This is a genomic window from Streptomyces sp. BL1 (assembly GCF_057628045.1).
Genome location: NZ_JBXYWZ010000002.1, coordinates 4,351,044 through 4,407,149, shown reverse-complemented (window position 1 = coordinate 4,407,149; position 56,106 = coordinate 4,351,044). Strand labels below are relative to the sequence as shown.

Annotated in this window: 52 protein-coding genes and 1 riboswitch (2 of these 53 running past the window's edge); of the genes, 24 read left to right on the top strand and 28 right to left on the bottom strand. The window is 72.2% G+C overall.

Annotated elements, in window-relative coordinates:
* A protein-coding gene (locus tag AC3AGO_RS19480; protein ID WP_487821491.1) for an ABC transporter ATP-binding protein crosses the window boundary here: on the top strand, positions 1-713 show its 3' portion. It extends 169 nt beyond the left edge of the window; 713 of the gene's 882 nt are visible here — the last part of the coding sequence; its start codon lies beyond the left edge, outside the window; the stop codon is at positions 711-713.
* A 14-nt stretch (positions 714-727) separates the two neighbouring features.
* Positions 728-1,678 (top strand): ABC transporter substrate-binding protein, encoded by a 951-nt coding sequence (locus AC3AGO_RS19475; protein WP_487824718.1) that lies wholly within the window; start codon positions 728-730, stop codon positions 1,676-1,678.
* A gap of 100 nt (positions 1,679-1,778) precedes the next feature.
* On the opposite strand, the gene AC3AGO_RS19470 is transcribed toward AC3AGO_RS19475, so the two are convergent.
* On the bottom strand, positions 1,779-2,414 hold the full coding sequence (locus AC3AGO_RS19470) for a LysE family translocator (protein ID WP_487821490.1): 636 nt from the start codon (positions 2,412-2,414) through the stop codon (positions 1,779-1,781).
* Between the two features lie 201 nt (positions 2,415-2,615).
* Here AC3AGO_RS19470 and AC3AGO_RS19465 point away from each other — a divergent pair, with 201 nt between their 5' ends.
* Positions 2,616-2,852 (top strand): chaplin, encoded by a 237-nt coding sequence (locus AC3AGO_RS19465; protein WP_487821489.1) that lies wholly within the window; start codon positions 2,616-2,618, stop codon positions 2,850-2,852.
* 91 nt (positions 2,853-2,943) lie between these two features.
* Here AC3AGO_RS19465 and AC3AGO_RS19460 read toward each other — a convergent pair whose 3' ends face one another.
* On the bottom strand, positions 2,944-4,095 hold the full coding sequence (locus tag AC3AGO_RS19460; protein ID WP_487821488.1) for a hypothetical protein: 1,152 nt from the start codon (positions 4,093-4,095) through the stop codon (positions 2,944-2,946).
* 96 nt (positions 4,096-4,191) lie between these two features.
* On the opposite strand from AC3AGO_RS19460, the gene AC3AGO_RS19455 reads away from it, so the two are divergent.
* Positions 4,192-6,762 (top strand): helicase-associated domain-containing protein, encoded by a 2,571-nt coding sequence (locus AC3AGO_RS19455; RefSeq protein WP_487821487.1) that lies wholly within the window; start codon positions 4,192-4,194, stop codon positions 6,760-6,762.
* Between the two features lie 139 nt (positions 6,763-6,901).
* Positions 6,902-8,581, top strand: a complete 1,680-nt coding sequence (locus tag AC3AGO_RS19450) for a DNA repair helicase XPB (protein ID WP_487821486.1) — start codon at positions 6,902-6,904, stop codon at positions 8,579-8,581.
* On the opposite strand, the gene AC3AGO_RS19445 is transcribed toward AC3AGO_RS19450, so the two are convergent.
* Positions 8,578-9,717 (bottom strand): glycosyltransferase 87 family protein, encoded by a 1,140-nt coding sequence (locus AC3AGO_RS19445; protein WP_487824717.1) that lies wholly within the window; start codon positions 9,715-9,717, stop codon positions 8,578-8,580. The genes AC3AGO_RS19450 and AC3AGO_RS19445 overlap by 4 nt on opposite strands.
* 355 nt (positions 9,718-10,072) lie before the next feature.
* Between AC3AGO_RS19445 and AC3AGO_RS19440 the strand changes: the two genes are divergently transcribed.
* Positions 10,073-12,124, top strand: coding sequence for a HelD family protein (locus AC3AGO_RS19440; protein ID WP_487821485.1), 2,052 nt, complete (start codon positions 10,073-10,075; stop codon positions 12,122-12,124).
* 399 nt (positions 12,125-12,523) lie between these two features.
* Here AC3AGO_RS19440 and AC3AGO_RS19435 read toward each other — a convergent pair whose 3' ends face one another.
* From AC3AGO_RS19435 to AC3AGO_RS19410, 6 genes are all read right to left on the bottom strand, one after another.
* The gene (locus AC3AGO_RS19435; protein WP_487821484.1) at positions 12,524-14,017 is read right to left on the bottom strand and encodes an FGGY-family carbohydrate kinase; all 1,494 of its coding nucleotides are present in this window, start codon (positions 14,015-14,017) and stop codon (positions 12,524-12,526) included.
* A 65-nt stretch (positions 14,018-14,082) separates the two neighbouring features.
* Complete coding sequence (locus AC3AGO_RS19430; RefSeq protein WP_487821483.1) at positions 14,083-15,501, bottom strand: L-fucose/L-arabinose isomerase family protein; 1,419 nt, start codon at positions 15,499-15,501, stop codon at positions 14,083-14,085.
* 26 nt (positions 15,502-15,527) lie between these two features.
* Entirely contained in the window at positions 15,528-16,409 is an 882-nt protein-coding gene (locus tag AC3AGO_RS19425; protein WP_487821482.1) for a carbohydrate ABC transporter permease, read from the bottom strand.
* Complete coding sequence (locus AC3AGO_RS19420; protein WP_487821481.1) at positions 16,399-17,358, bottom strand: carbohydrate ABC transporter permease; 960 nt, start codon at positions 17,356-17,358, stop codon at positions 16,399-16,401. Before AC3AGO_RS19420 ends, AC3AGO_RS19425 begins: the two co-directional genes overlap by 11 nt.
* A complete protein-coding gene (locus AC3AGO_RS19415; protein ID WP_487821480.1) occupies positions 17,355-18,710 on the bottom strand; it encodes an ABC transporter substrate-binding protein in 1,356 nt (451 codons plus the stop codon). Before AC3AGO_RS19415 ends, AC3AGO_RS19420 begins: the two co-directional genes overlap by 4 nt.
* Before the next feature lie 12 nt (positions 18,711-18,722).
* On the bottom strand, positions 18,723-19,802 hold the full coding sequence (locus AC3AGO_RS19410; RefSeq protein WP_487821479.1) for a glycoside hydrolase family 172 protein: 1,080 nt from the start codon (positions 19,800-19,802) through the stop codon (positions 18,723-18,725).
* Between the two features lie 225 nt (positions 19,803-20,027).
* Between AC3AGO_RS19410 and AC3AGO_RS19405 the strand changes: the two genes are divergently transcribed.
* Positions 20,028-21,029: a LacI family DNA-binding transcriptional regulator gene (locus AC3AGO_RS19405; RefSeq protein WP_487821478.1), complete on the top strand. Its 1,002-nt coding sequence runs from the start codon at positions 20,028-20,030 to the stop codon at positions 21,027-21,029.
* A gap of 232 nt (positions 21,030-21,261) precedes the next feature.
* On the opposite strand, the gene AC3AGO_RS19400 is transcribed toward AC3AGO_RS19405, so the two are convergent.
* From AC3AGO_RS19400 to AC3AGO_RS19390, 3 genes are all read right to left on the bottom strand, one after another.
* Entirely contained in the window at positions 21,262-21,954 is a 693-nt protein-coding gene (locus tag AC3AGO_RS19400; protein WP_487824716.1) for an FMN reductase, read from the bottom strand.
* Positions 21,955-21,986: 32 nt separating this feature from the next.
* Positions 21,987-23,114 carry an LLM class flavin-dependent oxidoreductase gene (locus AC3AGO_RS19395; RefSeq protein ID WP_487824715.1) on the bottom strand — a complete coding sequence of 376 codons (1,128 nt, stop codon included), beginning with the start codon at positions 23,112-23,114 and terminating at the stop codon, positions 21,987-21,989.
* Positions 23,115-23,241: 127 nt separating this feature from the next.
* Entirely contained in the window at positions 23,242-23,946 is a 705-nt protein-coding gene (locus tag AC3AGO_RS19390; RefSeq protein ID WP_487821477.1) for a copper homeostasis protein CutC, read from the bottom strand.
* Between the two features lie 66 nt (positions 23,947-24,012).
* Here AC3AGO_RS19390 and AC3AGO_RS19385 point away from each other — a divergent pair, with 66 nt between their 5' ends.
* The 5 genes from AC3AGO_RS19385 (at position 24,013) to AC3AGO_RS19365 (ending at position 28,145) form a co-directional block, all read left to right on the top strand.
* The gene (locus AC3AGO_RS19385) at positions 24,013-24,708 is read left to right on the top strand and encodes an HD domain-containing protein (RefSeq protein ID WP_487821476.1); all 696 of its coding nucleotides are present in this window, start codon (positions 24,013-24,015) and stop codon (positions 24,706-24,708) included.
* Positions 24,709-24,888: 180 nt separating this feature from the next.
* Positions 24,889-25,473 (top strand): RNA polymerase sigma factor, encoded by a 585-nt coding sequence (locus AC3AGO_RS19380; protein WP_487821475.1) that lies wholly within the window; start codon positions 24,889-24,891, stop codon positions 25,471-25,473.
* On the top strand, positions 25,463-26,191 hold the full coding sequence (locus tag AC3AGO_RS19375) for a hypothetical protein (protein WP_487821474.1): 729 nt from the start codon (positions 25,463-25,465) through the stop codon (positions 26,189-26,191). The genes AC3AGO_RS19380 and AC3AGO_RS19375 overlap by 11 nt, the downstream gene beginning before the upstream one ends.
* A 33-nt stretch (positions 26,192-26,224) precedes the next feature.
* Positions 26,225-26,797 carry a TIGR03086 family metal-binding protein gene (locus tag AC3AGO_RS19370; RefSeq protein WP_487821473.1) on the top strand — a complete coding sequence of 191 codons (573 nt, stop codon included), beginning with the start codon at positions 26,225-26,227 and terminating at the stop codon, positions 26,795-26,797.
* A 133-nt stretch (positions 26,798-26,930) separates the two neighbouring features.
* Positions 26,931-28,145, top strand: coding sequence for a Cmx/CmrA family chloramphenicol efflux MFS transporter (locus AC3AGO_RS19365; protein WP_487821472.1), 1,215 nt, complete (start codon positions 26,931-26,933; stop codon positions 28,143-28,145).
* Between the two features lie 172 nt (positions 28,146-28,317).
* On the opposite strand, the gene AC3AGO_RS19360 is transcribed toward AC3AGO_RS19365, so the two are convergent.
* Together AC3AGO_RS19360 and AC3AGO_RS19355 are read right to left on the bottom strand one after the other, a co-directional pair.
* Entirely contained in the window at positions 28,318-28,578 is a 261-nt protein-coding gene (locus AC3AGO_RS19360) for a DUF4031 domain-containing protein (protein ID WP_487821471.1), read from the bottom strand.
* On the bottom strand, positions 28,575-28,931 hold the full coding sequence (locus AC3AGO_RS19355) for a hypothetical protein (protein WP_487821470.1): 357 nt from the start codon (positions 28,929-28,931) through the stop codon (positions 28,575-28,577). Before AC3AGO_RS19355 ends, AC3AGO_RS19360 begins: the two co-directional genes overlap by 4 nt.
* 126 nt (positions 28,932-29,057) lie before the next feature.
* On the opposite strand from AC3AGO_RS19355, the gene AC3AGO_RS19350 reads away from it, so the two are divergent.
* From AC3AGO_RS19350 to AC3AGO_RS19340, 3 genes are all read left to right on the top strand, one after another.
* A complete protein-coding gene (locus tag AC3AGO_RS19350) occupies positions 29,058-30,104 on the top strand; it encodes a MurR/RpiR family transcriptional regulator (RefSeq protein ID WP_487821469.1) in 1,047 nt (348 codons plus the stop codon).
* An 85-nt stretch (positions 30,105-30,189) separates the two neighbouring features.
* Entirely contained in the window at positions 30,190-31,143 is a 954-nt protein-coding gene (murQ, locus tag AC3AGO_RS19345) for an N-acetylmuramic acid 6-phosphate etherase (protein ID WP_487821468.1), read from the top strand.
* A 52-nt stretch (positions 31,144-31,195) separates the two neighbouring features.
* Entirely contained in the window at positions 31,196-32,842 is a 1,647-nt protein-coding gene (locus AC3AGO_RS19340) for a PTS transporter subunit EIIC (RefSeq protein ID WP_487821467.1), read from the top strand.
* Positions 32,843-32,961: 119 nt separating this feature from the next.
* Here AC3AGO_RS19340 and AC3AGO_RS19335 read toward each other — a convergent pair whose 3' ends face one another.
* The 5 genes from AC3AGO_RS19335 to thrC form a co-directional block, all read right to left on the bottom strand.
* A complete protein-coding gene (locus tag AC3AGO_RS19335; RefSeq protein WP_487821466.1) occupies positions 32,962-33,606 on the bottom strand; it encodes a hypothetical protein in 645 nt (214 codons plus the stop codon).
* A 156-nt stretch (positions 33,607-33,762) separates the two neighbouring features.
* Entirely contained in the window at positions 33,763-35,391 is a 1,629-nt protein-coding gene (groL, locus tag AC3AGO_RS19330; RefSeq protein ID WP_487821465.1) for a chaperonin GroEL, read from the bottom strand.
* A 536-nt stretch (positions 35,392-35,927) separates the two neighbouring features.
* Entirely contained in the window at positions 35,928-36,131 is a 204-nt protein-coding gene (locus AC3AGO_RS19325; protein WP_260220089.1) for a cold-shock protein, read from the bottom strand.
* A 450-nt stretch (positions 36,132-36,581) separates the two neighbouring features.
* The gene (locus tag AC3AGO_RS19320; protein WP_487821464.1) at positions 36,582-36,860 is read right to left on the bottom strand and encodes a MoaD/ThiS family protein; all 279 of its coding nucleotides are present in this window, start codon (positions 36,858-36,860) and stop codon (positions 36,582-36,584) included.
* Between the two features lie 52 nt (positions 36,861-36,912).
* The gene (gene thrC / locus AC3AGO_RS19315; RefSeq protein WP_487821463.1) at positions 36,913-38,205 is read right to left on the bottom strand and encodes a threonine synthase; all 1,293 of its coding nucleotides are present in this window, start codon (positions 38,203-38,205) and stop codon (positions 36,913-36,915) included.
* A gap of 17 nt (positions 38,206-38,222) precedes the next feature.
* Positions 38,223-38,362: riboswitch (SAM riboswitch) on the bottom strand.
* A 157-nt stretch (positions 38,363-38,519) separates the two neighbouring features.
* Between thrC and AC3AGO_RS19310 the strand changes: the two genes are divergently transcribed.
* Positions 38,520-39,476: a glucosyl-3-phosphoglycerate synthase gene (locus AC3AGO_RS19310; protein WP_487821462.1), complete on the top strand. Its 957-nt coding sequence runs from the start codon at positions 38,520-38,522 to the stop codon at positions 39,474-39,476.
* Positions 39,477-39,644: 168 nt separating this feature from the next.
* Positions 39,645-41,114, top strand: a complete 1,470-nt coding sequence (locus tag AC3AGO_RS19305) for an alpha,alpha-trehalose-phosphate synthase (UDP-forming) (RefSeq protein WP_487821461.1) — start codon at positions 39,645-39,647, stop codon at positions 41,112-41,114.
* 111 nt (positions 41,115-41,225) lie between these two features.
* Here the strand turns inward: AC3AGO_RS19305 and otsB are convergent, their stop codons facing one another.
* The 3 genes from otsB to AC3AGO_RS19290 all read right to left on the bottom strand — a co-directional run bounded on the left by otsB (position 41,226) and on the right by AC3AGO_RS19290 (position 43,722).
* Entirely contained in the window at positions 41,226-42,062 is an 837-nt protein-coding gene (otsB, locus tag AC3AGO_RS19300; protein ID WP_487821460.1) for a trehalose-phosphatase, read from the bottom strand.
* Positions 42,063-42,117: 55 nt separating this feature from the next.
* On the bottom strand, positions 42,118-42,348 hold the full coding sequence (locus tag AC3AGO_RS19295; RefSeq protein WP_487821459.1) for a DUF3263 domain-containing protein: 231 nt from the start codon (positions 42,346-42,348) through the stop codon (positions 42,118-42,120).
* Positions 42,349-42,444: 96 nt separating this feature from the next.
* Positions 42,445-43,722, bottom strand: a complete 1,278-nt coding sequence (locus AC3AGO_RS19290; protein ID WP_487821458.1) for an ABC transporter substrate-binding protein — start codon at positions 43,720-43,722, stop codon at positions 42,445-42,447.
* Between the two features lie 207 nt (positions 43,723-43,929).
* Here AC3AGO_RS19290 and AC3AGO_RS19285 point away from each other — a divergent pair, with 207 nt between their 5' ends.
* The 3 genes from AC3AGO_RS19285 (at position 43,930) to AC3AGO_RS19275 (ending at position 47,151) form a co-directional block, all read left to right on the top strand.
* The gene (locus AC3AGO_RS19285; RefSeq protein ID WP_487821457.1) at positions 43,930-44,898 is read left to right on the top strand and encodes an ROK family protein; all 969 of its coding nucleotides are present in this window, start codon (positions 43,930-43,932) and stop codon (positions 44,896-44,898) included.
* Positions 44,895-46,037, top strand: a complete 1,143-nt coding sequence (gene nagA / locus AC3AGO_RS19280; protein ID WP_487821456.1) for an N-acetylglucosamine-6-phosphate deacetylase — start codon at positions 44,895-44,897, stop codon at positions 46,035-46,037. Before AC3AGO_RS19285 ends, nagA begins: the two co-directional genes overlap by 4 nt.
* 175 nt (positions 46,038-46,212) lie before the next feature.
* The gene (locus AC3AGO_RS19275) at positions 46,213-47,151 is read left to right on the top strand and encodes a 1-phosphofructokinase family hexose kinase (protein WP_487824714.1); all 939 of its coding nucleotides are present in this window, start codon (positions 46,213-46,215) and stop codon (positions 47,149-47,151) included.
* Between the two features lie 80 nt (positions 47,152-47,231).
* Here the strand turns inward: AC3AGO_RS19275 and AC3AGO_RS19270 are convergent, their stop codons facing one another.
* The 3 genes from AC3AGO_RS19270 to cdgB all read right to left on the bottom strand — a co-directional run bounded on the left by AC3AGO_RS19270 (position 47,232) and on the right by cdgB (position 50,581).
* A complete protein-coding gene (locus AC3AGO_RS19270) occupies positions 47,232-47,564 on the bottom strand; it encodes a peptidase inhibitor family I36 protein (RefSeq protein ID WP_487821455.1) in 333 nt (110 codons plus the stop codon).
* Positions 47,565-47,806: 242 nt separating this feature from the next.
* Positions 47,807-48,715, bottom strand: a complete 909-nt coding sequence (locus tag AC3AGO_RS19265; RefSeq protein ID WP_487821454.1) for a CBM35 domain-containing protein — start codon at positions 48,713-48,715, stop codon at positions 47,807-47,809.
* Positions 48,716-48,868: 153 nt separating this feature from the next.
* Entirely contained in the window at positions 48,869-50,581 is a 1,713-nt protein-coding gene (gene cdgB / locus AC3AGO_RS19260) for a diguanylate cyclase CdgB (protein ID WP_487821453.1), read from the bottom strand.
* 395 nt (positions 50,582-50,976) lie between these two features.
* Here cdgB and AC3AGO_RS19255 point away from each other — a divergent pair, with 395 nt between their 5' ends.
* A complete protein-coding gene (locus AC3AGO_RS19255) occupies positions 50,977-51,498 on the top strand; it encodes a flavin reductase family protein (protein ID WP_487824713.1) in 522 nt (173 codons plus the stop codon).
* Positions 51,499-51,633: 135 nt separating this feature from the next.
* Here AC3AGO_RS19255 and arfB read toward each other — a convergent pair whose 3' ends face one another.
* Positions 51,634-52,065, bottom strand: a complete 432-nt coding sequence (gene arfB / locus AC3AGO_RS19250; protein ID WP_487821452.1) for an alternative ribosome rescue aminoacyl-tRNA hydrolase ArfB — start codon at positions 52,063-52,065, stop codon at positions 51,634-51,636.
* 168 nt (positions 52,066-52,233) lie between these two features.
* Between arfB and AC3AGO_RS19245 the strand changes: the two genes are divergently transcribed.
* The gene (locus tag AC3AGO_RS19245) at positions 52,234-52,809 is read left to right on the top strand and encodes a TerD family protein (protein ID WP_487821451.1); all 576 of its coding nucleotides are present in this window, start codon (positions 52,234-52,236) and stop codon (positions 52,807-52,809) included.
* A 193-nt stretch (positions 52,810-53,002) separates the two neighbouring features.
* Positions 53,003-53,500: a hypothetical protein gene (locus tag AC3AGO_RS19240; protein WP_487821450.1), complete on the top strand. Its 498-nt coding sequence runs from the start codon at positions 53,003-53,005 to the stop codon at positions 53,498-53,500.
* A gap of 56 nt (positions 53,501-53,556) precedes the next feature.
* Here the strand turns inward: AC3AGO_RS19240 and AC3AGO_RS19235 are convergent, their stop codons facing one another.
* Positions 53,557-54,234: a pentapeptide repeat-containing protein gene (locus tag AC3AGO_RS19235; protein WP_487821449.1), complete on the bottom strand. Its 678-nt coding sequence runs from the start codon at positions 54,232-54,234 to the stop codon at positions 53,557-53,559.
* Positions 54,235-54,301: 67 nt separating this feature from the next.
* On the opposite strand from AC3AGO_RS19235, the gene mltG reads away from it, so the two are divergent.
* The gene (mltG, locus tag AC3AGO_RS19230; RefSeq protein ID WP_487821448.1) at positions 54,302-55,075 is read left to right on the top strand and encodes an endolytic transglycosylase MltG; all 774 of its coding nucleotides are present in this window, start codon (positions 54,302-54,304) and stop codon (positions 55,073-55,075) included.
* A gap of 41 nt (positions 55,076-55,116) precedes the next feature.
* Here the strand turns inward: mltG and AC3AGO_RS19225 are convergent, their stop codons facing one another.
* A protein-coding gene (locus AC3AGO_RS19225; protein WP_487821447.1) for an extracellular solute-binding protein crosses the window boundary here: on the bottom strand, positions 55,117-56,106 show its 3' portion. 288 nt of this gene lie beyond the right edge of the window; 990 of the gene's 1,278 nt are visible here — the last part of the coding sequence; its start codon lies off the right edge, out of view; its stop codon occupies positions 55,117-55,119.

Sequence of the window (56,106 nt, the reverse complement as noted above, 5' to 3'; positions counted from 1 at the left end):
GCAGGCTGCTGAAACCGCGCGGCGGCTCCGTACTGCTGGACGGGCAGGAGCTGTCCCGCATACCGACGCGGCAGATCGCGCAGACCGTCGGGCTGCTGCCGCAGTCCCCCGCGGCACCCGAGGCGATCACCGTCGCGGACCTCGTGGCGCGCGGCAGGCAGCCGCACCAGCGCTGGTGGCAGCAGTGGTCCGAGGAGGACGAACGGGCCGTCGGCGAGGCGATGGAGCGCACCGACACCGCCGCGCTCGCGGACCGGCCCGTCGACGAACTGTCCGGCGGGCAGCGGCAGCGGGTGTGGATCGCGATGGCGCTCGCGCAGGAGACGGACCTGCTGCTGCTGGACGAGCCGACCACGTACCTCGACATCGCGCACCAGGTGGAAGTCCTGGACCTGGTACACGACTTGACCGCGCCGTCCCCGGAGGGCGCGCGTGGCCGCACCGTGGTCATGGTCCTGCACGACCTCAACCAGGCGGCCCGGTACGCCGGCCATCTGGTCGCCATGAAGGACGGCCGGATCGCCGCGCAGGGCCCGCCCTCGTCGGTCGTCGACGCGGACCTGGTCCGCGAGGTGTTCGGCCTGGAATCGGTGGTCGTCCCCGACCCTGTGACCGGCTCCCCCCTGGTCGTACCGGCAGCCCCGGGCCACCGGCCCGCGACAGACCCGCCCCCCACGTCCACCGCCGTACCGTACCGAAAGGCGCACACGTGACGATCGCCCGCAGCATGACACTCACCGCGCTGGCCACGGCCACCGCGCTCTCCCTCTCCGCCTGCGGCGCCGGGGGCGGCGAGGACAAGGGCCAGAAGGAGAACCAGGGCACCCACCCGGTCAAGACCGTCAAGGGCAACGTCTCCGTACCGAACGACCCCAAGAGAGTCGTGGTGCTGGACACCGGCGAGCTGGACTCCGCCATCACCCTCGGCGTGAAGCCGGTCGGCGCGACCAAGGCCGACGTCAGCAAGGCCCTCCCCGGCTACTTCCCGAAGGACGAGGTCGGCGGCATCGAGAACGTGGGCAACATCGGCGCCCCCAACCTGGAGAAGATCGCCTCCCTGAAGCCGGACGTGATCCTCACCAGCGCCATGCGCGACGCCAAGAACTACGAGCAGCTCAAGGCCATCGCCCCCACCGTGATGACCGAGGCGACCGGCTACCCCTGGAAGGAGAACTTCCGGGTGCACGCCGAAGCCCTCGGCAAGAAGGAGGAGGGCGAGAAGGTCGTCGCGGACTACGAGAAGCACGCCGGAGAGGTCACCGAGGCGATCGGCGGCAAGAAGAAGGCGAAGGCCCTCGACACCAACGTGGTCCGCTTCATGGAGGGCGCCGACGCCCGCATCTACGGCAAGAAGAGCTACATCGGCACGGTGCTCGACGACGTCGGCCTGGGCCGCCCGGAGGTGGCGGAGAAGGCCGAGGAGTCCGACGGCCTGTTCACCGGCGTCAGCCCCGAGAGGATCGACGAGGCGGACGCGGGCGCGCTCTTCCACTCCTCCTACGGCGACCCGTCCAAGTCCGGCTACGCCAAGGCCTCCAAGAGCGGCCTGTGGAAGAACCTGAAGGCCGTGAAGGAGAAGAAGGAGTTCGCGGTGGACGACGACCGCTGGTTCCTGGGCATCGGCTACACCTCCGCCAACCAGATCCTGGACGACATCGAGAAGGACCTCGGCAAGTGAGCCCGCGCCGGCACCGGTGATCCCGTACTGACACCGGCGGGGGTGGCGGAACTGTCCGCCACCCCCGCCGTGTCACGAGTACGTACGCGGGCCGTCCGGCTCAACTGCCCTCGGTGGCCAGCCGGACGCCGAAGGCGAGCAGCGCGACACCGGTGACGCGGTCCATCACCTTGCGGACGCGGGGGCGCTGGAAGACGGCGCGGGCACGGGAGACCAGCCAGACGTAGCCGCACAGCCACGCCATCGTCATGACCACGTGCAGCACGACGAGCAGGGCCAGGCTCCACGGGACCGGCAGCTCCTTCGGGGCGAGGCTCGGCAGCAGCCCGGTGTAGAAGACGGCGATCTTCGGGTTCAGCAGGTCGGTCATCAGCCCCGTACGCCAGGCGCTGCCGGCGCTGCCGCCGGACGCGGGCAGCTCCGGCGCGGCCTCCGCGCTCTCCGCGGCCCCCTTGCGGCTCTCCCAGAGCGTACGGACGCCCAGGTACAGCAGGTAGGCGCAGCCCAGCACCTTGACGGCCGTGTACGCCACGGCGGACGCGGCCAGTACGGCGGCCAGCCCGGCGACCGTGAGCAGCCCCCACACCAGCAGCCCCGCGACGATGCCGCCCGCGGTGCGGTATCCGTCCGCGGCGCCCGAGGACACGGCCCTCTTGGTGACCACCGCCATGTCGGGCCCGGGGAGCAGGGTGATCAGGGCGAGCACGCCTGCGGCCGCGAATATCTCTGCCGTCATGCGGGCCAGTATCGCCGCAGGTCCGGGCGCGGTTCGCGGCGGGTCCCGGTCCTCCGGAGCGCCCGCGCCGGGGGCTTCGGAGGACCGTGGTTCCGGGGCGGGGAGGCCCCGTGCGGAGTAGTACGTGTGGCGGGAGGCGGGCCCCGAGCCGACTGTCGAAGGGTTCGTCAGATCCACTCGGCTCCCGACTCAGGAGTGTCCATGCGTCTTCGTACCGCGTTCGCCGCGACAGCTCTCGCCGCCACCACCGTCCTCGGAGGCGCGGGTGCCGCGGCCGCCGACTCCGGCGCGTCCGGCTCGGCCACCAACTCGCCCGGCCTCCTGTCGGGGAACAACATCCAGATCCCCGTGCACGTGCCGGTCAACCTGTGCGGCAACAGCATCGGCATCGTCTCGCTGCTGAACCCGGCGGAGGGCAACTCCTGCAAGAACGACTGACGCCACACCCCGAACGCCCCCTGTCCGGCCAGCCGGACAGGGGGCGTTCCACGTTCCGGGACGCCCAGGCCGGGGTCAGCAGGTCAGCGGGTCAGCGGTGTACGGAGCGGCGGGCGCGCCAGAGCAGGAACAGCGCGCCGGCGACCGCCGCGACGCGGAACAGCACAGGCCAGGTGTCCGACAGCGCCGTCTGCATGGCGTCGCCGCCGCGCGCTATCGGATCGCCCCAGCGGCCCTCCGTACGGCCCCACAGCCACACCGCCGTACCGGCCAGCACCACGCCCGGCACCCCGGCCGCCGCCCACTTCGCCTCCGTACGGCTGAGGCGCGGCGACCACCAGGCGGCCAGCCAGCCGAGCGCGAGCGGGATGAGCGAGCCGAACGCGGCGCCCGCCAACAGCAGGGCGACGGCGGCCAGTTCGACGACACCTCCGGCGCGGGGGCCCGCGGCGGAACGGCGGCTGGCCCGCAGCAGCAGCCACAGCGGGAGGCGCCCTCTGCCGCCGCCCGTGGCGGGCTCCTCCACCGCGGGCGCCGCGGGCACGGCCGGGGCCGGGGCGTACGGAGCCGGCGCGGCCTCCTCCTCGTCGTCCTCCGGCGGCGGCTTCAGCACCTCGGGCAGCTCGATGCCGCCGCTGAAGCCCGGCATCTGGTCGCCGCCGTCGCCCAGCCGTCCCGCGCCGGCGCGGCCGCCGGGGCCCGGCTCGGCGCGCCACCAGTCGACGTCGGACTCCTGCGGGCCGAGCTCGTCGATCCCGGCCAGGTGCGGGGCGTTGCGCTCCAGGTCCTTGAGGGTGGGCCCCTGCGGCTGCGGCTCCTCGGGCGCGGCGCCCTCCGCCGGCCCGTCGGCGCCGTTCCGCTCCTTGCGGAGCCGGACCCGCGCCTGTTCGCGCGCCTCCCGGGCGCGGGTCCGCGCCCGCGCGCTCAGCGTGTCCTGCGCCCCGCCGTCGCCGGCCGCGACATCGCGCGGCCCGGGCAGCACGACGTCGCTGAGGCCGCCCGGGGACACGGAGGTGCCGCCGCGGGAGGCCACGACCTCCTCCGGCTTGCCCAGCCGGCCGAGGATGCGGCGCACCGCGGCCTTGCTCTCCGCGCCGCCGTCCGCGGCGCGCGCCCGGTCGATCTCGCCGCGCAGCCCGTTGACCAGCCGGGCACGTTCCGAGGCCGTCATCGGCGTACTGTGCGCGAGGTCTCCGACCCGGCTCAGATAGTCGAAGACGAGCTGGTCGCTCTCGATCCCCACCAAATCCCCAACGGCTGCTCGCGTTTGGCGCTCGTACGCCATGACGGTACCGCGCCGCGGCCCCGGTGCCACGGGCGTCCCGCTACCGTTGTGGGGATGAGCACCGAGCAGCACGGCGGCCACTCCCGTACCGGATCCCGTACCGCCCCCCGTACGCTCGCCGACGATCTGCGCGCCCGCGACGACGACGCGCTCGCCGGTCTGCTGCGGCTGCGCCCGGACCTGCTGTCGCCGGTGCCCAACGATCTGACGCAGCTCGCGACCCGCGCCGGCACCCGCGCCTCGGTGGTGCGCGCCGTGGAACGCCTCGACCGGTTCGCGCTGCAGGCGGCCGAAGCCCTCGCGGTCTCCCCCGAGCCCTGCCACTGCGATGACCTCGCCGCGCTGCTCACCGGCGACGGGGAGGGCGAAGAGGAGGACCCCGCCGCGTGGCGGGAGCGGGCGGAGGCGGTACGCGACCGGCTGCCGTACGCCCTGGAGGCGCTGCGCGCCCAGGCTCTGCTGTGGGGCGACGACGCGCGGCTGCGGCTGGTGCGGACCGCGCGGGAGGTCCTGGCGCCCGGCCCGTCCTCGCCCTCGCCGACCGGTCTCGGGCCGACCCTCGCCGAGGCCGTGTCGGGGATGTCCCCTGGCCGGCTCCAGGAGTTCCTGGCCGCCGCCGGACTGCCCGGCACCCACGACCCGGTCAGCGCCCTCGACTCCCTCACTGCGCTCTTCGCCGACCCGCGGCGCATGAGGGAGCTGCTGGCCGGGGCCCCGGAGGGCGCGGCGGCGATGCTCGGCAAGCTGGAGTGGGGCCCGCCGTACGGGACGGTCGACACCGAGATGCCGTCGCCGCCCGTCGCGTGGCTCCTCGACCGGGCGCTGCTCGTACCGTCCGGGCCGCGCACCGTCGTACTGCCCCGCGAGGTGGCGCTGCGGCTGCGCGGCGGCCGGGCGCACCGGACGGTCGAGCCCGTCGCGCCCGACGTGACCGTACGGCGCACGCACCCCGTGGCGACGGTGGACGCGACCGCAGCGGGCCAGGCGTTCACCGCGCTCGGCACCGTCGAGGAGATGCTGTCCTCCTGGGAGGAGGACCCGCCGGCCGTGCTGCGCGCGGGCGGCCTCGGCGTACGCGACCTGAAGCGGACCGCCGTGGCGCTGGACCTGCCGGAGCCCGCGGCCGCCTTCTGGATCGAACTCGCCTACCGCGCGGGCCTGCTGGCATCCGACGGGGAGGCCGACGAGTGCTACGCGCCGACGCCCGCGTACGACGACTGGCTGCGCCGCCCCGCGCAGGAGCGCTGGGCGCAGCTGGCCACCGCGTGGCTGACCGGTACGCGCGTGGCGGGCCTCGCCGGGGAGCGGGACGGGAAGGGCCGCAGCCTCTCCCCGCTCGGGCCCGGCCTGGACCGCGGGCTCGCCCCCGATGTGCGGCGCCGCACCCTGGAACTGCTGGCGGAGCTGCCCGAGGGCTCGGCGCCCGAGACCGGCTCGCTGCTGGAGCGGCTGCGCTGGGAGCGCCCGCTGCGGGGCGCCGCCGCGAGCGGCGACGACGAGGGCGAGGGCACCGACCTGCGGTCGCGGCTCGCCGAATGGGCCCTGCAGGAGGCCGAGCTGCTCGGCTTCACGGGCCGCGGCGCCCTCGCCGCCTACCCGCGCCCTCTTCTGCCCGGCGCCGGGCAGGACCCCGGACAGCCGCACCCCGTACGCGAGTTGACGGCCACCGAGCTGACCGCCGCCGCGCAGCGCGCCGGGGACGGGCTCGCCCCGCTGCTCCCCGAGCCCCTCGACAAGGTGCTGCTCCAGGCGGACCTCACCGCCGTCGCCCCCGGACCGCTGGAGCGGTCCCTCGCCGACACGCTCGGCACGCTCGCCGACATCGAGTCCAAGGGCGGCGCCACCGTCTACCGCTTCACGCCCGACTCCGTACGCCGCGGGCTCGACGCGGGCCGCAGCGCCACCGACATCCACACCTTCCTCGCCGCGCACTCGCAGACCCCCGTGCCGCAGCCGCTCAGCTATCTGGTCGACGACGTGGCACGCAAGCACGGCAGACTCCGGGTCGGCGCCGCGTCCTCCTACGTACGCTGCGACGACGACGCGCTGCTCACCGAGATCCTCGCCGACAAGCGCTCGGCGCCGCTGCGGGCGCGGCTGCTCGCCCCGACCGTGCTGGCGTCCCCCGCGCCGCCCGGCCAACTCCTCGCCAAGCTGCGGGAGATGGGGTACGCGCCGGCCGCCGAGTCCGCCGAGGGCGACGTCGTCATCGCCCGCGCCGAAGCGCACCGCACCCCGCCGCGCACCGCACCCGAACCGGTCCCCGACGGCCCGCCGCCGCCCGACGAACCGCTGCTGGCCTCCGCCGTACGCGCCATCCGCGCCGGCGACCACGCGGCGACGGCCGCGCCCCGGCAGACCGGCCGCCCGAAGACCCGCACCCCCGACGGCGCGCTCCCCCGTACGACGTCCGCCGACACCCTCGCGACGATGCAGTCGGCGGCGCTGACGGGCACCGCGGTGTGGATGGGCTACGTCAACGCCGACGGCGCGGCAAGCCAGCGCGTCCTCGCCCCGGTCCGGGTGGAGGGCGGCTTCGTCACCGGCTACGACCACACAGCCGACGAGATCCGCACCTACCCCCTGCACCGCATCACGGGCGTAGCGGAGCTCGAAGCGGACTGACCGCACAGGCAACGGCCCGAGCCCCCGCCTCCCTTGTGTGACCCGGCCCACTCGTCCTCCTTCGTGTGGAACGGAATGCGGCACACTGGACGTTTGGCCTGTCCGTACCGGATTGGCCGGCACCGAAGGGAGAGCTCGCGTGAACGGTGGGCCGCTGATCGTCCAGAGCGACAAGACCCTGCTCCTGGAGGTCGACCACGAGCAGGCGGACGAGTGCCGCCGCGCCATCGCGCCGTTCGCGGAGCTGGAGCGCGCGCCCGAGCACATCCACACGTACCGCCTGACCCCGCTCGGCCTGTGGAACGCGCGCGCCGCCGGTCACGACGCCGAGCAGGTCGTGGACGCCCTCGTCGCGTACGCCCGGTATCCGGTGCCGAACGCGCTGCTCGTCGACGTCGCCGAGACGATGTCCCGCTACGGCCGGCTCCAGCTGTCCAAGCACCCCACGCACGGCCTGGTCCTGGAGACCACGGACCGGCCGGTGCTGGAGGAGATCCTCCGCTCGAAGAAGATCCAGCCGCTGGTCGGTTCCCGCGTGGACCCGGACACCGTGATCGTGCACCCCTCCGAGCGCGGCCAGATCAAGCAGGTGCTGCTGAAGCTGGGCTGGCCCGCCGAGGACCTCGCCGGGTACGTGGACGGCGAGGCGCACACGATCGAGCTGGACACCGCGGAGTGGTCCCTGCGGCCGTACCAGGAGCAGGCCGTCGAGGGCTTCTGGCACGGCGGTTCCGGCGTCGTGGTGCTGCCGTGCGGCGCGGGCAAGACCCTCGTCGGCGCCGGCGCCATGGCGAAGGCGGGCGCGACGACACTGATCCTCGTCACCAACACGGTCTCGGCCCGGCAGTGGAAGTCGGAGCTGATGCGCCGTACGTCGCTGACCGAGGAGGAGATCGGCGAGTACAGCGGTACGAAGAAGGAGATCCGCCCGGTCACCATCGCCACGTACCAGGTGATCACCACGAAGCGGAAGGGCGTCTTCCCGCACCTGGAGCTGTTCGACTCCCGCGACTGGGGCCTCATCGTCTACGACGAGGTGCACCTGCTGCCCGCGCCGGTCTTCAAGTTCACCGCGGACCTCCAGGCGCGCCGCCGGCTAGGCCTGACGGCGACGCTGGTGCGCGAGGACGGGCGGGAGTCCGACGTGTTCTCCCTCATCGGCCCGAAGCGGTTCGACGCGCCGTGGAAGGAGATCGAGTCGCAGGGCTACATCGCCCCCGCCGACTGTGTGGAGGTGCGGGTCAGCCTCACCGACTCGGAGCGGCTGGCGTACGCGACGGCCGAGGCGGACGAGAAGTACCGCTACTGCGCGACGACCGACAGCAAGCGCAAGGTCACCGAGCAGCTGGTGCGGCAGCACGAGGGCGAACAGACCCTGGTCATCGGCCAGTACATCGACCAGCTGGACGAGCTGGGCGAGCACATCGGCGCGCCCGTCATCAAGGGCGACACCAGCAACGCGCAGCGCGAGAAGCTGTTCAACGCCTTCCGCGAGGGCGAGTTGACGTGCCTGGTCGTGTCCAAGGTCGCGAACTTCTCCATCGACCTGCCGGAGGCTACGGTCGCCATCCAGGTGTCCGGCACGTTCGGCTCCCGCCAGGAGGAGGCGCAGCGGCTCGGCCGCGTGCTGCGGCCGAAGGCCGACGGGCACGAGGCCCGCTTCTACTCGGTCGTCGCCCGCGACACCATCGACCAGGACTTCGCGGCCCACCGCCAGCGGTTCCTCGCGGAGCAGGGCTACGCGTACCGGATCGTCGACTCGACGGACCTCGGGGTGGAGAGCGCGGACGAGGACGCGACGTCCTCGGACGGCGACTAGCGCGCGGGGGCGCGGCCTGCCCTTAGAGCGAGGGCCAGAGCCGTCAGGAGGGCTGCTGCCAGCAAGGGGTAGGGGGAGGCCAACGGGTGTTGCCACCAGGGGAGGTGGAGGTCCAGGTCGCCCTGTTTCGGGATCAGCCACATGGTGCGGGCCGCGAAGAGCACCGCCACCGTGCCCGTCACCCACCGCGGCGCCGCCGCGGCCAGCGCGGCCAGCAGCGGTACGCACCACACCCAGTGGTGCGACCAGCTGATCGGTGACACCAGCAGCGCGACGAGTGCCGTCGCCAACAGCCCCCAGCACTCGCCCGCATCCGCACCCGCACCCGCGAAGCCGCCCGCACGCCGGTACGCGTACCGCGCCGCCCACAGTCCCGCCACCGCGGCCACCGCCGCCGGCACCAGCCACCACAGGCCGGGCTCCGGCGTGTGCGCGACGCGGGCCACCAGGCCCTGCAGCGACTGGTTGTCGACGATCCACGCCTTGCCGACGCGGGCCGTCTCGAAGATCCGCCGCGTCCAGAACTCCACGCTGGCGCCCGGCAGTACGAGCCCCGCGACCAGCACCGTCCCGGCGAAGCCGGCGAGCGCGGTCAGCCCGTCCCGTACCCGCCCGGTCAGCAGCAGATAGACGGCGAACACGGCCGGCGTCAGCTTGATGCCCGCCGCGACGCCGATGGCCAGGCCCCTGCCGCGGGCCCCCGCGGGCCGGTTCATGTCCCACAGCACGAGGCAGGCGAGCGCCAGGTTGATCTGGCCGAACACGAAGGTCTGGAAGACCGGTTCGAGCCACAGCGCGGCGGCCGTTCCGGCGAGGACCGCCGGCAGCCGGTACGTCCACGCGGCCCGGCCCGCGAGCCGCAGCGACAGATCGACGAGCACCGCCAGCAGCGCCAAGTTGCCCGCCATGACGGCGAGTTTCAGCAGCGGCAGCGGCAGCCACGCCGCCGGAACGAAGAGCATCGCCGCGAACGGCGGGTAGGTGGCGGGCAGTTCCCACTCGGTGACGGTGAAGCCGTACAGGTCCGTGCCGCCCGCGACGGCCGCGCCCTCCGCGCGGTACACGAGGACGTCCGCCATCGGGAAGCGCTGCGACAGACACAGCGCGGCGAACGCGGCCAGCGACACCGCGAGCAGCAGCCCCGCGGCGACGGTGGCGCGGCGGGGTGCGGCGCGCCACGGCACGGACGGCGGACGCCGGGGGCGGAACGGCCGCGCGGACTTCTCGTACGTGCCGTCCAGCCCAGTCACGTGTGCCGTCTCCCCTCGCCGGTCTCCCGGGCGCGTGGTGTTCCGTCCGTGTGGTGTTCCGTCGCGTGGTCTTCCGTCCGCAGAATAATGGCTCGCCCGCTCCGTACCCGGTGACTAGAATCGCCCGTCTTGCCGCCTCCCGGGACGGGAGGCTCCGGCCGTACGACGGCAGGCATCCGATGTGCGATGCGGCCGGCGCGTGCCCCGAGCCCACCCCCTGCACTCACGGAGGCGAACAACCGTGCCCGCGCCCGTTCCCGGCTCCACTGATCCCGGCCGACCCGACCCCCTCGCGCAGGAACGCGCCCATCTCGCCGCGTCCCGCGGCGCGTTGCGCACCATGCGCGAGGACGCCCAGAGCCTCGACATCGGCGACGTCACCGCGAACTGGGTGAACGCCGAGGTGCTGCAGCACCAGCTCGACGCCCGTATCGCCTCCCTCGCCGACCTGGCCCACGCGCCGCTGTTCTTCGGCCGCCTCGACTATCTGCACCACGCCGCCGGGCACAGCTTCTACATCGGCCGCCGCCACGTGCACGACGCCGACGGCGACCCGATGGTCGTCGACTGGCGTGCGCCCGTGTCGCAGCCGTTCTACCGCGCGTCGAAGAAGGACCCGCAGGACGTCGGGCTGCGCCGCCGGTTCGGCTACACGCACGGCGACCTCACCGCGTACGAGGACGAACACCTCACCGACCCAGCAGAGGCCGAACGCGGCAGCGCCCTGCTCCAGTCGGAGATCGAACGCCCGCGTGTCGGGCCCATGCGGGACATCGTCGCGACGATCCAGCCCGAGCAGGACGAGATCGTCCGCGCGGGCGTCGAGGGCACGGTGTGCGTACAGGGCGCGCCCGGCACCGGCAAGACGGCCGTGGGCCTGCACCGCGTGGCGTATCTGCTGTACGGCTACCGCGAACGCCTCACCCGTACCGGCACGCTCGTCATCGGCCCCAACGACTCGTTCCTCCGCTACATCGAGCAGGTGCTGCCCGCGCTCGGCGAAGTGCGGGTCGGGCAGGCCACGGTCGGCGAGCTCGTCGCCCACGTCGACGTACGCGGCGAGGACGAGCCGGAGACCGCGCGGATCAAGGGCGACGCGCGCATGGCGCAGGTGCTGCGCCGGGCCGTACGGGCCGGGGTCACGATGCCCACCGAGCCGTGCGTGGTGGTGCGCGGCTCGCGGCGCTGGCGGGTGCCCGCGTACGAACTGGAAGAGCTGGTACGGGAGTTGCTCGCCCGCGACATCCGGTACGGCGCGGCGCGGGAGGCCCTGCCGCAACGCATCGCGCACGCGGTGCTGGTGCGGATGGAACAGGCCGGGGAGGCGCCGGACGACCGCGTCCAGGACGCGGTGGCGCGGAACGCGGCGGTGAAGGCCGTCGTCAAGGAGTGCTGGCCGGCGGCCGATCCGGCGAAGGTGGTGCTGCGGCTGCTGTCCGACGCGGACTTCCTCGCGGAGCAGGCCGAGGGGCTGCTGAGCGCGGAGGAGCAGAAGGCACTGCTATGGGCGAAGCCGGCGCGGGGCGTGAAGTCCGCCAAGTGGTCCGCGGCGGACGCGGTGTTGATCGACGAGGCGCGGGACTTGGTGTCCCGTACGCCGTCACTGGGCCATGTCGTGCTCGACGAGGCACAGGACCTCTCCCCCATGCAGTACCGCGCGGTGGGCCGCCGCTGCTCGACGGGGTCCGCGACCGTACTGGGCGACCTCGCGCAGGGCACCACGCCCTGGGCGACGTCCAGTTGGGAGGAGGCACTGCGGCACCTCGGCAAGGAGGACGCGGTCGTCGAAGAGCTCACCCAGGGCTTCCGCGTACCGCGCGAGGTCATCGCCTACGCGTCGCGGTTGCTGCCGCGGATCGCGCCGGGGCTGGCCGAGGCGACGTCGGTCCGCGAGTCGGCGGGCGACTTCGCGGTACGGGAGTGCGCGCCGGAGCGGCTCACGGAATCCGTGGTCGAGGCGTGCCGTTCGGCGCTGCGGCACGAGGGGTCCATCGGTCTGATCGCGGCCGGGCCGCGCGTGCCGGAGCTGCGGGCCGCGCTGGAGGCGGCGGGCCTCCCGCCGCTCTCCCCCGGCGACGAGACCTCCGCCGGGGCGCGGCTCACGCTGGTCCCCGCGGACCTGGCGAAGGGCCTGGAGTACGACTGGGTCGTCCTCGACGAACCCTCCGCGATCGTCGACGCCGAACCGGACGAACGCACGGGCCTCCGCCGCCTCTACGTAACCCTCACCCGAGCCGTCTCCGGCCTCCGAATCCTCCACGCGACGCCCTTGCCGGCGGCCCTGACCGAGTAAAGGCGGGGGGGGGGGGGGGGCGGCTGCGTTGGATGTGCGCCTCCGCCACGCGGGACGGGCGCACCTGCCCGGTGTGGGCAGCTGGTCCGCCCAAGGGGCGGAACGGGTGGGCACACCGGACCGCCAGCCGCGAGGTCACGTCCCCCACGCACCCAACGCACGCGCCGCCGTGAGGGCTTGGCCCCGGACCCGCCCCTACCCGTTTCTTCCGGGGCTCCGCCCCAGACCCCAGCCCTGCCCTACGGGCGGGGAAGAGGAGCAACCGGGGCTGGCGCCCCGGGCCCCGCGCGGGGCTCCGCCCCTGCACCCCGCCGCGCTCCGCGCGGAAAGAACGGGGCTCCGCCCCGGACCCCGGCCCTGCCCTGCGGGCAGGGAAGAGGGGGGAACAAACAACAGGGCTCACCCCTCCCCCCGCTGCCCCGCAGCCAACCCATGCACGGTCGAAGCCGTCACCTCATAAAGCTCCAAGTACCGCGAGTACAGCGCGTCGTAGACCGCCCCCGTCGCGGGGTCCGGCGCGACGACGCCCGTCGGCGGGTTCCATGACGTGATGGAGGAGCGCGACGCGACCCCCACCCCGACGCCCGCGAGAAACGCGTCACCGTACGCCGCGCCGATCGTGTAGCGCGGCACCACCTGCTCGCAGCCGGTCACATCCGACACGATGCGGGTCCACAGTTCCCGCGCGCCGCCGCCGACCGCGACGACGCGGTCGAGCCGGCCGCCGGCCTCGCGCATCGCGGCGAGGTTGTGCCGGACGCCGTACGCCGTGGCCTCCAGCGCCGCCCGGTACAGGTGCGCGCGGCCGTGCCGGAGTGTCAGGCCGGCGACGACGCCGCGCGCGTCGGGGTCGAAGCGCGGGGTCCGCTCACCCGCGAAGTACGGGAGCATCAGGAGCCCTTCGGAGCCCGCCGGCACCTTCGCCGCCTCCTCCGTGAGCGTCGCGTAGTCAGCGCCGGTCAGGTCGCGGAGCCAGCCCGTGACCGCTCCCGAGGTGGCCATGCCGCCGGCGAGGCAGTACGTGCCGGGGAAGGCGCCGGCCGTGGACCACAGGCGCGCGTCGGGCACCGGTTCCGGCACCACGTTGACCAGGAACATCGTCGTGCCGTACATGAGCATCAGGTCGCCGGTGCCGGTCGCGCCCACTCCCGCGGCCTCGGACCAGGCGTCAACCGTCCCCGCCACCACGGGAGTTCCCGCGGGAATGCCCGTGGCCGAAGCGGCGGCGGACGTCACCTCGCCCACGACGTCCGAGGGCCACACGAGCCGCGGCCATTCCAGCCCTGGTGCGATGTCCTCGCACCATTCGCCGATCCACTGCCGTTCCCGCAGGTCGTACAGCGGGGTGCACTGGCTGGCCGAGTGGTGGTCGAGGACGTACGCGCCGGTCAGCCGGTGCACGGTCCACGAACTGGCCATGTACCAGCGGCGGGTGCGCTCGTACACCCGCGGCTCGCGCTCGCGCAGCCACTCCAGTTTGGGGCCGACGGCCTGGCTGGTGAGCGGGGAGCCGCAGCGTTCCAGCACCCGCTTCGCGCCGTACCGTTCGGTCTGTGCCGCGATCTGGTCGCCCGCGCGCGTGTCGACCCCGTACAGGATGGCGGGCCGCAGCGGCGTGCCGTCCGCTTCGGTGGGGAGCAGGCAGGGGCCGATGCCGCTGACGCAGACGCCGGCCACTTCCCGTGTCCCGTCGAGGAGTTCGCCGCACAGTGCCCGGACGTCGGCCCACCACACCGTCTCCGCGTCGTGCTCGAACCATCCGGGGTGCGGCGTGTCCGTGCCGTGTTCGCGTACGGCCTCGGCGACGAGCGTCCCGTCGGCGGGGTCGACCAGCACCCCCTTCGACGACGCCGTACCGATGTCGATCCCCAACAGCAAGCCCGACCGCGTCACTTCGTCCTCCTGCCCATAGCGTGTGCGGCGATCCTCTCAGCGTGACCCGTGTGCGGGGCGGAGGGTCATGCCGCGTCCCCGAAGCCGTCGTAGGCGATGCCCAGTTGCCGGCAGACGGCGCGGAGCGCGTCGACGTGGTCGCCGGGCACGGCGTGGATGTGGTTCGAGCCGAAGCGCGAGAGGAACTCGTCCGCCTCGCAGTTGAGCGAGGCGAAGGCGTGCGGCCACTCCCAGGTGGAGGCCCGCATCATGCGCTCGTTGGTCTCCTCGTCGTACGTCTGGAGGGAGCCGCGCATGACGTGCATCCGGTACGCGCCGTCGTACCGCGTCAGCCGGGCGAAGGTCATGTCGCCGGGCGCGGCGAGGTGCTGGACGGAGGCGCCGCCCGCGGGGAAGTAGAAGACCTCGGGCAGCAGGTTCACGTGCCGCAGGTTCTCCGCGGGGTCGGCGGACCGGGCCGCGTACCAGGTGGCGTGCTGGCCCGAGTTGCACAGGTCCCACACGTCGCGGTCGGCGTGGTAGTGCCGTACGTCGGCGAAGAGCACCGGGTCACCGGTGAGCAGCTTCAGCGTCTGCATGGTGAGCGCGGCGTCCATGTCGGCCTCGGTGGAGGTGACATGGGTTTCCTTGGGGCCCTCCCAGTCGTACGGGTCGTTGAGGAAGGCCTCCGCGATGTCCATCGTGCAGAAGTTCGCGGTGAGTTCGGGCTGGCCCTTGATGCCGGAGAAGTCGAGGTTCCACTCGTCGATGAGCTCGCGCATCGCGTAGTAGCTGCGGATCTGCCGCTCCAGCAGCTCCGGGGTGAGCCGGTCGCCGTCGTAGTGCACTCCGGCGGTGTGCTTCTCCAGCCATTCGCGGGCGGCCGTGACCCGCTTGCCGTCCGCGTTCTCCGACCTGCGCACCACCTCCCACTGGTCGATCTCCTCGACGTCCACGCCGAAGGTCTTCATCCACTGGTCGGTGTTGGCGGTGGCCGTGTACATCCCCATGGGCCGGCCGCCGATCCGCCCGAAGGTGGAGCCGCGCAGCCCCTGTACGGCCGCGCCGGCCCGTACATGGGTGAGGATCCGCTCCCGTACGGCCGCGTCGTCCAGGTCGCCCCAGGCGCGGGCGTGGGTGCGGCCGAGCTGGTCGAGGGCGCCGCCGCCGGCCAGCATGCCGACCATGCCCGGGAATTGGGGGTCGATGTTGGCGACGAGCAGCAGCGGCCCCGGGGTGGCGTCCGCGGCGAGCGCGGTGAAGTGCGGGAACGTCCACACGGAGTGGTGCAGGATCGTCAGGTCCGGGTGGTGGTCGGCGACCCAGCGGGCCTGTGAGGTGGCCAGGGTGTTGCTGGTGATCTGCTCGGGCGCGGTGATCACTTCGTGTCCGGCGTCCCGGAGGACGCCCGCGAGCTGCGCCGCGGCGCGGCCGACGTGCTCGTGCACATCGCGCTGTACGTAGTCGCGGCCGTCGGAGACGGGGAGCAGGCCGATGCGTGCCATGGTGCGGAACCTCCTGTGCGGGGGCGCTACTTGAGACCGGACGTCTTGACGGACTCGACGATCTGGCGCTGGAAGAGGAAGAACAGGACGAGCATGGGGACGGCCGCGACGACCGCGGCGGCGAGCACGTAGTTCCAGGCGGCCTCGTACTGCGACTGGAACGAGGTGATGGCCAGCTGGACGACGGTCAGGTCCGGGTCGTTGGTGGCGACCAGCGGCCAGATGAAGGAGTTCCAGTTGGCGAGGAAGAAGAAGATGGCCAGCGCGGCGAGGACCGGCCGGGACAGCGGCAGGACGATCGACCAGTAGACGCGCCAGTGGCCGCAGCCGTCGACGATCGCCGCCTCCTCCAGTTCGCGCGGCAGCTGGATGTAGAACTGGCGGAGCAGGAAGATGCCGAACGCGTTGAAGATCGCCGGGATGATGAGGCCCGCGTAGCTGTCGAGCATGCCCAGTTGACGCACCACGAGGAACAGCGGGATCAGCACGACGGGCGCGGTGATGAGCAGCGTTCCGAAGATCGCGGTGAAGGCGGCCTCGCGGCCGGGGAAGCGCAGCCGGGCCAGTGCGTACGCGGCCATCGAGTGGAACAGCAGCGCCACGACGGTGACGGCGGCGGAGACGAGGAAGCTGTTCAGCAGATAGCGCCCGAAGGGCACTTCGGTGAAGACGTAGACGAAGTTGTCCAGGGTGATGTGCTCGGGGAGGAGCCGCCCGTCGTTGACCTCGTCGCGCGGTTTCAGCGAGGAGGAGACCATCCAGAGGACGGGGAAGACGGCCGCGGCGGCCAGTACGGCGCACAGCGCGGTCAGTCCGTAGCGGGCCGGCCGGCCGGTGCGCGGCCGGCGTCCGGGCTCCTGCCGCCGTACGGGAGGGGCGTCGTTCCGCGCCGCCGTGTCACTCGCCATCGTCGAACCTCCCGCCCTTCGTGACCTTGAAGATCACCGCGGCGCAGGCGACCATCAGCAGCACCAGGACGGTGCCCATGGCGGCCGCGTAGCCGTACTCCCCGAAGACGAAGGCCTGTTGGTAGATGTAGTAGACGGCCAGCGAGGTGGAGTTCGCGGGGCCGCCCTCGGTCAGCACGAAGATGAGCTCGAAACCGCCGGTGATCGCGGCGACGGTGGACATCACGAGGACGAAGAAGCTGGTGGGCTTCAGCAGCGGCCAGGTGATCGTGCGGAACCGGGTCCACGCGCCCGCGCCGTCGATGCGCGCCGCCTCGTAGTACTCCCGCGGGATCTCCTGCAGCCCCGCCAGGAAAATGATCATGTAGTAGCCCATCATCACCCAGATGAAGACGGCGATGACGGAGTACAGCGCGAGGGCCGGGTCGCCCAGCCAGGACGCGCCGTCGAAGCCCAGCGCGTGCAGGGACTTGTTCACGATGCCGGCCTGCTCGTCGAACATGAACTTCCACAGCAGCGCGGTGACGACGAGGCTGATGACGTACGGCAGGAAGAAGAGCGTGCGGAACAGGCCCACCGCGGGCAGCCTCTGCTGCATCAGCAGGCCCAGTCCGAGGCTCACCAGGAACAGCGTGGGCACCAGCACGATCACGTACAGACCGGTGGTCTGCAGCGAGTCCCAGAACAGCGGATCGTCCAGCATCCGCCGGTAGTTGCCGAGTCCGACGTACTCGTAGCTGCCGAATCCGCTGACCTGGAAGAAGCTGAGGACGACGGACAGCACCATCGGGATGCCGACGAAGACGAGCAGGCCGAGACTGTCGGGCAGCAGGAACAGCGCGGCGGCCAGCCATTCGCGGTGCCTGCGGGAGAGTCCGCGGCGCGGCGCGGGACGCTGCCCGGCCGCCGGCGCGGCACTCGTGCGCTGCGGTGCGGCGAGGTGCGTCATACGAGACTCGCCCCCTTGTAGCTCCTCACGTACGCCTCCACGGACTGCTGGGCCCGGGACGCCTCCCGCTCGACGCTGCGGCCGGCGAGCATGGCGCCCTGGAGCGCGTCGGACATGGCCTTGTAGATGACCGGCGGATAGCGCGGTTCGGCGCGGCCGCCGGGGAAGATCTCGTCGCGGAACGTCCGCATCGCCCAGGAGTCGTAGCCGCCCAGTTCGCTGCCGCGCTCCAGCACGGACTTGCGGGGCGCGATGTCGGACTTCGCGCGGACGCACCAGTCCACCATCCGGTCCACGCAGGCCTGTTCGGCCCGGCCGAGCGCCCAGCCGCAGAACTCCGCGGCGGCGTCCGGGTCGTGTCCCTTGGCGTTGGCGCAGAACGACCAGCCGCCGAGGGCCGTGGCGTAGTGCCCGCCGGGCGGCACGGGCAGTTTGAACAGCCCGTACGGGAAGTCGGGGGCGAACGCCTTGAAGCTGGCCACCTGCCAGATCCCGCTCTGCCACATGCCGGAGGTGTCCGATTTGAAGCTGGAGATCAGGTCGTTGGCGGACGGCGGGGTACGCGGCGTGATGCCGTTGCGCACGGCGTCCTGCCACAGCTGGAGCGCCTGCCGTACGCCCTTGGTGTCGACGGAGGGCTGCCCCCGGTCGTCCAGCACGTCGCCGCCGCCCTGCCACATCCACGGGTACCAGAGGAAGTTCTGCAGATAGCCGGGGACGGTCTCGGTGACCAGCCCGGCGCGGGTCCGGCCGGTCAGCTTGTCGCCCACGTCCAGCAGCTGGTCCCAGCGGGTGGGCACATCGCCCTCGGAGAGCCCGGCCTTCTCCCAGGCGCGCACGTTGTAGTAGATCGCGAGCGGTTCGACCTCCATGGGCAGCGCGTACACCCTGCCGTTCACGGTGCGGCTGGCGAGCGCGTCCGGGTAGTAGTCCCGTACGGCCTCCGGGTCGGTGTGCGGGGTGAGGTCCGCGAGGACGCCGCCGTTGTAGTAGCGCAGGAAGTCGCCGGGGCTGGCGAGGAAGATGTCCGGGCCCGCTCCCGCGGCGAACGCCGTGGGCAGCTTGGACCCGGTCTGGTACGTCTTCGGCGGCATGTAGAGCAGTTCGACCTGCTTCCTATGCCGCTTGTTCCACTCGGCGACGAGGTCGGTGAACCACTTGCTCTGCGCCCGCAGCGCCGGATCGTCGGAGTTCTGCGGCGCGTAGAAGTTCCAGAAGCGCAGCGGCCGGTCCTTCGCGTCCGCCGTGCCGCAGCCGGTGAGCAGCGCCGGTGCGCCGGCCGCCGCGGCGGCCCCGGCGGCGGCGGTCAGCACCCGGCGGCGGCCGATGCTCCCTTGCCTCGTGTCCCTCATCACCCGTGCCTCCTAGTCGACTTCGAGTGCGAGCAGGTCCGGTGTGCGCGGGCGGGCGTCCGAGGTGGGCGCGTCCAGGTAGAACAGCGCGGTGGAGGCGATGTCGTCGCTGGTGGGCCGGTAGCGGTGGGGCAGCCCGTTGCCGTGTCCGGGCCCGATGCCGAGCGACTGGACCGTCACCCGCAGATCCGAGGCGAACCGCACGGGGTCCTGGACGTGCCAGCGGTACATCCCGAACCGCTGCTGGCTGGCGTACAGGCCGTCCGGCCGCAGCACCTGGTTCAGCCCCAGATACGGGGTGGTGTACGGGGTGTAGCCCCGGCCCTCGATGTCGAAGTTCCAGGCGCCGCCGACGTAGTCCTCGGTGCCGGTGCCGCAGATGGTCGGGAAGCCGGTGTCCCCGTCCAGGTAGAACTTGACCTCCCCCTCGCCCCACCAGCCGGGGCTGTTGGTGGCCCAGGCCAGATAGCCGCCGACGTACTGGCCGCGCCCGGTGACCCCGTCGAGGAGGGTGTGCACCTCGCCGTACGGGACGGGGTGGCTGCGCCGCCAGTGGGCGTGCAGATAGCACAGGTCGTCGTCCACGGCACCGAGCTCATAGTCGAACTGGTAGTAGAGCGTGACGGTTTCGGCGGAGAGGTTCTCCAGCGTGAAGCGGGCCCGCTCGCGGAACGGCATCGGCCAGTAGGCGTTGAAGCCGCCGTTCGGGTTGGCGGCCACCGGCACGGACGAGACCTGGCTGAAGACATTCCAGCCGTTGCAGAAGAAGTCGCCCAACGGCACTTCCACGGCGGGCTGTTCGGCGCCGTCCCAGTACGCCCGCAGCAGCGTGCCGCGCCAGGCGCGGTGCGGCGCGGTGGTGCACCACAGGTGCCGTACGGTGCCGGGCCCGGCGATGTCGGCGAGTTCGGCGGTCGCGCCGGGGGCGATCTCGATACTGGGGGAGATCTTCCAGCCGCGGCCCAGCGCCCCCGCCGCCCGCGCTCCGGTGCCTTCGGTGGCACGGCCGCCCGCGCCCTTGCCTCCGGTGACGTTCTCGGGGCTGACGGAGCGGGTCACCCCGTCCGTGCGCCTGGCCAGCTCGTCGAGCATTCCACACTCCGTATGAAATCGATTTCTCACTCGCGCGTTCCGCGCCCTCCCGTAGGAAGGTGCAGATGACAGCGGTATGAGTTGGCGGTACGTCGACCCTCAACAAGGCCGCGTGGCAGGCCCGTTGAAATCCATTTCACGCGAACGTAGAGTTCGCCCCAGAGGGTGTCAAGAGGTTGCGCAGCGGGCCGCGCGGCCGGACAGAACGGGGCTGGAGGAGCGCCGGTGGCGAACATCAGCGATGTGGCACGGGCCGCCGGGGTCTCCCCCGCGACCGTCTCCCGCGTCTTCAACGGCGGCCGGGTCACCGCCGAGCGCGCCGACCGGGTCCGGGCCGCAGCCGCCGAGCTGGGCTTCTCCCCCAACCGCGTCGCCCGGTCGCTGCGCACCCGGCGCGGCAGCGTCATCGGGCTGCTCATCCCCGACATCGAGAACCCCTTCTTCACCGCGCTCGCCCGCGGCGTCGAGGACGCGGCGCAGCGCACCAACCTCTCGCTGGTGCTGTGCAACACGGACGAGGACGTGGAGAAGGAACGCCGCTATCTGGGCACGGCCCTGGCCGAGCAGATGGCGGGCGTCATCGTCGCCGCGGCCTCCCGGCGGCGTACGGACCTCTCCGCGCTCACCGCGCGCGGCATGCCGGTGGTCGCGGTGGACCGCCGGCCGCGGTCGGCCGACGTGGACGCGGTGATGGTGGACAACCAGAACGGCAGCGAGGAGGCCACCAACCACCTGCTGGAGCGCGGCTACCGGCGCATCGCCTGCATCGCGGGACCGGCCGGAGCCTCCACCTCGGAGGACCGGCTCACCGGCTATCGCTCGGCGATGCGGGACGCGGGCGTCGCCGACGGCTGGGTCCGTGCGCACACCCGGCACGCCGACTTCCGGGCCGGCGGAGGGTACGCCGCGATGCGGGAGCTGCTCGCCCTCGCCGACCCGCCGCACGCCGTGTTCGTCGCGAACAACCTTATGGCGGTGGGCGCGTTGCAGGCGCTCCGCGAGGCCGGCATCTCGCCCCCCGCCTTCGGTGTGCTCTCCTTCGGCGACGTGCCGTGGGCGTCCCTGGTGCAGCCGGCCCTCACGACGGTGCGGCTCCCCGCGTACGACCTGGGGGTCGCCGCGGCGAACCTGCTCCAGGAGCGCCTGGCCGGCTCCGAGGCCCCGCTCCGTACGGTCGTCCTCCGCACGTCCCTCCACCCCCGCACCACGACGGAGGGCCCTGAATAGGGGGCGCGGGGCTGTCCTCAGTGGGGGACGACCCCCACACCTCCAGCCGGACAAGGCACACCACAAGGGGCGCGGGGAACGGCGCGGATAAGGGGCGCGGGGAACTGCGCAGAGGGGCGAAGCCCCGACAAGGGGCGCGGGGAACTGCGCAAACCCCACGCGAACCGCAGCCGCCCCACACAAGCCCGGCCCACATGAAACCCCGCACGGCACGCCGCTCAACGCTCAGCGCTCAGCGCTCAGCGCTCAGCGCGGCCAGTTGCTCCGCGAAGGGGACGACGGCGTCCGGGTCGTACGGGTCGTCCGCTTCCGCCTCCCGTTCCGCCGCCGGGCGGCCCCGCACCAGCGCGGCGAGCTCGCCCGCCGCCCGCTCCACACGGTCCGCGAGCGGGTCGGCGCCGCCCCAGTCGGCGGACGCGGCGTACACGCCGGTGGGTACGACCGTCGCCCGCAGGTACGCGAACATCGGCCGCATGGCGTGCTCCAGGACGAGCGAGTGCCGTTCCGTCCCGCCCGTCGCCGCGACCAGCACCGGCTTTCCGACCAGTGCCGTGTTGTCGATGACGTCGAAGAAGGACTTGAACAGCCCGCTGTAGGAGGCGGTGAACACCGGTGTCACGGCGATGACTCCGTCCGCCCCGGTCACCGACTCGATCGCGGTGCGCAGCGCCGGCGGCGGGAAGCCGGTGACCAGGTTGCGGGCGATGTCGCCCGCCAGTTCCCGGAGTTCGACGACGTGCACCTCGACGGGGCCCGCGCCGCCGTCGGCCAGCCGGTCCCGTACGGCGTCCGCGAGCCGGTCCGCGAGCAGCCGCGTCGAGGAGGGCTCACCGAGCCCGGCCGACACGGCGGTGATCCGCACGGGACGAGCCGCACCGCGCGCACCCGTCTCCGCCGCCCGCGGATCCGCCTCCCGTGTATCCACAGCCTGTGTGTCCGTCCAGTTCGTCCGCTCGGTCACGATGTCACCTCCGCGTCCTGCTCGTTGCCGGCCGCGTTCCCGTCGCCGGCTGCCTGCGCCGCGGCGACCCGCGCCGCGTGCGTCGGCCCGTCGGGTACGTCCGCAGGGCGGCCCTTCGCGAACTCCTCGCGCAGCACCGGGACGACCTCCTCGCCGAGCAGGTCGAGCTGTTCGAGGACGGTCTTCAGCGGGAGTCCCGCGTGGTCCATCAGGAACAGCTGCCGCTGGTAGTCGCCGAAGGACTCGCGGAAGGTCAGCGTCTTCTCGATGACCTCCTGCGGACTGCCCACGGTCAGCGGCGTCTGCTCGGTGAACTCCTCCAGCGTCGGACCGTGCCCGTACACCGGCGCGTTGTCGAAGTACGGCCTGAACTCCCGTACCGCGTCCTGCGAGTTGGGCCGCATGAACACCTGCCCGCCGAGCCCGACCTGCGCCTGCTCGGGGGTGCCGTGCCCGTACTGCGCGTACCGCTTCCGGTAGAGCTCGATCAGCCGCTGGAAGTGGTCCTTCGGCCAGAAGATGTTGTTGGCGAAGAACCCGTCGCCGTAGTACGCGGCCTGCTCCGCGATCTCCGGGCTGCGGATCGAGCCGTGCCAGACGAACGGCGGTACGCCGTCGAGCGGCCGCGGCGTCGCGGTGAAGCCCTGCAGCGGCGTACGGAAGCGGCCCTCCCAGTCCACGACGTCCTTGCGCCACAGCTGGTGCAGCAGCGCGTAGTTCTCGATGGCCAGGTGGATGCCGTCCCGGATGTCCTTGCCGAACCAGGGGTAGACGGGGCCCGTGTTGCCGCGGCCCATCATCACGTCCACCCGTCCGTCGGCCAGGTGCTGCAGCATCGCGAAGTCTTCCGCGATCTTCACCGGGTCGTTGGTGGTGATCAGCGTCGTCGACGTGGACAGGATGATCCGTTCCGTCTGCGCCGCGATGTAGCCGAGCATGGTCGTCGGGGACGAGGGCACGAACGGCGGGTTGTGGTGCTCGCCGGTGGCGAAGACGTCCAGCCCGATCTCCTCGGCCTTGCGTGCGATCGCGACCATGGCCTTGATCCGCTCGTGCTCGGTGGGAGTGCGGCCGGTGGTCGGGTCGGGGGTGACGTCGCCGACCGTGAAGATCCCGAACTGCATGATGCTGTTCACCGCCTGAAGTAGTTTACGGTTCAACCACCCCCTGCAACCCGCGGCCCCGCACCCCTATTCCCGCTGCTCACGGCTCGATGAAACAGCAGGTCAGAAGCGTTTCCCGGGTCGCCCGTCAGCCGGCGTCGAGGCGGTCGCGCCAGACGCGTACCCGCTCCGGATCCACCGGCGAGTCCCAGCCCGCCGCACGCGCCGCGCCCCCGATGTGGAACGCGTCGATCCCGGCCTCCCGCAGCGCGGGAACGTGCTCCAGCCGGAGCCCGCCGCCGGCCAGGATCCGCGGCGCGTACCCCGGCTCGCCCGCGGCGGCGCGCGCCGCCTCCGCGCGCAGTACGTCCAGTCCGTCGTCGACACCGGCGGCCGAGCCCGCCGTCAGATACGTGTCGAGCCCCGGCAGTCCGGCGAGCCGCTTGCGCGCCGCGTCCCGGTCGGCCGCCCGGTCCAGGGCGCGGTGGAAGGTCCAGCGGCGGCCGTCCAGCACCTCGGCCAGCGCGCCCACCGCGTCCGTGTCGGGCCGCCCCGCACTGTCCAGGAATCCGAGCACGAACTCCTCCGCACCGTCCGCGCACAGCAGTTGGGCCCGCTCCAGCAGCGCGGCGCGGGTCTCCGCGTCCCCGGCGGCGAAGCCGTCTGCGCTGCGCAGCATCACCCGTACGGGGATGTCCACGGCGGAGCGCACCGCCTCGACGGTGGCCCGCGCGGGGGTCAGGCCGTCGGCGGCCATGTCCGCGACCAGTTCGAGGCGATCCGCCCCGCCTGCCTGTGCGGCGCGGGCGTCGCCCGCGTCCAGAGCGATCACTTCGAGAATTGGTCTAGACATATCTCAAGCCTGCCACACCCCCGTTGCCCCTGGTAGACCTCGATCTTGCGGACGACAATTGTCCTCATGGCTACGACCGAGGCGCACCACGAGGACATTCGCGAGAGCCTGCTCTCCCGTTGGGCGGCGCTGCTCGTCAGCGCCCGGGGCGGAACCGCCGAGCCGGACCCGGCGCCGTACGGGGAGAAGCTGATCGAGCGCTGGTCCGAGCCCCAGCGGCGCTACCACTCGCTGCCGCACCTGCTGCACGTCCTCAACCGCGTCGACGAGCTGGCCTCGCACACCGCGGCGGCCGGGCCCGAGTCCGGCATGGACGTGGACGCGGTGCTGCTCGCCGCCTGGTTCCACGACGCCGTCTACCGCCCGGACCGCAGCGAGAACGAGGAGCGCAGCGCCGGTCTCGCCGAGCGCGCCCTGCCCGAGGCGGGCATCTCCGACGCGCGCACGGCCGAAGTGGCCCGCCTCGTACGGCTCACCGTCACGCACGATCCCGAACCGGGCGACACCAACGGCGAGTTGCTGTGCGACGCGGACCTCGCCGTCCTCGCGGGCACCCCGGAGGAGTACGCGCAGTACGCGGCGGAGGTGCGGCAGGAGTACGGCTTCGTACCCGACGAGGCGTTCCGCCTGGGGCGTTCGGACGTACTGCGCCAACTGCTGGACCTGCCGCGGCTGTTCCGCACGGCGTACGCGTACGACCACTGGGAGCGCGTGGCCCGCCGCAACCTCGCCACCGAACTGGAGCTCCTCACCACGGGCTGACCAACAGCCCGCTTGCGTCACAGTTCGTACACCGGTCCCCTCCCTCACCTTCACGGTGGAACTTGCCCCTCCGCCACGCTTGACGGCACCGTGACAAGGACAGGTTCAGCGCGCACGCGTGCACACGCACATGCCGCGCGAACCGGCAACAGGCCACCAGCATCGGGGGATTGCACTCACGTGGTCACGTCAGCCCGTAAGGGGTCTCCGGATCCGTCTCCCGGAACCCCCGCCAACCACACCTTCGACGACGTGTTCTGCGGACTGCTGCACCGGCTGTACCGCAGGGCCGCCATGCTGGCCGGCTCCCGTCAGTCGGCGGAGGACGCCGTGCACGAGACGTACCTCAAACTGGCCGCGCGGCCGCAGCGCCTGACGGAGCATCCGGAGCCGTACGCCTACGCGTTCTCGGCGCTGCTGAGCGTCACCCGCGACACGTGGCGGAAGGAACGCCGTCAAGTGCTCGTCGCCGAACCGGAGGACGAGGCGGCAGCGCTTCCCGGAGGTCACGACGGCGGCGTCGAGCAGCGCGCCGCCGAGCTCGAAGCGGTGCGGCTGCTGCGGCAGTTGTCGGTACGTCAGGCGGGCGTGGTCATCCTCGTGGACCTGGACGGGTACACCATCGATCAGGCCGCGGAGATCCTGCGGCTGCACCGGGGTACCGTCGCCCGTACCCGCACCAGGGCCCTGGCCAAGCTGCGCGGCGTCGTGACGCCCGGCAGCCCGGCCTCCGCGGCGGCAGGAGGGGAGCAGCATGCCGGCTGAACGGCCAGAGCGAGCCGACCGGCCCGAGGGCCGGGACGGGCCCGAGCGGTCCGGCAGCCCCCGCATTCCCGGGCAGGCCGGGCGGCAGGGCCGCGCGCGGCGCCGTACGGAAGAGGCCGCCACGGCGACGGCGCTCCAGGAGCGGCTGCACGCGGCGGACCGCGAGATCGACGCGCCGCCCGGCCTGTGGGACCGGGTCCGCACCCCGGCGGCCGTCCCCGCGCCCGCTCCCCCGCGGCGTTCCGGGCCGCGCCGCTTCGCGGTGATCGCCGTGGCGGCGGCGCTGGTGGCGGCGGTCGCCGTCGGTACGTGGTGGGCCGTCTCGGGCCCCACCCGTTCCGCGCCGGCCCCGCCCGCGGTCTCCCCGTCCCCGCCCCCTTCGGCGGCCTCCGTCGCGGTCCGGGTGCACAACGCGGAGAAGCCCTGCCGGGGCCTGCGCACGCTGGAGTGCGCGCTGCGGATCGCGAAGACCCCGTACGGCCGGTACGCCGCGCAGGGCAACTCCGCGGGCCGCGCCTGGCACGGCGACCGCCTCGCGGCCCGCTGCGTCGTCACCGACGGTTCCCTGGTCAAGGACGAGAAGGGGCTGACGTCCACTCGCTGGTACCGGGTCGCCGCGCCGGACGGCGGCACGGGCTGGCTCCCCGGCGTCCGCACCCGCAACACCTCCGAGGTCCGCCCCTGCACCGCGGCGGAACGGCCGGACCGCCCGAACTGACAGCCCTGTCGGACCCGGCGCACCATGGGGCGCATGGAACTCATCGACGCTTTCGACAGTGCCTTCGCGGAATTCGACGGGCTGGTCCACGAGATCGGTGACGACCAGTGGGAGCAGGCCACGCCGTGTTCCGAATGGTCCGTGCGGGATCTGCTCAACCACCTGGTCAGCGAGCACTTCTGGGCCCCGCACCTGCTGCGCGGCGAGACGCTGGAGCAGGTCGGCGACCGCTACGACGGGGACGTCACCGGCGACGACCCGGCCGGTGCGTGGGAGCGGGCCGGCGCCGGCTCGTGGCAGGCGTTCCACCAGCCCGGCGCGCTGGACGGCCAGGTGTACGTGACGGGCGGGCGGACCGCGGCGGAGGACTACGGCTGGCAGATGACCACCGATCTCGCCGTCCACGGCTGGGACTTGGCGCACGGCATCGGCGCGGGCCCCGGCCAGCAGGTCATCGAACACGCCCTGGCGGACGCCCTGTACGAGCGGATCGCGCCGCAGGTGAAGGGCTGGCAGGGCGCGGGAATCTTCGCCCCTCCGGTCACACCCCCACAGGACGCGAGCCCCCAGGACCGCCTCGTGGCCCTGCTGGGCCGGCAGCCGTGACCATCGGCTGAACGGCCGGCGACGACTCCGTACCCCCGGAATTCCCCGGCCACGGGCGGGGTTGTGGCCTGACATGCCTGCTGCTGATCCTGACCACCATCAGTCGACCGCGCCCGCGAAGGGGCGCACCCGTATGCCCGCGGCCGTCTACGTGCTCGGCCTCTCCGTCTTCGCCCTCGGCACCTCCGAGTTCATGCTGTCCGGCATCCTGCAACCGCTCGCCCGCGACCTGGGCGTCTCCATCCCGCAGGCCGGACTGCTGATCTCCGCCTTCGCGATCGGCATGGTCGTCGGCGCGCCGCTGCTGGCCGCGGCGACGCTGAAGCTGCCGCGCCGTACGACGCTGATGGCGCTGCTCGCCGTCTTCGGCCTCGGACAGATAGCGGGCGCGCTCGCCCCCACGTACGAAGTGCTGTTCGTCTCCCGCGTGGTGAGCGCGCTGGCCTGCGCGGGCTTCTGGGCGGTGGGCGCCGCGGTCGCGATGTCGCTGGTGCCGGTGACCGCGCGGGCCCGCGCCATGGCGGTGATGGTCGGCGGGCTCAGCGTCGCCAACATCGCGGGCGTGCCCGCCGGTGCGTTCCTCGGCCAGCACGCGGGCTGGCGGTCGGCGTTCTGGGCGGTGGCCGTACTGGCGGCGATCGGGCTCGTCGGGGTGGCGGCGCTCGTGCCCCGTACGGCGCCGGAGACCGGCGAGAACGCGCCGAGCCTCCGCAAGGAGATCCGGATCTACGCCGACAAGCAGGTCTGGCTGGCCCTCCTGACCATCGCGCTCAACGCGGGCGCGGTGTTCGCGCTGTTCTCCTACCTGGGTCCGCTGCTGACCGGCGTCGCCGGCCTCGAGGAGAGCTGGGTGCCCACGGTGCTGGGGCTGTTCGGGCTCGGCGGGCTGATCGGTACGGCGATCGGCGGCCGGATCGCGGACGCGCACCTGTTCGGCACCATGTACGGCGGCATCGCGGCGTCCACCGTCGTACTGGCCCTGCTGGCGCTGCTGGCCGAGTCCACGGCCGCGGCGATCGCCCTCGCCCTCATGCTGGGCGTCACGGCGTTCACCACGGCGCCGGCCCTGAACGCGCGGATGTTCAACGTCGCGAGCGCCGCGCCGACCCTGGCGGGGGCGACGACCACGGCCTCCTTCAACATCGGCAACACGGTCGGCCCCTGGCTGGGCGGACTCGTCATCAGCGCGGGCTGGGGCTACCCGGCGGTGGCCTGGACGGGAGCGGTCCTCGCGGCGCTCGGCGTGGGCGCGACAGCGCTCGCCTCCCGCGTACAGCGCCGCGCCTCCGCATCCCGAGTCATCGCCACCTCCGACCCCCTCCCGGAGCCGGCTCCCCGCGCGACGTAACCCTTCAGCGGAGCGCGGCACCCGGTGTGGGCAGCTGGTCCGCCCAAGGGGCGGAGGGGGCACCTCCCAGCGGTAGCTGGGGGAGGGTGGGCACACCGGACCGCACCCGCGCAGGAAACGCACCCCGCACCCAACACACGCGCCCCCGTAAGGGGTTGCCCCCACAGGGGCACTACCGCGACTTGCGCCTCCGCAGGCCCGCCTCCGTGAGCCGCCGCACCAGCTCCTTGCTGCCGATCTCCACGGCGCCCGCCCGCACCGCGTCCCCGTACCGCGTGCTCGGCACGTCGTAGTGGTCGCGGTCGAAGGCCCGCCGGGGGCAGCCCACCGATTCGGCGAACGCGTGCAGTTCGTCCAGGGACACGTCGCTGACCAGGTGCGACCACATCCGCCCGTGCCCCGGCCAGGTGGGCGGATCTATATAGACGGTCACAGCCGCTGCCCCAGCGCCCCCACCGGCGCCACCGACGTCGTCGTCTTCGCGCACACCCAGTGCGGGTTCTCCCCGAGCTCCGGCTCGATGTCGAGCGCGTGCGGGTCGGAGCCGACGCACACCGGGCACAGCGGCCACCGCCCGTACCGGTCGAGCAGCGCGTCCTGCACATCCTGGGCAACGAGTCCGTCGACGAAGGCGACCCCGTCGGGCCATTCGCCGACCCACCACCTGCGGTGCGTGACCGCTTCCTCGACGAGCGAGACGACGTCGGCGCGCGTCACCTCGGTCGCCTGGAGGTCGGCGAGCACGAGCGCGCGTGCCGCGTGAAGTGCCTGCTCAAGCTGGTCCATACGGTCAATTGCACCAGACGGGCGAGGCGTACGGGACGGAAGTCCCGCCGAAGTCCCGGCGAAGCCCCGCGAATCCGGGGCGAGCGGGGTCTTGACCCCGGCCCCGTCCGAAAATAGCTTTCACCTGTGAGCAGCAATCTGAAGGAAACTTTCGCCAACGCTTCCGGACCGGCCCGCGGCAACGCGGGTGCCCGCTCCGGAGCCGACGGCGAGAGCGCGAGCGCCGCACACGGGGGCGGCGCTCGCGCAGCATCCGGCCCCGGCCCCGGCCCCGCTCCCGGCCCCGCCCGCACCCCGCCCGCGCCCGCCGCGCTCGCGGCGAAGGTCCGTACCCTGGCGCCCTCCATGACGCGCTCGATGCACCGCGTCGCGGAGGCCGTCGCCGGCGACCCCGCGGGCTGCGCCCAGCTCACCGTCACCGGTCTCGCGGAGCGCACCGGCACCAGCGAGGCCACCGTGGTCCGCACTTCCCGGCTGCTCGGCTACCCCGGGTACCGCGATCTGCGGCTCGCCCTCGCCGGGCTCGCGGCCCAGCAGGCCTCCGGCGCCGCGCCGGCCGTCACCGCGGACATCGCCGTCGACGATCCGATAGCCGATGTCGTCGCCAAGCTCGCGCACGACGAGCAGCAGACCCTGGCCGACACGGCCGCCGCGCTCGACACCGCCCAGCTCGACTCCGCCGTCTCGGCCCTCGCGTCGGCGCGCCGCACCGATGTGTACGGCGTCGGCGCCTCCCATCTCGTCGGGCAGGACCTCGCGCAGAAGCTGCTGCGCATAGGCCTCGTCGCGCACGCTCACGCGGACCCGCATCTCGCGGTCACCAACGCCGTGCAGCTCCAGGCCGGCGACGTCGCCGTCGCGATCACCCACTCGGGGCGCACCGACGACGTCATCGAGCCGCTGCGGGTGGCCTTCGACCACGGCGCGACGACCATCGCCGTCACCGGCCGCCCGGACGGCGAGATCGCCCAGTACGCCGACGTCCTGCTGACCACGTCCACCGCGCGGGAGAGCGAGCTGCGGCCCGCGGCGATGTCGAGCCGTACGAGCCAACTGCTCGTCGTGGACTGCCTGTTCGTCGGCGTGGCACAGCGGACGTACGACCGCGCCGCGCCGGCGCTCGCCGCCTCGTACGAGGCGCTCGCGCACCGCCACACCCCCCGCCCCCGGTAGTCCGCACCCGCGAACCCGATTCCGACGACCGACCCGACAGGCCGCCCGGCATCCGTCCGGTCCCACGCAGAAAGCCGTACCGCACATGTCCTCCCCCACACCCTCCACCGCCTCCGGTCACGACGAGCTGCGCGCGCAGCTCGACACTCTGACGACCGAGGCGTTCCGCGACGAGCTGGCCGAGATCGACCAGCTGCCCACGCTGGACATCGCCCGGATCATGAACGGCGAGGACGCCGGCGTGCCCTCCGCCGTCGCGGACCGGCTTCCGGAGATCGCCGCCGCCATCGACGGCATCGCCGAGCGGATGTCCCGCGGCGGACGGCTGATCTACGCCGGCGCCGGCACCGCGGGACGGCTCGGCGTGCTGGACGCCAGCGAGTGCCCGCCCACGTTCAACACCGACCCGCAGCAGGTGACGGGGCTGATCGCGGGCGGCCCGGAGGCGATGGTCACCTCCGTGGAGGGCGCCGAGGACAGCAAGGAGCTGGCGGCGGCCGACCTGGACGGCATGGGCCTGACCGCGGACGACACGGTCGTCGGGATCTCCGCCTCGGGCCGCACTCCGTACGCGGTGGGCGCGGTCGAGCACGCCCGCGCCGCCGGTGCGCTGACCGTCGGCCTGTCCTGCAACGCGCGTTCGGTGCTGGCGGCGGCGGCCGAGCACGGCATCGAGGTCGTCGTCGGTCCCGAACTGCTCACCGGATCCACCCGGTTGAAGTCGGGTACGGCGCAGAAGCTGGTGCTCAACATGCTGTCGACCATCACGATGATCCGGCTCGGCAAGACGTACGGGAATCTGATGGTCGACGTCCGGGCATCCAACGAGAAGCTGCGGGCCCGCTCGCGGCGCATCGTGTCGCTGGCGACCGGCGCGGACGACGACGCCATCGAGGAAGCGCTGCGCGCGGCCGACGGCGAGGTCAAGAACGCGATCCTGATCATCCTCGGCGATGTCGACGGCCCGTCCGCGGCACGCCTCCTCCAGCAGCAGCACGGCCATCTGCGCGCGGCTCTCCGCGCGGCCGCCACCTCCTGACCCGGCGCCGGCTCCCTCGGCGGACTCCCCCTCGACGAACAGCGACTGCACCATGAGCGAGAACCAGAACAGAGAGATCGCCGAGGCGATCCTCCCCCTTGTCGGCGGCGCCTCGAACGTCACGTCCGTCAGCCACTGCATGACCCGCATGCGGCTGGGCCTGGCGGACCGTTCCCTGGTCGGGGACGACGCGCTGAAGGCCCTCCCGGACGTGCTGGGTGTCGTGGAGGACGACACGTACCAGATCGTGCTGGGCCCCGGGAAAGTCGCCCGCGTCACGCCCGAGTTCGAGGCGCTGGTGGCGGAGGCTCCCGACGAGGCGCCCGCGGCGGCGCCCGGCGGGGAGGGCCACGCGCCGAAGACCGCGGACCAACTGGCCGCCGAGGGCGCCGCGATGCGCGCCGAGCGGAAGCAGCGGAACGCGACGCCGGTGAAGCTGATGCTGCGCCGGATCGCCAACATCTTCGTACCGCTGATCCCCGCGCTGATCGGCTGCGGCATCGTCGCCGGCATCAACGGCCTGCTGACGAACCTCGGCTGGGCCCCCGGACTGGTCCCGGCGCTCGGCGCGATCGCGTCCGGCTTCATGTCGCTGATCGCGGTGTTCGTCGGCTACAACACCGCGAAGGAGTTCGGCGGCACCCCCATCCTGGGCGGCGCCGTCGCCGGAATCATCGTCTTCGCCGGCGTCGAGCAGATCTCCGTCTTCGGCCAGAAGCTCGCCCCCGGCCAGGGCGGCGTGCTCGGCGCGCTGTTCGCCGCGCTGCTCGCGGTGTACGTGGAGAAGTGGTGCCGCAAGTGGGTGCCGGAGGCCGTCGACGTCCTCGTCACCCCGACACTCGTGGTGCTGATCTCCGGTCTGGTCACGCTCTACGGCCTGATGTACGTCTGCGGCGAGATCTCCACCGGCATCGGCCACCTCGCCGACTGGCTGCTGCGGCACGGCGGTGCGGGCGCCGGATTCATCCTCGGCGGACTGTTCCTGCCGCTGGTGATGCTCGGCCTGCACCAGGCGCTGATCCCGATCCACACGACGCTGATCGAGCAGGACGGCTTCACCATCCTGCTGCCGATCCTCGCCATGGCCGGCGCCGGTCAGGTCGGCGCGGCGCTCGCCATCTTCCTGAAGCTCCGCAGGAACACCTCGATCCGCAAGACCATCCGCTCCGCGCTGCCGGCCGGTTTCCTGGGTGTCGGCGAGCCGCTGATCTACGGCGTCTCGCTGCCGCTGGGCCGCCCGTTCATCACCGCCTGCGTCGGCGGCGCCTTCGGCGGCGGCGTGGTCGGGCTCTTCTACCAGCTCGGCACCTCGGTGGGCTCCACCGCCATCGGCCCGTCCGGCTGGGCACTGTTCCCGCTGCTGAAGGGCAATCAGCCGCTCGGCCCGATCGCGGCGGTGTACGGCGTCGGCCTGCTCGCCGGGTACGCGGTCGGCTTCCTCGCCACGTACTTCTTCGGCTTCAGCAAGCAGATGCTGACCGATCTGAACGTGGACCCGGAGGCCGCCGGGCAGGGCGACGCCGCACTCGCCGACCCGTCCGCCGCGCTCGCCGGCAGCGGCACGACAGGCACGGAGACCGGTACTCCGGAGCCGGGCAGGGCGGACCCGACCCCGGGGCTTCCGGGCACCCCCGACGGCCCGCCCGCGTACGACGAGAGCGAGGGCGACGCCGGGCGGAAGGCACGCTCGGAGGTCTGACCCGTACGGCGCCCGCGCGCACAGGACGGCGGGGCGGCACCCCGAACCACCGGGTGCCGCCCCGCCGTTCGCGTACGGGCCGGGCGCCGTCACTCACGAGGCGCCGTCACGGGACGCCGTTACGTGGCGGTGCTCCGCCCCGTGTGCTGCCGGCGTCCGCTGCCCAGCCCCGCGAGCCGGCGGCCCGGCGTACGGGCACGGCCGCCGCCGTCGGACGCGGCGCGGTGCGAGGTCGCGGGGCCCTCGTCGGCCAGCGCGTCGAAGAGGTCGCGGACCTGCACCATGGCGTCGCGCATCCCCTCGGTGCCGGCCCGGCCGCGGGCCGCCTCGCGCACCTTGCGGTAGCCGTGCAGCCGGCTGCCGTGGTGCACGGACAGCGCGTCGAAGTGCTCCGGCTCGTCCGCACCCGGGTAGCCGCGCACCTGCGCGAGCCGGGCCACCAGCCGGTCGACCTCGACGACCGCCTGCTGCGGGGAGTCGACGAACTGCTGCTGGGCCGCGGCCCAGCGGATCCGGTACTGCTCCCGCTCCTCGGCCGGCAGCGGCCTGCTCTCCAGCGAGCCGAACCTCCGTACCCGCTCGGACAGTTCGGTCTCCGCCGCCCTGGCGTCACCGTTGTGCCGGTCGAGGGCCCTGTCGTACTCGGGTCCGAACCGGCGCTTCAGACCGCTCCGGCTCTCCTTCCTGCCCCGCAGCACATACACGGCTGCGGCAACGGCGAGGACGAGCACCACTGCCAGAATCACGATCACAACTGCGGACATGTCTGCCCACCCCGGGCTTTCTTCTCGCTTGTCGTGCGGGCTCTGTCCCGTTCGCGAGTGCCCCTGCTGCGCCGGACAAACACCGAGGGCGGCACCCCCCAACTCGGGGAGTGCCGCCCTCGGTTCGTACAGCTCGGGCTGCCGATCCGGAAAGGATCAGAAGTCCATGCCGCCCATGCCGCCGGCAGCGGCAGCGGCGTCGGCGCCGCCGCCCTTCTCCGGCTTGTCGGCGATGACGGCCTCGGTGGTGAGGAAGAGCGCCGCGATGGAGGCGGCGTTCTGCAGCGCGGAGCGCGTCACCTTCGCCGGGTCGATGATGCCCTCGGCGATCATGTCCACGTACTCGCCGGTGGCGGCGTTCAGGCCGTGACCCACCGTCAGGTTGCGGACCTTCTCGACGATGACGCCACCCTCGAGACCACCGTTGACGGCGATCTGCTTGAGCGGGGCCTCCAGCGCGAGCTTCACGGCGTTGGCGCCGGTCGCCTCGTCGCCCTCGAGCTCCAGCTTCTCGAAGACCGAGGAGGCCTGCAGCAGGGCCACGCCACCGCCGGCGACGATGCCCTCCTCGACGGCCGCCTTCGCGTTGCGAACGGCGTCCTCGATGCGGTGCTTGCGCTCCTTGAGCTCGACCTCGGTGGCGGCACCGGCCTTGATGACGGCCACGCCGCCGGCCAGCTTCGCCAGACGCTCCTGGAGCTTCTCGCGGTCGTAGTCCGAGTCGCTGTTCTCGATCTCGGCGCGGATCTGGTTGACCCGGCCCTGCACCTGCTCGCTGTCACCGGCACCGTCGACGATGGTGGTCTCGTCCTTGGTGATGACGACCTTGCGGGCGCGGCCGAGCAGCTCCAGACCGGCGTTCTCCAGCTTGAGGCCGACCTCCTCGGAGATGACCTGGCCGCCGGTGAGGATGGCGATGTCGCCGAGCATGGCCTTGCGACGGTCGCCGAAGCCCGGGGCCTTCACGGCGACGGACTTGAAGGTGCCACGGATCTTGTTGACCACGAGGGTCGACAGGGCCTCGCCCTCGACGTCCTCCGAGATGATCAGCAGCGGCTTGCCGGACTGCATGACCTTCTCCAGCAGCGGAAGGAGGTCCTTCACGTTGCTGATCTTGGAGTTGACGATGAGGATGTACGGGTCCTCGAGCTCCGCCTCCATGCGCTCCATGTCGGTGGCGAAGTAGGCGGAGATGTAGCCCTTGTCGAAGCGCATGCCCTCGGTGAGCTCGAGCTCGAGCCCGAAGGTCTGCGACTCCTCGACGGTGATGACGCCTTCCTTGCCGACCTTGTCCATCGCCTCGGCGATGAGCTCGCCGATCTGCGAGTCGGCGGCCGAGATGGAGGCGGTGGAGGCGATCTGCTCCTTGGTCTCCACGTCCTTGGCCTGCTCCAGCAGCGCGCCGGAGACGGCCTCGGTGGCCTTCTCGATGCCGCGCTTCAGCGCCATCGGGTTGGCACCGGCGGCAACGTTCCGCAGGCCTTCCTTGACGAGCGCCTGGGCCAGGACGGTCGCGGTCGTCGTGCCGTCACCGGCGACGTCGTCCGTCTTCTTGGCGACCTCCTTGACCAGCTCGGCGCCGATCTTCTCGTAGGAGTCCTCGAGCTCGATCTCCTTGGCGATGGAGACACCGTCGTTGGTGATCGTGGGGGCGCCCCACTTCTTCTCCAGCACGACGTTGCGGCCCTTGGGGCCGAGGGTCACCTTGACGGCGTCGGCGAGCTGGTTCATCCCGCGCTCGAGGCCGCGCCGCGCTTCCTCATCGAACGCGATGATCTTGGCCATGTGAAGTGGTCCTCCCGGACTGGGGGTGGATTACTCCGGACCGCGCTGGCGCCCGCGACGGACGGCCTACGGGCCTGGTGGTTCCTTGCCCCACCCGGCCTGCGGGCCTCACCGACCCGGTCCTTCCCTGGCACTCTCCCATGGAGACTGCCAACGCCAATGATTAGCACTCACCCCCCTTGAGTGCAAGGTGCTCACGTTTCGGGGCGCTGAGACAACGTCCCGTCATGAGGCCTCAGCGCCCGTCGCAGGGCCACCGCCAGGGGCGGTGGTCGGGCGACGGGCGGGCGCAAGGCGCTCACGTATCGGAGCGCTGTGGCAACGTCCCGTCATGAGGCCTCAGCGCCCGTCGCAGGGCCACCGCCAGGGGCGGTGGTCGGGCGACGGGCGGGCGCAAGGCGCTCACGTATCGGAGCGCTGTGGCAACGTCCCGTCATGAGGCCTCAGCGCCCGTCGCAGGGCCGGCGCCGGGGGCGGACAGCAGTGAGGGGGCGTGCCCGCTGTCGCGGACACGCCCCCTCGTACTGTTGCGAAGATCAACCAGTCACGCGGACCATGTCCGCCTGCGGTCCCTTCTGACCCTGCGAGACCTCGAACTCGACCCGCTGTCCTTCGTCCAGGGTGCGGTACCCGTCCATCTGGATCGCGCTGTAGTGGACGAACACGTCCGCACCACCGTCGACCGCGATGAAGCCGTACCCCTTCTCCGCGTTGAACCACTTGACGGTGCCCTGAGCCATTCCGAACTCCCCTATTACTGGCCCTTGCACGAGCCCGCACTTCACGAACCCGGGTCAGACCTCACTTCCGGACAAGCGGAGGCGTGCGCCGGAACCTGTCGACCGCCGCTGAATGTATCTGCACGGCCGCCCTCTGCAACAGGTCAATCGGACGAGAATTCGTGCGACGGCCGATCGGTAATTTACGGCCAAGTGCCGTGAAAGCGGGGCAAGTCGGGCCGGGCATAGCGCACCTAAGCCACAAATGCCGCACCAATTTTGCGCACAACTCATCCGCATCTCAGGGGCGTTCGATGCGCGTCTGGGGAGGATGAGGCGGAAGCGACGACAAGCCTATCGCGCTCCGAAACACGGAATCGCCCCCTCCGGTGTTCCCGGAGGGGGCGATTCGAAGTTTTTCGATCTGTTGATGCTTCAGCTGCTTTTCGGCAGCCGCCGTCTGACAGCGGGTCAGCAGCCGCCGGCCACGGCCGGGATGATCGACACGCCGACGCCGTCCGGCGTGGGGGTCTGCAGGCCCTGCTCGAAGCGGACGTCGTCGTCGTTCACGTAGACGTTGACGAAGCGGCGCAGCTTGCCCTCGTCGTCCAGGACGCGCGCGCCGATGCCCGTGTGGTTCTTCTCCAGGTCGGCCAGCACCTCGGACAGCGTGGCGCCCTCGGCGCTCACCTCGGCCCGGCCGTCGGTGTAGGTGCGCAGGATGGTCGGGATGCGGACGTTGACGCTCATGGGAGTTCTGCCTTCCGTGCGGTGATGCGGTGGTGCTGCAGTGGTACGGGGGTCAGGCGAGGCCGGCTTCGCGGAACGCGTCCAGGCTCGGACGGATCACGGCCGAGGGCCCGGTGGTCGGCGCGACCGCGTCGAGCGTCTTCAGACCGTCGCCGGTGTTGAGGACGACCGTGGTGAGCGACGGGTCGAGCACGCCCTCCTCGATCAGCTTCTTGGTGACGCCGACGGTGACCCCGCCCGCGGTCTCCGCGAAGATGCCCTCGGTACGGGCCAGCAGCTTGATCGCGTCGACGACCTGCCCGTCGTTGACATCCTCCACCGCGCCGCCGGTGCGCCGCGCGATGTCCAGCACGTACGGCCCGTCGGCCGGGTTGCCGATGGCGAGCGACTTGGCGATGGTGTCCGGCTTCTGCGGGCGTACGACGTCGTGTCCGGCCTTGAAGGCGGTGGACACCGGCGAGCAGCCCTCCGCCTGGGCGCCGAAGATCTTGTACGGCTTGTCCTCGACGAGGCCGAGCGCGATGAGCTCCTTGAGCCCCTTGTCGATCTTCGTCAGCTGCGAACCGGAAGCGATCGGGATGACCAGCTGGTCGGGCAGCCGCCAGCCGAGCTGCTCGCAGATCTCGTACGCGAGGGTCTTGGAACCCTCCGCGTAGTACGGGCGCAGATTGACGTTGACGAAGCCCCAGCCCTCGCCGATCGGGTCGCCGATGAGCTCCGAGCAGAAGCGGTTGACGTCGTCGTAGTTGCCCTCGATGCCGACCAGGTCGCCGCCGTAGACGGCGGCCATCACGACCTTGCCCTGCTCCAGGTCGTGCGGGATGAACACGCAGGACCGCAGCCCCGCACGGGCCGCGGCGGCGCCGACGGCACCGGCGAGGTTGCCGGTGGAGGAGCAGGAGAGCGTGGTGAAGCCGAAGGCGCGGGCCGCCTCGACGGCGATGGCGACGACGCGGTCCTTGAAGGAGTGCGTCGGATTGCCGGAGTCGTCCTTGATGTGCAGTTCGCCGGTGATGCCGAGCTCACCGGCGAGGTGATCGGCCTTGACCAGCTTGGTGAAGCCGGGGTTGATGTTCGGCTTCGTGGCCACGTCGTCCGGGACGGGCAGCAGCGGGGCGTAGCGCCAGATGTTGTCCGGGCCCTCGGAGATCCGCTTGCGCAGGGCTTCGGTGTCGCCGCCGGGAAGCTCGTACGAGATCTCCAGCGGCCCGAAACAGGCCTCACAGGCGAAGATCGGACCGAGCGGGAAGCGCTCGCCGCACTCGCGGCAGGACAGCGCGACGGCGGGGCCCAGACGGACGGAGTCGGCGTTCCGGTTGCTCTGCTCAGGTGCTTGCACAGCCATGAAGGCGAGGCCCTTTCTCCTCATCTTCCCCATGACGTATCTCGCCACGAGACGGAATTGGCACCTTCCCGAGCCGGGAGCCTCGCGATGTCACGGACCTGGCCGGAGGGTTGCCGGGGCTTCAACGGGCCGTTCCCTCTGCCCCTCTGGATGAGCGGTATGAAGTTTTTCCGACAGCGTGTTTCGGACAGCCGTCGGGCGCAGAGCGACCCCGACGTGCGGTCGTCATCCGCGCTGTTCAAGACTGTAACCGAAGGCACCGACTCTTGAGATAGTCGTCCGAACCGCGAGATGGATCACATGGGGAGCGTCACGTGCTGCCAGAAGTAGAGCAGTGGCTCAGTCGTCGTTCCTGGCCCGCTACCGGTCAACTCCCCCTTGACCAGCTGGTTTCCGCGAAACGACGGGCCGGGCTGAGCGTGAGTGTGGTGCTTCCCGCGCTCGACGAGGAGCCGACCGTCGGCGAGATCGTTTCGGTGATCCGGCGCGATCTGATGGGTGGGGAGATACCGCTCGTCGACGAACTGGTGGTACTGGACTCCGGTTCCACGGACCGGACGGCGGAGGTCGCCGCCGCGGCCGGCGCGAAAGTGATCCACCGCGACGAGGTGCTGCCGCGGGTGCCCGCGGTGCCGGGCAAGGGCGAGGTGCTGTGGCGCTCGCTGCTGGCCACGAGCGGCGACGTGATCTGCTTCGTCGACGCGGACCTCGTGGACTTCTCCTCCGCCTTCGTCACCGGGATCGTCGGCCCGCTGCTGACCGATCCGTCGCTGCAGCTGGTCAAGGCCATGTACGACCGCCCGCTCGGCTCCGACCCGGCGGGCGGCGGCCGGGTCACGGAGCTGGTGGCCCGCCCGCTGCTCAATCTGCACTGGCCGCAGCTGGCGGGCTTCGTCCAGCCGCTCGGCGGCGAGTACGCGGCGCGGCGTTCGCTGCTGGAACGGCTGCCGTTCCCGGTGGGCTACGGCGTGGAACTCGGGCTGCTCATCGACACGCTCCAGCTGTGCGGGCTGGACGCGCTGGCCCAGGCGGACGTGGGCGTGCGGCGGCACCGGCACCAGGACGGACAGGCGCTGGGCCGCATGGCCGCGGCGATCTACCGTACGGCGCAACTGCGGCTGTCGCGCGGGCACTTGGTGCGGCCCGCACTCACCCAGTTCGAGCGCGGCGAGTGCGCGGGGGGCTTCGTCCCCCGCACCCACCCGATCGACACGGAGGAGCGCCCGCCGATGACAGAGATCCCCGAATACGCAACCCGCAACGCGGCGTAACCCCCGCCGCGCGGGGCGGGCACACCTCGGTGTGGGCACGCGGTCCGCCAAGGGGCGGAACGGGTGGGCACACCGGACCGCCAGCCGCGAGGCCACGTCTCCACGCACCCAACGCACGCGCCGTCCCGTCGACGTTTCGTCGCCCGGCGTGAGGGCTAGGCTCCGGCCATGGCCGGAGAACTCGCTCGTGTGCTCGTTGCTTCGAACCGCGGGCCCGTCACGTACACGCCGTCCGAGGACGGGCGGAGCCTGCTGGCCAAGCGCGGTGGGGGCGGTCTCGTCTCGGGTCTTTCCGCGATCGGGCCGGACGCCGGCGCGCTGTGGGTGTGCGCCGCGCTGGACGACGGCGACCGCCGGGCCGCGGCCCGGCACCCCGCGCGGCTGGACCCCGCCGACACCGGCGGCCAGGCCGTACGGATGCTGGACATCCCCGCGGAGACGTTCGCGGACGCGTACAACGGCGTCGCCAACTCCGTGCTGTGGTTCGTGCACCACCTGCTGTACCAGACGCCGCTGGAGCCGTCCTTCGACGCGGAGTTCACCCGCCAGTGGCAGGCGTACGAGCGCTACAACGCCGCGTTCGCCGACGCGCTCGCCGAGGAGGCCGCGGACGGCGCGGCCGTCATCGTGCAGGACTACCACCTGACGCTGGTGCCGGGGATGCTCCGGGAGCGCCGCCCCGACCTGCGGATCGGGCACTTCTCGCACACCCCGTGGGCGCCGCCCGACTACTACCGGATGCTGCCGGACGCCGTCGCCGCGCAGGTGCTGCGCGGCGTCCTCGGCGCGGACCGGGCCGCGTTCCTGACCCGCCGCTGGGCGGAGGCCTTCGCGGACTGCTGCGCCCGGGTGCTCGGCGCGGAGATCACGCAGGGGGACGGCGGCGAGCCGGCCGTCACGTACGACGGCCGCACCACCCGGCTCGGCGTGCACGGCCTCGGCGCCGACGCCGACTTCCTCCGCGAGCGCGCGCACCGTACGGACGTCGACGAGCGGTTGGCGCGGCTGCGCGAGCAGGTCGGTACGGACGCGGACGGCGAGCCGCGCCGTACGGTCGTCCGCGTCGACCGCACCGAGCTGTCCAAGAACATCGTCCGCGGCCTGCGCGCCTACCGCGCCCTGCTCGCCGACAGGCCGGAGTGGCGCGGCCGGGTCGTGCACGTCGCCTTCGCCTACCCGTCCCGGCAGGACCTCGCGGTCTACCGGGACTACACGGCAGAAGTGCAGCGCGTCGCCGACGAGATCAACTCGACCTTCGGAAACGGCAGTTGGGTGCCCGTCATACTGCACGTCGAGGACGACTTCGCGCGCTCGCTCGCCGCGTACCGGCTGGCGGACGTGGCCCTGGTCAACCCGATCAGGGACGGCATGAACCTGGTCGCCAAGGAGGTTCCCGTCGTCTCGGACGACGGCTGCGCGCTGGTGCTGTCGCGGGAGGCCGGCGCGTACGAGGAGCTGGGCGAGGACGCCGTCGAGGTCAATCCGTACGACGTGACGGGCACCGCCGAGGCGCTGCACACCGCGCTGACCATGGAGCGGGACGAGCGCGCGGAGCGCACCAAACGACTGGCGGCCGCGGCCACCGCACTCCCCCCGGACCGCTGGTTCCTGGACCAGCTCCACGCCCTGGGGGGATAAGCAATAGATAAGGGGCGCGGGGAACTGCGCGAAACCAGCCCCACGCGAACCGCAGCCGCCGTCACCCGCCGCAGGTCACACGAAACGGCGCCGCCACACTGGCGCAGAGCACTAAAGCGCGTCGGCCAACGCCCCCAGCAGCGCGGCCACCCCCGGCGGCCCGTCAACGACCACATCCGCACGCTCGGCAAGCTCCGTCACCTCATCGCTGCCGCTGCACACCAGCAGCCCCGGTACGCCCTCCTCCCGCAGCTGCTCGACCGCGCCGAACGCGGCGAGGTCCCCCAGATCGTCGCCCGCGTACAGCACGGCGCCGGCGCCCGTCTCCCGTACGAACTCCGTCAGCGCCGCCCCCTTGTCCACGCCCGGGGGCCGCAACTCCAGCACCATGCGCCCCGGTTCGACGACCAGGCCGTGCCGTGCGGCGAGCTCCGTCAGGGGCTCCCGGAGCAGCGCGAAGGCGTCCGCGGGCCGGTCGGTGCGCCGGGTGTGCACGGCGAGCGCGCTGCCCTTGTCCTCCGTCCAGGTGCCGGGCGGGGCGCCCACCCGGCGGAGCAGGCCCGGGAGTTCGGCCCGTACGGCGGCCACCCCGGGCGGCGGTTCGGGCACCCGTACGGTGCCGGTCGCGGCGTCCCAGCGCTCCGCGCCGTACGCGCCGAGCACCGTCAGCCGGCCCAGCTGAGGCACCCCGTCGAAGCCCCCGTGCCGCACCGCGGCCTCGGCGGGCCGCCCCGTGATCACGGCCACGGCGCACAGCCGCGGGGCGAGCCGGGACAGCGCGGGCACGACGTCCGGGTGGGCGCGGGCCAGGGCGGGGTCGGCGACGATCGGCGCGAGCGTCCCGTCGAAGTCCACGGCCACGACGGCCCGTTCCGGCGCACGGAGGATCGCGTCGTACGCGGCGGCACCGGCGGCGGTGCGCGGGGTGGGAAGCGCGGGAAGGACCATGCCGAGGACCCTACTGGTGCGCGGCCCGCCGATCACGGCCCGCGACGCGCTTCGCTCAGCGGCGGCGGCGCTGCTCCTCGCGCCGGGCCCGCAGCCGGTTCACGGTGACCGGGTCGTGGGCCAGCGCGTACGGGTCGTCGAGGAGGGCGTTGAGCAGCTGGTAGTAGCGGGTCGGGGAGAGCCCGAGCCGCTCCCGTATGGCCCGCTCCTTGGCGCCGGGGCCCGGCCAGGAACGGCGCTCCAGCGCGAGAACGTCCTCGTCCCGCGCCGACAGTCCCTCACTCATGCGGTCCGTCACTCATTGGCGCTCCCTCACGACCCTCGCCCTGACCGTGCGCTCAACGTACCGCCCGCCACCGACAGTCCCGCCGCCACCGCGGCGTCAGTTGGAGGTGGTCTCCTCGGCCTCGGCCTTGCGCTGCAGGGTGCCCAGCACGTTCGCGGGCTCCTTCGTCACGGCCGTGCCGATGGACTGCTTGATGTCCGCGCTCACATGCGCCCAGGACACCTTGCCCGCGGGGTAGAACTCCGCGCTGGACAGCTGGTCGAGGAAGCCCCAGAGCTTCTTGTGGCTGCGGTCCTGGCGCATGCGGCGGCTCGCCGACGTGGTCACGGGGAGCATGTCGTAGCGGTCGGCGAAGGCGTAGTGGTTCTTCTCCTCGTAGACGAAGTCGAGGAACCTGGCTATCTCCTTGCGGCGCCCGCTCTGCTTGAACGCCATCAGCCAGTCCGCGACGCCCATGGTCGCCTTCGACGGGCCGTCCTTGCCCGGCAGTTCACCGGTCCCGTACTTCACGCCGCCCCGCGCGGCCTGCTGCATCAGCGTGGGGTGGCCGTTGAGCATGCCGACCTCGCCCCGGCTGAACGCGTCGAACAGCGTCTGCCGGTCGGTGCTCCCCGGGTCGTCGTTGGTGAGCCCCTTGCCGACGAGTTCGTCCTTCAGCCAGCGGAAGGCCTCGATGTTCTCCTGCGAGTCGAGGGTGTACGTGCCGACGTCGTCGGCGTAGCCGCCGCCCCCGCTGATCATCCACATCATGGTCTCGGCCGGCGCCTCCTCCGGGCCGAGCGGCAGCCCGTAAGGGATCTTCACGCCCGAGGACTTCAGCGCCCGCGCCGCCTCCTTCAGTTCGCTCCAGCTCTCCGGCGGGGAGTCCGGGTCGAGGCCGGCCTTGGCGAAGAGCGTCTTGTTGAAGAAGAGCAGCCGGGTGCTGGCCGCGAACGGCATCCCGTACTGCACGCGGATCACCTCGCCGGCCTCGGCGAGGCCCTGCACGAAGTCGGCCTGCACCGGGATGGAGAGGACGTCGCTGACCGGGTAGAGCTTGTCGCTGCTGGCGTAGTTGGCGTATGCCCCGATCTGGGCCAGGTCGGGCGGGTTACCCGCGTCAACCATGGATGCGACCTTTTTGTCGACCTCGTTCCAGCTGTGGACCGAGACGTCGACCTTGATGCCGGGGTTCTTCTTGGTGAAGGCACGGGCGATGCCGTCCCAGTAGCCCTGCGAGCTGTTGCCGCCGTTGGGGTCGCCGTAGTCCGCGGCCACCATCCTGAGGGTCACCTCGTCGTCCGAACCGATGCCGGTCCCGCAGCCCGCGACGGTCAGTCCCGCCGTACCGGCAAGGCCCGTCGCCGCCAGCCCCAGAAAACGCCGACGCTCCACCTGAAATACCCCTTACACCTGAAAAAGTCGTGGTCATCCCCCGCGGACCGCTTCCGGACCCCTCATTTCCGGTCGCGAGTCTCTCCCGCAGTCCCCACAAGGTCTACACCACACCGGGTCTCGCTTCGGCAACGGGCCGACGGCGACTGCGACGAGATCCGGCGAGTGGACTAGACCTGTTGCACCCTCTCGCGGGAGACTTGCCCCGTGAGTCCTCGGGAAGCTGAGCCGTCTCAGCGCTATGTCATCGCCCTCGACGTGGGCGGCACGGGCATGAAGGCCGCCCTCGTCGGCCCGGAGCACCAGCTGCTGTACGAGACCCGCCGCGCCACCGACAGGGAGCGCGGCCCGCAGGCCGTCGTCGAGGGGATCCTCGACTTCGCCGACGAGCTGCGCGCGTACGGCGTCCGGGAGTTCGGCACCGAACCGGCCGCCGCCGGCGTCGCCGTACCCGGCATCGTCGACGAGGCGAACGGGGTCGCCGTCTACTCGGCGAACATCGGCTGGCGGGACCTGCCGCTCCGCCGGCTGCTGCGCGAACGCTTCGGCACGGCGCTGCCGGTCGCCCTCGGCCACGACGTACGGACGGGCGGGCTCGCCGAAGGGCGGATCGGCGCGGGCGAGGGCGTGGACCGGTTCCTCTTCGTCCCCCTCGGCACCGGCATCGCCGGGGCGATCGGCATCGACGGGCGGGTGGAGCCCGGCGCGCACGGCAGCGCGGGCGAGATCGGGCACATCACGGTGCGGCCGCAGGACGGGCCGCCGTGCCGCTGCGGCCAGCGCGGCTGTCTGGAGGTGCTGGCGTCCGCCGACGCCGTCGGCAAGGCCTGGGCGGAGGCCACCGGCGACAGCACGGTGACCGCCGCCGACTGCGCCAAGGCCGTCGAGGCGGGCGACCCCGACGCGCTGGCCGTGTGGCACGACGCGGTGGACGCGCTGGCCGCCGGGCTCGTCACCGCGCTCACCCTGCTCGACCCTCGTACGCTGATCATCGGCGGCGGGCTGGCAGAGGCGGGCGATCTCCTCTTCGTACCCCTGCGGGAAGCGGTACGGGAACGGGTCACCTTCCAGCAACTCCCCACGATCGTTCCCGCGGCGCTGGGTGACGCCGCGGGGTGCCTGGGCGCGGGACTCCTCGCCTGGGATCTTCTCTCCGCGGAGGTTACGGGCCGATGAGCAAGCGCAGGGTACTGACCGGAGCCCGGGTGGTGCTGCCGTCCGGGGTGGCCGAGGGCCGGCGGCTGACGGTGGACGGCGGCCGGATCGCCGAGGACGCCCCCGCGTACGAGGAGACCGCGCCGCTCGACCTGAGCGGTCACTGGATCGTGCCCGGCTTCGTCGACATGCACGTGCACGGCGGCGGGGGCGCGTCGTTCTCCGCGGGCACCGCCGAGGAGGCCCTGCGGGTCGCCGAGACCCACCGGCGGCACGGCACCACCACCATGGTCGCGTCCACCGTCACCGGTGAACTCTCCGACCTGGCCCAACAGGCGGGCGCGCTCAGCGAACTGACCGAGCAGGGCGAGCTGGCCGGTGTGCACTTCGAGGGCCCGTTCATCTCGCAGCACCGCTGCGGCGCGCACGAACCCACGCTGCTGCGCGACCCGGACCCGGCCGACGTGCGCAAGCTCGTCGACGCGGCGCGCGGCACCGCGCGGATGATGACCCTCGCACCCGAACTGCCCGGCGGGCTGGACTCGGTGCGGCTGCTCGCCGAACACGGCGTGCTCGCCGCCGTGGGGCACACGGACTCCACGTACGACCAGACGCTGGAGGCCGTCGAGGCCGGGGCGACGGTCGCCACGCACCTGTTCAACGCGATGCCGGGGCTCGGACACCGGGCGCCGGGGCCGGTCGCTGCGCTGCTGGAGGACGAGCGGGTCTCCGTCGAGCTGATCAACGACGGGACCCATCTGCACCCCGCCGTCATCGACTTGGTCTTCCGCGGCGCGGGCGCGGAGCGGATCGCTTTCATCACCGACGCGATGGGCGCGGCCGGCATGGGCGACGGGCACTACCCGCTCGGCCCGATGGAGGTCGAGGTCACCGACGGTGTCGCCCGGCTCGTCGAGGGCGGCTCGATCGCCGGCTCGACCCTCACCCTGGACCGGGCGCTGCGCCGCGCGGTGACCGTGGACGGACTGCCCGTCGAGACCGCGGTACGGGTCCTGTCGGCCAACCCGGCGCGGCTGCTGGGCGTGTACGACAGGGTCGGCTCCCTGGAACCCGGCAAGGACGCCGACCTCGTGGTGCTGGACGAGGACTTCGCCGTGACCGCCGTCATGCGGCGCGGCGAATGGATCATCGAGCCCTGAGCGGGGCGCGGGCCGCGGTGATGGCTGCTCGGGCCGTAAGTGCGGGCCCCGGTACGGGAGTTGCCGGCTCCCTCCGGTGCCGGTTACCCGGGGTCGCACCGCGGCGCGCACGATGGCATGATCACTGGCGCAGTTGTTACGGGGCGAGCACATGTCAAGCAGGGGGTGGCTCCCGGTGATCCTCACCGTCACGCTCAACTCCGCCCTCGACCTCACCTATCGGGTGCCCAAGCTGTCCGTGCACGGCTCGCACCGGGTCGAGACGGTGACCGAACGGCCCGGCGGAAAGGGCCTCAACGTGGCCCGCGTACTGGCCGGACTCGCCCACGAAACCGTGGTCACGGGCTTCGTCGGCGGCGGAACGGGCGCGGGACTGCGGGCGCTGCTGGCCGCGGAGGGCGCGGTGACCGACGCGCTGGTCCCGGTCGCGGGCAGCACCCGCCGTACGGTCGGCGTCGTCGACGCGACGAGCGGCGACACGACCCAGCTCAACGAGGCGGGCCCGCACATCACGGCGGACGAGTGGGAGGCCTTCCTCGTCCGGTACGCCGAACTGCTGCGCGGCGCCGGGGCGGTGGCGCTGTGCGGCAGCCTGCCGCCGGGCGTACCGGTGGGTGCGTACGCGCAGCTCGTACGGGAGGCGCGCGGCGCCGGCGTCCCCGTCCTGCTGGACACCAGCGGCGAACCGCTGCGGCGCGGGCTCGCCGCGCGGCCCGACGTGGTGAAGCCGAACGCGGAGGAACTGGCCGGCGTCACCGGCATCACCGGCACCGAGCAGCCGCTGCACGCGGCGCGGGCCGCACAGCGGCGGGGCGCGCGGGCCGTCGTGGCGTCACTGGGCGCCGACGGGATGATCGCCGTGACCCGGGAGGGGAGTTGGCGCGCCACTCCGCCGGAACGGTTCGCCGGAAACCCGACGGGCGCGGGCGACTCGGCCGTCGCGGGCCTGCTGTCGGGGCTCGTCGAGGGCCTCTCCTGGCCGGACCGGCTGACGCGCGCGGTGGCGCTCTCGGCCGCGACCGTACGGGCGCCCGCCGCGGGCGAGTTCGACAAGGACACGTACGAAGACCTGCTGGACCGCATCAAGGTGACGGAGCATCCGCCGGCGGTCTGACGCGCGGGGCGCGGCCTGTCACAGACCGCGCCCCTTCCGAAGTCCCCGTGTGCGGACCCGCGTTCGGGCCCCGCTTCCGGTTACGGGCCCCAGATGGCGATGCTCTTCACCGACGAGTTGATCTTCGAAACGTAGGTGCCGGGCTTGAGGCTGAAGCTCTTCCCGTAGCACGAGGTGTCGCTGTAGAAGGTCACCTTGTGCGGCGTCTGGTTGGACACGGAGCGGCCCTTGAAGGGGTAGCAGCCCGAACCGGTGTCCTTGTGCGAGTACTTGGTGCCCTTGAGGTTGATCTTCGACCAGCCGCAGACCGACCCGCTGGAGCACTTGGCCGAGGCGGTGGCCTCCTGCGCCGCGGTGAGCGGCATGGTCGCCAGCAGCGCGGCGCCGGCCAGCGCGAGAACCCGCTTCTTCACTTGTGAACCCCCTGCAACAGAAATGTACTTGGTCACCAGCAGTCAACGGGGCTTTCACCGGAACGGCAAGCCGGTTCGCGGACTGCGCGCCAGATCACACGGCTGCACCGGGCCGCACGGATACGCCGGTCACAGGTACGCGCGGCCGCACACAGGTGCGCCGGGCGGAGTCGCTGCTCCCGCCCGGCGCGCTTCGTTCCCGTACGCGGTGCCGCGCCGCGTCCGGCGCCGCACGCCGCGTGTTACGCCTTGCCCAGCCACACCTGGTCGATGATCGCGTTGCACTGGTTGCCGTCGCCGCAGGAGATCTCGAGCTTGTTGTCGCCGCCGGTCAGCGTGACCGGGGCCCAGGTGTTCATCCAGCCCTTCTCCCAGTCGCCCTTCGGCGCACCGGTGAAGTTCTTCATGCCGAGCGGCTGCGGGTTCGGCTTGCCGTTCACCGACAGCGTCGCGTTGGCGTCCTCACCGGCGGAGCTGTACTGCACGTACAGCCGGTAGTCGCCGGCGTTCGGCGCCTTGACGTCCCAAGTGACCTTCGCGCCGGGCTTGTTGAAGTTGCCGACGTACGTACCTCCGGCGGCCTTCGCGCCCGGGACTTCCTTCATCGTGGACGCGCCGCCGTCGAGCACCAGCTTGGCCGCGTCCTCCTTGGGGAGGCCCGCCGCCGTCTTCTGGCCGGTGTCCTGGCTCTGCTTCTTCTGCTCGCTCGTGCCGCTGGGCTTGCCGGGCTTGTTGTCGGCCTGCGCGCCGTCGTCGCTGTTGAAGACCACGGCCGCGCCGATGCCCACCACCACAGCGGCGACCACCGCTATGGCGCCGATCAGCAGACCGTTGTGATTCCGGCCGCCCCGGCCTCCACCGTGACCGCCGTGCCCGCCGTGCCCGCCTTGCGGCGGCGGCTGCGGGGGCCCCTGACGGGCCGCCGCGCGGCCGCCCGGCATCGTCTCGGGCGCCTGGTAGTGCGCGTTGGGCTGCGGGCGCTGGCCGTACTGCCGCTCGCCCACCGTGCGGACCTGGTTGTACGAGCGTCGGGGGACACCCGGCTGGTGCTGCGGGGCCGTCGAGCCGTCGCCGCCTTCCTGGCGGTACAGGTGGGCGAACGGGTCGTCGCCCTCGGGCGCCGCACCCGTGCCGTTGTTCTCGGCGGTCATCCCCTGTCACTCCTTACTGCGTCAGGTATCCGGCCGAGCCTACCTCCCTACCAGGGGACGGTCGCCAACGCCGAAATGATCTCGGGTGGTACACGGTGTGAAACCCGCCATGCCACATCACAGGGCCATCACAGGGGGGTCACGTCCAGCCCGTCAGCCCGCCCTCCGCGCACTCTTGGAGCGAGACCGCTTCTCGATGTACATCCGCTGGTCAGCGGATTGCAGCACCTCTTCGGCCGTCATGCCGCAGCACGCCCAGCCGATGCCGAAGCTGGCACCGACCCGTACCGCGCGGCCGTCGACCCGGATCGGGGGGATGATCGCGTTCCGCAGCCGGACTGCCAGGTCCTGTGCGTCGTCGGCGCCCAGCCCGTCGGCGAGCACGACGAACTCGTCGCCGCCCAGCCGCGCGACCGTGTCGTTGTCGCGCACACCGTCCGAAAGACGCCGGGCCACCTCGACCAGTACGGCGTCGCCGCAGTGGTGGCCGAAGCGGTCGTTGATGGACTTGAAACCGTCGAGGTCGCAGAAGAGCACCGCGAGGCCCTTCTCACCCGGGCCGTTCCCCTCCGGCGGGACCGCGTGCACATGCCCGTCGTACGGCACCGTCCCCGTACGCAGCGGACCATTGCGCACGGACGTGCCCTCCATGGCGTCCATCGCGTCGACGGCGTCCAGCTGCTCCAGGCCGTCGAGGCCGTCGGCGCTGAAGCCGTGCCCGTCGGTGTCCGCCGCCCTGCCGCCGGAGCCGTCCACCTGGCACACCCGGCCTGCCACCGAGGGCGGGCCGGGGTGGGCGCAGAGCCGCGCGGTGAGCCGGGCCCGCAGCTCGGCGCTGTTCGGCAGGCCGGTCAGCGAGTCATGGCTGGCGCGGTGCGCGAGCTGCAGCTCGTGCCGCTTGCGCTCCTCGATGTCCTCGACGTGGGTGAGCAGGAAACGCGGCCCGTCGGCGGCGTCCGCGACCACGGAGTTGCGCAGGGAGACCCATACATAGCTGCCGTCGCGGCGGGCCAGCCGCAGCTCGGCCCGGCCGCCCTCGGCCGACGTACGCAGCAGGGTGCCGATGTCCTCGGGGTGCACGAGGTCGGAGAAGGAGTAGCGGCGCATCGCCGAGGCGGGGCGGCCCAGCAGCCGGCACAGCGCGTCGTTCGCCCGTATCAGCCGGCCGTGCTGGTCGCCGCCCATCTCGGCGACGGCCATGCCGCTCGGCGCGTACTCGAAGGCCTGCCGGAAGCTCTCCTCGCTGGCCCGCAGCGCCGACTGCTCGCGCTCCAGCCGGACCAGCGCCCGCTGCATATTGGAGCGGAGCCGGGCGTTGCTGATGGCGATGGCGGCCTGGAACGAGTACATCTGCAGGGCCTCACGGCCCCAGGCGCCGGGACGGCGGCCGTTCCGCGGCCGGTCGACCGAGAGCACGCCGAGCAGCTCGCTGTCCGAGGCGTAGAGCGGCGCGAACAGCCGGTCCATGGGATGCCATTCGTCGGCGAACCGCGGCACGGGCCCGGTCGGCCGCCACTGCGGGACATCGTCGTCGTCGAGGACCCAGCCCTCGGTGTACGGGATGAACCGCAGCTGTCCCCACTGCTCGCCCATCGAGAGCCGGCGGTCCCAGGAGGCCCGCGAGCCGACGCGTCCGGAGAGCATCGCCTCCGCGCCCGCGCTGCCGGCGACGGCTGCCACCACGAGATCACCGTCGGGCCGTACGAGGTTGACGGCCGCCATCTCGAAACCGAGCCCGTGCACGACGCCGTCGGCGACGGTCTGCAGGGTGTCCGCGAGGCTTCGGGCGGTGTTCAGCTCGGCGACGACGCCGTGCAGCTGACGCAGACTGGCGAGGCGGACATAGGGCTCCGACTCGGTTTCCATCGCCCTCCCCCCTGAGCCTCGTCAACTCCAGGTGTGCTCGGGTCTCCCCGGGATCGTGGGTTCGCGGGACGCCTTTGTCCAACTGCCAACGGCCACTGAATCACAGCGAGCTGTTCACTCGGTACACAGGGTCAACAATTAGTCACCTATGTGACTCAAGTCACAAGCGTCCGTTGTGTGTTGACCGTGTCGCCCCGCTTCCGCGCCCGGATGTGTGGATCATGCGGCGGGCCTATGCCCGATCGTGCCCGGGACCGGCAGCGGGCCTAGGACCCGGCTGGTCCCGGAGGCCGATGCGGCCGGCGGGCGCGGCCCGATACCGTCCTGATGTGTCCAACGCAGCGCAGCAGCACCAGACAGCACCGAAGGTCCCGGCGAACCGGCAGCCCTCCCCCATGCCCCATGCTGGAGGAGTGAGCGAGGACGAGTTCCGGGCCGCGATGGCACGGCTGGCGGCAGGCGTGGTGCTGGTGTCGGCGTACGACGCGGACGAGGGCACCAGCGGCGAACCCGTCGGCATGACCGCCACCGCCTTCATGTCGGTGTCGCTGGACCCGCCGCTGGTCCTGGTCAGCGTCCGTGACGGCTCCCGCATGGACGAACTGCTGGACCACCAACCGCTGTGGGCGGCCTCCCTGCTGACGGACGCTCAGCGGCAGACCGCCGGACGGTTCGCCATGACGGGCCGGCTCAGCGACCGGCTGATGTTCTCCGAACTCCCGCACAAGGTGGGCGAGGAGACCGGCGCGCCCCTGGTCGACGGGGCCCTCGCCACGCTGGAGTGCCGCACGGAACAGCGCGTCCCCGCCGGGGACCACACGCTGGTGATCGGCCGCGTACTGACCGCCTCGCTGCCGCACGCGGACGACGCGGGCCCGCTCCTCTACTTCCGCGGCCGCTACCGCGCGATGGGCTGAAGCGGGAAACGGCGCGGGATCAGGGGCGCGGGGAACTGCGCGAAGAGGGGCGCGGGGAACTGCGCGAACCCACAGCGCGAGCCGCAGCCGCCGGACCCACCCCAGGGGGCACCCGAAGCCGCACGTACGCGCCGCTCAGTCCCACCCGCGGCCCGAACGCCCCCGCTTCAAGTCACCGCGCTGCTTCTTCCCCCGCAACCGCCGCTCGTTGACCCCGCGCGGCACCTTCTTCGCGCGGCGCGGCCGCGGCGGCGGAGCCGTCGCCTCGGCCAGCAGCGCGGTCATCCGGACGGCCGCCGTCTCCCGGTTCCGCCACTGGGAACGGTGCTCACTCGCCCGTACGACCAGCACGCCGTCCCCCACCAGCCGGCCCGCGAGGCGCTCCAGCGCGCGTTCCTTCCACACCTCGGGCAGCGCCTCCGTGCGGGCGAGCGGGAAACGCAGCTCGACCTGGCTGTCGGTGGTGTTCACGTGCTGCCCGCCGGGACCCGAGGAGCGGCTGAAGCGCCACTCCAGCTCGGCCTCCGGCAGGGAGACCGCACCGCGGATGATGTAGGGACCGGACATGCGTGCCATGATCCCGCGCCTGTCCCCCTCGCGTCACGCGGATTTCGGCAGGCAGGTAAAGAACGTAAAGAAGAATCGCGAACTTGGAACCCGTCGATCCCCGCTCCGCGTTGTGGAGGGTGGAGGATACGGACCCTCACCAGAACCTCACGAGAGAAGGGCATCCCCATGGCTGTAAGCCTGTCCAAGGGCGGCAACGTCTCGCTCACCAAGGAGGCACCGGGCCTGACCGCCGTCACGGTCGGCCTCGGCTGGGACGTCCGCACGACCACGGGTACGGACTTCGACCTTGACGCGAGTGCCATCGCGGTCAACCCGAACGGCAAGGTCTTCTCGGACCAGCACTTCATCTTCTTCAACAACAAGGCCACGCCGGACCAGTCGATCGTCCACACCGGCGACAACGTCACCGGTGAGGGCGAGGGCGACGACGAGCAGATCAAGGTCAACCTCGCGGGCCTGCCCGCCGACGTCGAGAAGATCGTCTTCCCGGTCTCCATCTACGACGCCGAGTCCCGGAGCCAGAACTTCGGCCAGGTGCGGAACGCCTTCATCCGCATCGTCAACCAGGCGGGCGAGGCCGAGATCGCCCGCTACGACCTCAGCGAGGACGCGGCCACCGAGACCGCCATGGTCTTCGGCGAGCTGTACCGCAGCGGCCAGGAGTGGAAGTTCCGGGCCGTGGGCCAGGGCTACGCCTCGGGTCTGGTCGGCATCGCGCAGGACTTCGGCGTCAACGTCTGACGTTCCCGCGCCGCACGTAGCCGCCGCCCGGCCCCGCCCATGGGCCGGGCGGCGGTTGCGTTCCCGAGCAGGGGCGCGCGGAACCGCGCACGCCACAGCGGAACCGCGGCCGCCGGCACAAGGCGCGAGGCACGCAGAGGGCCGCACGCGAAGGCGGCGTCGCCCGCAAAGCGCCCCGTGACACCATCGGGGCGTGCTCGACATCGGCTACTCGCTCTCCCACCGCTTCCCCGACCCGCCGCAGACGGACTACCGCACGGCGGACGTACGGGCGCTGCGGCACGACCTGTTCTGCGGGGACGTCTATCTCGCCGACACGAAGGCCGACCGCGAGCTGGAGACCTCCTGGGGCTGGCTTCCGGTGCTGGACTTCGCCTGGGCACTGTGCGACATCGCCGAGCAGCTGGACGAGGATCCGCGCGGCAGCCGCTCCCCCGGCCCGCAGCGGGCCGACCTCGACTTCACGGAGAGCGCCGAACTGCTCCGCTTCGAGCGCCGGTTCGGCTGGGTGGACGTCACCGCCGACTGGGCGCACCCCGACGAGCCGCCGCTCACCTTCCAGCACGCGGTGCTCCGCCGGGAGGCGCGGGACTTCCTGCACGACCTGCTCGCGGACCTCACGGACATGCACGACGGCCTCGCGGACAACCCCGTCCTCTGGGACCTCCGCGCCCGCTTCCCCCGCGTCTGACCCGCCGGGCCACGCAGCGGACAGGAGCCGGCTAGCGGCGGCCCCCGCACCCGCGCTCAGTCCTCGACCCGGACGCCCAGCTGCGCGGCGAACGCCGGGGCCAGCTCCATCAGCTGGGCCGTGCTGATCACCGCGCCGGACAGCCGGTCCAGGCCGGAGGCGATGCCCAGCTCCACCGCTCCGCGCAGATCCACATCGCGCAGCGTGGCCTGCGACAGCTCCGCTCCGCGCAGCACGCAGCCGTCGAACGACACCCGCTCCAGCGTCGCCCCGCCGAAGTCCGGCTCGATCAGCACACACCCCTCGAACGACACGTCCTTCAGCCGCGCCTGACGGGCGTTCAGAAAGTCGATCTTGCCGCCCTGGACCCGCACCCGCGTCAGCCGCGCCCCGTGCAGCTTCGTACCGCCCAGCCGGGCGTCGGACATCTCGACATCCCGCAGCTCCACTCCGGCCAGGTCCGTGCCGACGCCCCACACGCCCTCCAGCACGCTGTCGATGAACCGGGACCGCTCCAGACCCGTCCCCTCCAGCCCGCAGCGGCGCACGGCGCACTCCAGGAAGCGGGAGCCCGCGCCGTCGGCCCCGCCCAGGTCGAGATCCGCGAACTCCAGCCCGTCGTGGTCCCCGTCGGGCTCCAGCGCGGAGGGGCCCGGCTCCCCCTCGTACGCCCTCAGCTCCGGCAAGCTGACCTGCGGATGCCTGACTCGCGGCATTCCCTTCGCATTCGCCATGTCCGTCATCGTGCACCCCGCCACTGACAATGAGCCCCGCCCGCGGCTCACCCGTTAGGTTGCCTGCATGACCACGAAGCGGAAGCGATTGCTCGTCGGGCTGGCCCTGCTGTGCGTGCTGGTGGTGGCCGCCGCGGTGCTGGTCACCCGGCTGCTGGGCGGCCAGGACGGGCCGGAGGCACTCGTTGTCACGGAGGGACAGCGGGCGAGCCAGGTGTACGCGAACACCGACAAGGTCCTCGGCAAGCCGGCGGGCACCACGAAGAAGGCGGCCGAAAAGGCGGTACGGCAGGGCAAGTTGAAGCTCCCGAAGTCCGCGAACGGGAACCCCGAGGGCTTTCTGTACCCCGCCACGTACCCCGTCGACGACAGCACCACCCCGGCCTCGCTGCTCAGCTTCATGGTGAACACCGCGAGGGAGAAGTACGCGCAGTTCGGCGACGACTCGTACGACTCCGTCGTCCTCGCCAGCATCGTCCAGGCGGAGGCCGACACCCCCGGGGACATGGGCAAGGTCGCCCGCGTCATCGAGAACCGCGAACGCAAGGGCATGCCCCTGCAGATGGACTCCACCATCAACTACGCGATGGGCCGCTCCACCCTGAACACCAGCCACGCCGACACGCAGCTCGACAGCCCGTACAACACGTACAAGCACAAGGGGCTGCCGCCCACCCCGATCGGCAATCCGGGCGAGGACGCGCTGAAGGCCGCGGCGGACCCGCCGCAGGGCGACTGGGTGTACTTCGTGACCGTCAAGCCCGGCGACACCCGCTTCACGGACAGCTACGAGCAGCACATGAAGTGGGTCGACGAGTTCAACGAGAACCAGAAGGGCTGACGGCGGACAGCGGGCCGTACGGGGCCGGGGTCCCAAGTGCCTTACGAGGCGCGGGCCCTGGCCTCCGCCCGTTCCGCCGTGTGCTGCAACGAGCCCAGCACGGCGCGGGGTTCGCCGTCCGGCAGCACCGCCCTGCCGATCCGGCCGCGCACCTGGAGCTTGACCGTGTTCCACGAACTGCGGCTGACCGGCTGGAACTCGGCCTTGCCCATCGCGTCGATGAACTTCCACAGCTCCCGCTGGCCGCGGTCGTCCCGCAGCTTCTCCAGCGTCGACGTGCGCACGGGCAGCGTGCCCTGGCCGCCGAGGTAGCCCATGGGGGACTTCATGTCGGTGTAGAGGGCGCCGAGGAACTTCCCGGCCTCCTTGCGGCGGCCGTTCCGCTTGAAGGCCATCATCCAGTCGTTGAGCCCCACCGGCGGCGCGGCGCCGCCGTGCTGCGCGGGGAACGCGGCGTGCCCGTACGGGATCCGCGCCGCCTGCGCCGTCTTCAGCAGTACGGGGTGCGCGAGCAGCATGCCGACCTTCCCGGTCAGGAACGCGCCGTACGCCTGGGTGCGGGTGAACCGCGACGGGTCGGGGCCCGCCAGCCCCTCCTTGACCAGCTCGTCCCGCACCCAGGTGAGGGCCCGGACATTGACGGGGGTCTGGAAGTCGTAGCCCGCGGTGCTCACGTAGCCGCCCTCGGCCGCGACCATCCACGCCAGCGCCTCGTCCTCCGCCGCCTCGGGCCCCAGCTGCAACCCGTAAGGGATGGGCACGTCCGCGGACTTGAGTGCGGCGGCGGCCGACTTCAGCTCGTCCCAGCTGGTGGGCGGGCCGGATATGCCGGCGCGCGCGAACAGCTTCCGGTTGTAGAACAGCCGCGGCACGCTGGCCAGGCAGGGGATCCCGTACTGGGTGTAGTGCACCTCGCCCGCCTGCGCGAACGAGGTCAGGAAGTCGGCCTGCGCCGGGATGCTGAACAGCTCGGACGCGTTGTAGAGCCGCTGGTCCTCGGCGTAGTCGGCGTACGTGTTGGACTGGGCGAT

Excerpts from the sequence above, each read along its gene's own strand:
- AC3AGO_RS19475 (WP_487824718.1), top strand. The coding sequence starts at position 728 with ATGACACTCACCGCGCTGGCCACGGCCACCGCGCTCTCCCTCTCCGCC.
- AC3AGO_RS19470 (WP_487821490.1), bottom strand. The coding sequence starts at position 2,414 with ATGACGGCAGAGATATTCGCGGCCGCAGGCGTGCTCGCCCTGATCACC.
- AC3AGO_RS19465 (WP_487821489.1), top strand. The coding sequence starts at position 2,616 with ATGCGTCTTCGTACCGCGTTCGCCGCGACAGCTCTCGCCGCCACCACC.
- AC3AGO_RS19455 (WP_487821487.1), top strand. The coding sequence starts at position 4,192 with ATGAGCACCGAGCAGCACGGCGGCCACTCCCGTACCGGATCCCGTACC.
- AC3AGO_RS19430 (WP_487821483.1), bottom strand. The coding sequence starts at position 15,501 with ATGGCACGCATCGGCCTGCTCCCCGTCTCCGACGGCCGCGACTACGTA.
- AC3AGO_RS19425 (WP_487821482.1), bottom strand. The coding sequence starts at position 16,409 with ATGGCGAGTGACACGGCGGCGCGGAACGACGCCCCTCCCGTACGGCGG.
- AC3AGO_RS19420 (WP_487821481.1), bottom strand. The coding sequence starts at position 17,358 with ATGACGCACCTCGCCGCACCGCAGCGCACGAGTGCCGCGCCGGCGGCC.
- AC3AGO_RS19415 (WP_487821480.1), bottom strand. The coding sequence starts at position 18,710 with ATGAGGGACACGAGGCAAGGGAGCATCGGCCGCCGCCGGGTGCTGACC.
- AC3AGO_RS19410 (WP_487821479.1), bottom strand. The coding sequence starts at position 19,802 with ATGCTCGACGAGCTGGCCAGGCGCACGGACGGGGTGACCCGCTCCGTC.
- AC3AGO_RS19395 (WP_487824715.1), bottom strand. The coding sequence starts at position 23,114 with ATGCAGTTCGGGATCTTCACGGTCGGCGACGTCACCCCCGACCCGACC.
- AC3AGO_RS19390 (WP_487821477.1), bottom strand. The coding sequence starts at position 23,946 with ATGTCTAGACCAATTCTCGAAGTGATCGCTCTGGACGCGGGCGACGCC.
- AC3AGO_RS19385 (WP_487821476.1), top strand. The coding sequence starts at position 24,013 with ATGGCTACGACCGAGGCGCACCACGAGGACATTCGCGAGAGCCTGCTC.
- AC3AGO_RS19375 (WP_487821474.1), top strand. The coding sequence starts at position 25,463 with ATGCCGGCTGAACGGCCAGAGCGAGCCGACCGGCCCGAGGGCCGGGAC.
- AC3AGO_RS19370 (WP_487821473.1), top strand. The coding sequence starts at position 26,225 with ATGGAACTCATCGACGCTTTCGACAGTGCCTTCGCGGAATTCGACGGG.
- AC3AGO_RS19365 (WP_487821472.1), top strand. The coding sequence starts at position 26,931 with ATGCCCGCGGCCGTCTACGTGCTCGGCCTCTCCGTCTTCGCCCTCGGC.
- AC3AGO_RS19355 (WP_487821470.1), bottom strand. The coding sequence starts at position 28,931 with ATGGACCAGCTTGAGCAGGCACTTCACGCGGCACGCGCGCTCGTGCTC.
- murQ (WP_487821468.1), top strand. The coding sequence starts at position 30,190 with ATGTCCTCCCCCACACCCTCCACCGCCTCCGGTCACGACGAGCTGCGC.
- AC3AGO_RS19340 (WP_487821467.1), top strand. The coding sequence starts at position 31,196 with ATGAGCGAGAACCAGAACAGAGAGATCGCCGAGGCGATCCTCCCCCTT.
- AC3AGO_RS19335 (WP_487821466.1), bottom strand. The coding sequence starts at position 33,606 with ATGTCCGCAGTTGTGATCGTGATTCTGGCAGTGGTGCTCGTCCTCGCC.
- groL (WP_487821465.1), bottom strand. The coding sequence starts at position 35,391 with ATGGCCAAGATCATCGCGTTCGATGAGGAAGCGCGGCGCGGCCTCGAG.
- AC3AGO_RS19325 (WP_260220089.1), bottom strand. The coding sequence starts at position 36,131 with ATGGCTCAGGGCACCGTCAAGTGGTTCAACGCGGAGAAGGGGTACGGC.
- AC3AGO_RS19320 (WP_487821464.1), bottom strand. The coding sequence starts at position 36,860 with ATGAGCGTCAACGTCCGCATCCCGACCATCCTGCGCACCTACACCGAC.
- thrC (WP_487821463.1), bottom strand. The coding sequence starts at position 38,205 with ATGGCTGTGCAAGCACCTGAGCAGAGCAACCGGAACGCCGACTCCGTC.
- AC3AGO_RS19305 (WP_487821461.1), top strand. The coding sequence starts at position 39,645 with ATGGCCGGAGAACTCGCTCGTGTGCTCGTTGCTTCGAACCGCGGGCCC.
- otsB (WP_487821460.1), bottom strand. The coding sequence starts at position 42,062 with ATGGTCCTTCCCGCGCTTCCCACCCCGCGCACCGCCGCCGGTGCCGCC.
- AC3AGO_RS19295 (WP_487821459.1), bottom strand. The coding sequence starts at position 42,348 with ATGAGTGAGGGACTGTCGGCGCGGGACGAGGACGTTCTCGCGCTGGAG.
- nagA (WP_487821456.1), top strand. The coding sequence starts at position 44,895 with ATGAGCAAGCGCAGGGTACTGACCGGAGCCCGGGTGGTGCTGCCGTCC.
- AC3AGO_RS19265 (WP_487821454.1), bottom strand. The coding sequence starts at position 48,715 with ATGACCGCCGAGAACAACGGCACGGGTGCGGCGCCCGAGGGCGACGAC.
- cdgB (WP_487821453.1), bottom strand. The coding sequence starts at position 50,581 with ATGGAAACCGAGTCGGAGCCCTATGTCCGCCTCGCCAGTCTGCGTCAG.
- AC3AGO_RS19255 (WP_487824713.1), top strand. The coding sequence starts at position 50,977 with ATGCCCCATGCTGGAGGAGTGAGCGAGGACGAGTTCCGGGCCGCGATG.
- arfB (WP_487821452.1), bottom strand. The coding sequence starts at position 52,065 with ATGTCCGGTCCCTACATCATCCGCGGTGCGGTCTCCCTGCCGGAGGCC.
- AC3AGO_RS19245 (WP_487821451.1), top strand. The coding sequence starts at position 52,234 with ATGGCTGTAAGCCTGTCCAAGGGCGGCAACGTCTCGCTCACCAAGGAG.
- AC3AGO_RS19235 (WP_487821449.1), bottom strand. The coding sequence starts at position 54,234 with ATGGCGAATGCGAAGGGAATGCCGCGAGTCAGGCATCCGCAGGTCAGC.
- mltG (WP_487821448.1), top strand. The coding sequence starts at position 54,302 with ATGACCACGAAGCGGAAGCGATTGCTCGTCGGGCTGGCCCTGCTGTGC.